At 53.0% G+C, this 57,671-nt stretch carries 53 protein-coding genes, 1 tRNA gene and 1 pseudogene (1 of these 55 running past the window's edge); 11 read left to right on the top strand and 44 right to left on the bottom strand.

Annotated features, from left to right (window positions below; genetic code table 11):
- Positions 1-289: 289 nt before the first annotated feature.
- Both EL26_RS24000 and EL26_RS16620 read right to left on the bottom strand, forming a co-directional pair.
- Entirely contained in the window at positions 290-1,744 is a 1,455-nt protein-coding gene (locus tag EL26_RS24000; protein ID WP_052036502.1) for an aldo/keto reductase, read from the bottom strand.
- Positions 1,745-1,791: 47 nt separating this feature from the next.
- On the bottom strand, positions 1,792-2,193 hold the full coding sequence (locus EL26_RS16620) for a DUF192 domain-containing protein (RefSeq protein ID WP_052036503.1): 402 nt from the start codon (positions 2,191-2,193) through the stop codon (positions 1,792-1,794).
- A 467-nt stretch (positions 2,194-2,660) separates the two neighbouring features.
- On the opposite strand from EL26_RS16620, the gene EL26_RS16625 reads away from it, so the two are divergent.
- The 6 genes from EL26_RS16625 to EL26_RS24005 all read left to right on the top strand — a co-directional run bounded on the left by EL26_RS16625 (position 2,661) and on the right by EL26_RS24005 (position 9,110).
- Positions 2,661-4,406 (top strand): Rqc2 family fibronectin-binding protein, encoded by a 1,746-nt coding sequence (locus EL26_RS16625; protein WP_038091443.1) that lies wholly within the window; start codon positions 2,661-2,663, stop codon positions 4,404-4,406.
- A gap of 51 nt (positions 4,407-4,457) precedes the next feature.
- Entirely contained in the window at positions 4,458-5,174 is a 717-nt protein-coding gene (locus EL26_RS16630) for a CvpA family protein (RefSeq protein ID WP_038091446.1), read from the top strand.
- 82 nt (positions 5,175-5,256) lie between these two features.
- The gene (locus tag EL26_RS16635; RefSeq protein WP_038091448.1) at positions 5,257-6,285 is read left to right on the top strand and encodes an ABC transporter ATP-binding protein; all 1,029 of its coding nucleotides are present in this window, start codon (positions 5,257-5,259) and stop codon (positions 6,283-6,285) included.
- The gene (locus EL26_RS16640; protein ID WP_038091456.1) at positions 6,260-7,060 is read left to right on the top strand and encodes an ABC transporter permease; all 801 of its coding nucleotides are present in this window, start codon (positions 6,260-6,262) and stop codon (positions 7,058-7,060) included. Before EL26_RS16635 ends, EL26_RS16640 begins: the two co-directional genes overlap by 26 nt.
- Before the next feature lie 4 nt (positions 7,061-7,064).
- A complete protein-coding gene (locus EL26_RS16645; RefSeq protein WP_038091459.1) occupies positions 7,065-7,868 on the top strand; it encodes an ABC transporter permease in 804 nt (267 codons plus the stop codon).
- Positions 7,869-7,982: 114 nt separating this feature from the next.
- Positions 7,983-9,110 carry a glycosyltransferase family 4 protein gene (locus EL26_RS24005; RefSeq protein ID WP_052036504.1) on the top strand — a complete coding sequence of 376 codons (1,128 nt, stop codon included), beginning with the start codon at positions 7,983-7,985 and terminating at the stop codon, positions 9,108-9,110.
- A gap of 53 nt (positions 9,111-9,163) precedes the next feature.
- On the opposite strand, the gene EL26_RS16655 is transcribed toward EL26_RS24005, so the two are convergent.
- Together EL26_RS16655 and EL26_RS16660 are read right to left on the bottom strand one after the other, a co-directional pair.
- Positions 9,164-9,982, bottom strand: a complete 819-nt coding sequence (locus tag EL26_RS16655) for a YheC/YheD family protein (RefSeq protein WP_038091461.1) — start codon at positions 9,980-9,982, stop codon at positions 9,164-9,166.
- Positions 9,983-10,126: 144 nt separating this feature from the next.
- On the bottom strand, positions 10,127-11,686 hold the full coding sequence (locus EL26_RS16660; protein WP_152559299.1) for a hypothetical protein: 1,560 nt from the start codon (positions 11,684-11,686) through the stop codon (positions 10,127-10,129).
- A 183-nt stretch (positions 11,687-11,869) separates the two neighbouring features.
- On the opposite strand from EL26_RS16660, the gene EL26_RS16665 reads away from it, so the two are divergent.
- Positions 11,870-12,613 (top strand): alpha/beta hydrolase, encoded by a 744-nt coding sequence (locus EL26_RS16665; protein WP_038091472.1) that lies wholly within the window; start codon positions 11,870-11,872, stop codon positions 12,611-12,613.
- A 56-nt stretch (positions 12,614-12,669) separates the two neighbouring features.
- Here the strand turns inward: EL26_RS16665 and EL26_RS24655 are convergent, their stop codons facing one another.
- The gene (locus EL26_RS24655; protein ID WP_161780745.1) at positions 12,670-12,948 is read right to left on the bottom strand and encodes a tetratricopeptide repeat protein; all 279 of its coding nucleotides are present in this window, start codon (positions 12,946-12,948) and stop codon (positions 12,670-12,672) included.
- Positions 12,949-13,214: 266 nt separating this feature from the next.
- On the opposite strand from EL26_RS24655, the gene EL26_RS16670 reads away from it, so the two are divergent.
- Positions 13,215-13,808, top strand: a complete 594-nt coding sequence (locus EL26_RS16670) for a Uma2 family endonuclease (protein WP_038091473.1) — start codon at positions 13,215-13,217, stop codon at positions 13,806-13,808.
- 41 nt (positions 13,809-13,849) lie between these two features.
- On the opposite strand, the gene EL26_RS16675 is transcribed toward EL26_RS16670, so the two are convergent.
- Positions 13,850-14,476: a hypothetical protein gene (locus EL26_RS16675; protein WP_038091475.1), complete on the bottom strand. Its 627-nt coding sequence runs from the start codon at positions 14,474-14,476 to the stop codon at positions 13,850-13,852.
- A 74-nt stretch (positions 14,477-14,550) separates the two neighbouring features.
- Here EL26_RS16675 and EL26_RS26495 point away from each other — a divergent pair, with 74 nt between their 5' ends.
- Entirely contained in the window at positions 14,551-14,673 is a 123-nt protein-coding gene (locus tag EL26_RS26495; protein ID WP_274518892.1) for a hypothetical protein, read from the top strand.
- A 51-nt stretch (positions 14,674-14,724) separates the two neighbouring features.
- Here the strand turns inward: EL26_RS26495 and EL26_RS16680 are convergent, their stop codons facing one another.
- The 15 genes from EL26_RS16680 to trhO form a co-directional block, all read right to left on the bottom strand.
- Positions 14,725-15,051 (bottom strand): DUF2500 domain-containing protein, encoded by a 327-nt coding sequence (locus EL26_RS16680; RefSeq protein WP_038091477.1) that lies wholly within the window; start codon positions 15,049-15,051, stop codon positions 14,725-14,727.
- A gap of 129 nt (positions 15,052-15,180) precedes the next feature.
- Complete coding sequence (locus tag EL26_RS16685) at positions 15,181-15,378, bottom strand: hypothetical protein (protein WP_038091478.1); 198 nt, start codon at positions 15,376-15,378, stop codon at positions 15,181-15,183.
- 141 nt (positions 15,379-15,519) lie between these two features.
- A complete protein-coding gene (locus tag EL26_RS16690) occupies positions 15,520-15,906 on the bottom strand; it encodes a DoxX family protein (protein WP_038091480.1) in 387 nt (128 codons plus the stop codon).
- Positions 15,907-16,054: 148 nt separating this feature from the next.
- Positions 16,055-16,519 carry an NUDIX hydrolase gene (locus EL26_RS16695; protein ID WP_038091483.1) on the bottom strand — a complete coding sequence of 155 codons (465 nt, stop codon included), beginning with the start codon at positions 16,517-16,519 and terminating at the stop codon, positions 16,055-16,057.
- 86 nt (positions 16,520-16,605) lie between these two features.
- Positions 16,606-19,362, bottom strand: a complete 2,757-nt coding sequence (locus EL26_RS16700; RefSeq protein WP_038091485.1) for a vWA domain-containing protein — start codon at positions 19,360-19,362, stop codon at positions 16,606-16,608.
- A complete protein-coding gene (locus EL26_RS16705; protein WP_052036506.1) occupies positions 19,352-21,205 on the bottom strand; it encodes a vWA domain-containing protein in 1,854 nt (617 codons plus the stop codon). Before EL26_RS16705 ends, EL26_RS16700 begins: the two co-directional genes overlap by 11 nt.
- A complete protein-coding gene (locus EL26_RS16715) occupies positions 21,202-22,083 on the bottom strand; it encodes a DUF58 domain-containing protein (RefSeq protein ID WP_038091491.1) in 882 nt (293 codons plus the stop codon). The genes EL26_RS16705 and EL26_RS16715 overlap by 4 nt, the downstream gene beginning before the upstream one ends.
- The gene (locus tag EL26_RS16720) at positions 22,080-23,057 is read right to left on the bottom strand and encodes an AAA family ATPase (protein ID WP_038091500.1); all 978 of its coding nucleotides are present in this window, start codon (positions 23,055-23,057) and stop codon (positions 22,080-22,082) included. The genes EL26_RS16715 and EL26_RS16720 overlap by 4 nt, the downstream gene beginning before the upstream one ends.
- Positions 23,058-23,110: 53 nt before the next feature.
- Positions 23,111-24,850, bottom strand: coding sequence for a cell envelope integrity TolA family protein (locus tag EL26_RS16725; protein ID WP_038091503.1), 1,740 nt, complete (start codon positions 24,848-24,850; stop codon positions 23,111-23,113).
- The gene (locus EL26_RS16730; RefSeq protein WP_038091505.1) at positions 24,847-25,737 is read right to left on the bottom strand and encodes an ABC transporter permease; all 891 of its coding nucleotides are present in this window, start codon (positions 25,735-25,737) and stop codon (positions 24,847-24,849) included. Before EL26_RS16730 ends, EL26_RS16725 begins: the two co-directional genes overlap by 4 nt.
- Positions 25,737-26,663 carry an ABC transporter ATP-binding protein gene (locus EL26_RS16735; protein WP_038091507.1) on the bottom strand — a complete coding sequence of 309 codons (927 nt, stop codon included), beginning with the start codon at positions 26,661-26,663 and terminating at the stop codon, positions 25,737-25,739. The genes EL26_RS16730 and EL26_RS16735 overlap by 1 nt, the downstream gene beginning before the upstream one ends.
- Positions 26,660-29,023 carry a DUF4350 domain-containing protein gene (locus tag EL26_RS16740; RefSeq protein WP_038091509.1) on the bottom strand — a complete coding sequence of 788 codons (2,364 nt, stop codon included), beginning with the start codon at positions 29,021-29,023 and terminating at the stop codon, positions 26,660-26,662. Before EL26_RS16740 ends, EL26_RS16735 begins: the two co-directional genes overlap by 4 nt.
- Before the next feature lie 132 nt (positions 29,024-29,155).
- Positions 29,156-29,365: a hypothetical protein gene (locus EL26_RS16745; RefSeq protein WP_038091511.1), complete on the bottom strand. Its 210-nt coding sequence runs from the start codon at positions 29,363-29,365 to the stop codon at positions 29,156-29,158.
- Between the two features lie 130 nt (positions 29,366-29,495).
- On the bottom strand, positions 29,496-30,413 hold the full coding sequence (locus EL26_RS16750) for a DHH family phosphoesterase (RefSeq protein WP_038091513.1): 918 nt from the start codon (positions 30,411-30,413) through the stop codon (positions 29,496-29,498).
- 162 nt (positions 30,414-30,575) lie between these two features.
- Positions 30,576-31,526 carry an oxygen-dependent tRNA uridine(34) hydroxylase TrhO gene (trhO, locus tag EL26_RS16755; protein WP_038091515.1) on the bottom strand — a complete coding sequence of 317 codons (951 nt, stop codon included), beginning with the start codon at positions 31,524-31,526 and terminating at the stop codon, positions 30,576-30,578.
- Positions 31,527-31,822: 296 nt separating this feature from the next.
- On the opposite strand from trhO, the gene EL26_RS16760 reads away from it, so the two are divergent.
- On the top strand, positions 31,823-32,776 hold the full coding sequence (locus tag EL26_RS16760) for a cation diffusion facilitator family transporter (protein ID WP_052036507.1): 954 nt from the start codon (positions 31,823-31,825) through the stop codon (positions 32,774-32,776).
- Positions 32,777-32,792: 16 nt separating this feature from the next.
- On the opposite strand, the gene EL26_RS16765 is transcribed toward EL26_RS16760, so the two are convergent.
- The 4 genes from EL26_RS16765 to EL26_RS16780 form a co-directional block, all read right to left on the bottom strand.
- Positions 32,793-33,584, bottom strand: a complete 792-nt coding sequence (locus tag EL26_RS16765; protein ID WP_052036508.1) for an HpcH/HpaI aldolase family protein — start codon at positions 33,582-33,584, stop codon at positions 32,793-32,795.
- A gap of 123 nt (positions 33,585-33,707) precedes the next feature.
- Positions 33,708-35,297 (bottom strand): S-layer homology domain-containing protein, encoded by a 1,590-nt coding sequence (locus EL26_RS16770; protein ID WP_038091517.1) that lies wholly within the window; start codon positions 35,295-35,297, stop codon positions 33,708-33,710.
- 92 nt (positions 35,298-35,389) lie between these two features.
- The gene (locus tag EL26_RS16775) at positions 35,390-36,268 is read right to left on the bottom strand and encodes a phosphotransferase family protein (protein WP_038091518.1); all 879 of its coding nucleotides are present in this window, start codon (positions 36,266-36,268) and stop codon (positions 35,390-35,392) included.
- Between the two features lie 38 nt (positions 36,269-36,306).
- Complete coding sequence (locus tag EL26_RS16780) at positions 36,307-37,935, bottom strand: DUF2254 family protein (protein ID WP_038091520.1); 1,629 nt, start codon at positions 37,933-37,935, stop codon at positions 36,307-36,309.
- Positions 37,936-38,029: 94 nt separating this feature from the next.
- Here EL26_RS16780 and EL26_RS24010 point away from each other — a divergent pair, with 94 nt between their 5' ends.
- A complete protein-coding gene (locus EL26_RS24010; RefSeq protein ID WP_052036509.1) occupies positions 38,030-40,024 on the top strand; it encodes a S8 family peptidase in 1,995 nt (664 codons plus the stop codon).
- Between the two features lie 395 nt (positions 40,025-40,419).
- Here EL26_RS24010 and EL26_RS24015 read toward each other — a convergent pair whose 3' ends face one another.
- From EL26_RS24015 to EL26_RS16870, 19 genes and pseudogenes are all read right to left on the bottom strand, one after another.
- On the bottom strand, positions 40,420-41,397 hold the full coding sequence (locus EL26_RS24015; protein WP_161780746.1) for an AlbA family DNA-binding domain-containing protein: 978 nt from the start codon (positions 41,395-41,397) through the stop codon (positions 40,420-40,422).
- A 134-nt stretch (positions 41,398-41,531) separates the two neighbouring features.
- The gene (locus EL26_RS16800) at positions 41,532-42,674 is read right to left on the bottom strand and encodes a hypothetical protein (protein WP_038091522.1); all 1,143 of its coding nucleotides are present in this window, start codon (positions 42,672-42,674) and stop codon (positions 41,532-41,534) included.
- A gap of 1 nt (position 42,675) precedes the next feature.
- Positions 42,676-43,611, bottom strand: coding sequence for a GapS4a family protein (gene gapS4a / locus EL26_RS16805; RefSeq protein ID WP_038091524.1), 936 nt, complete (start codon positions 43,609-43,611; stop codon positions 42,676-42,678).
- Positions 43,612-43,626: 15 nt separating this feature from the next.
- Positions 43,627-44,682 (bottom strand): nucleoid-associated protein, encoded by a 1,056-nt coding sequence (locus tag EL26_RS16810; protein WP_038091528.1) that lies wholly within the window; start codon positions 44,680-44,682, stop codon positions 43,627-43,629.
- Positions 44,683-45,033: 351 nt separating this feature from the next.
- Entirely contained in the window at positions 45,034-45,855 is an 822-nt protein-coding gene (locus EL26_RS16815) for a tyrosine-type recombinase/integrase (RefSeq protein WP_038091530.1), read from the bottom strand.
- 397 nt (positions 45,856-46,252) lie between these two features.
- A complete protein-coding gene (locus EL26_RS16820; RefSeq protein WP_038091532.1) occupies positions 46,253-46,831 on the bottom strand; it encodes a hypothetical protein in 579 nt (192 codons plus the stop codon).
- Complete coding sequence (locus tag EL26_RS16825) at positions 46,828-48,111, bottom strand: helix-turn-helix domain-containing protein (protein ID WP_038091535.1); 1,284 nt, start codon at positions 48,109-48,111, stop codon at positions 46,828-46,830. Before EL26_RS16825 ends, EL26_RS16820 begins: the two co-directional genes overlap by 4 nt.
- A 165-nt stretch (positions 48,112-48,276) precedes the next feature.
- Positions 48,277-48,453: a hypothetical protein gene (locus EL26_RS25570; protein ID WP_161780747.1), complete on the bottom strand. Its 177-nt coding sequence runs from the start codon at positions 48,451-48,453 to the stop codon at positions 48,277-48,279.
- Entirely contained in the window at positions 48,453-49,625 is a 1,173-nt protein-coding gene (locus tag EL26_RS16830) for a helix-turn-helix transcriptional regulator (RefSeq protein WP_038091542.1), read from the bottom strand. Before EL26_RS16830 ends, EL26_RS25570 begins: the two co-directional genes overlap by 1 nt.
- 337 nt (positions 49,626-49,962) lie before the next feature.
- Positions 49,963-50,901 (bottom strand): hypothetical protein, encoded by a 939-nt coding sequence (locus EL26_RS24020; RefSeq protein WP_052036511.1) that lies wholly within the window; start codon positions 50,899-50,901, stop codon positions 49,963-49,965.
- Between the two features lie 2 nt (positions 50,902-50,903).
- Positions 50,904-51,578 carry a Fe(II)-2OG oxygenase family protein gene (locus EL26_RS16840; RefSeq protein WP_038091547.1) on the bottom strand — a complete coding sequence of 225 codons (675 nt, stop codon included), beginning with the start codon at positions 51,576-51,578 and terminating at the stop codon, positions 50,904-50,906.
- A 227-nt stretch (positions 51,579-51,805) separates the two neighbouring features.
- Complete coding sequence (locus EL26_RS16845) at positions 51,806-53,071, bottom strand: hypothetical protein (RefSeq protein WP_038091550.1); 1,266 nt, start codon at positions 53,069-53,071, stop codon at positions 51,806-51,808.
- A gap of 160 nt (positions 53,072-53,231) precedes the next feature.
- Complete coding sequence (locus EL26_RS16850; RefSeq protein ID WP_038091552.1) at positions 53,232-54,209, bottom strand: tyrosine-type recombinase/integrase; 978 nt, start codon at positions 54,207-54,209, stop codon at positions 53,232-53,234.
- Between the two features lie 203 nt (positions 54,210-54,412).
- Positions 54,413-54,504 (bottom strand) — tRNA-Sec (locus EL26_RS25030).
- A gap of 23 nt (positions 54,505-54,527) precedes the next feature.
- Complete coding sequence (locus EL26_RS16855) at positions 54,528-55,001, bottom strand: hypothetical protein (protein WP_202962863.1); 474 nt, start codon at positions 54,999-55,001, stop codon at positions 54,528-54,530.
- Between the two features lie 39 nt (positions 55,002-55,040).
- Entirely contained in the window at positions 55,041-55,814 is a 774-nt protein-coding gene (locus EL26_RS16860) for a hypothetical protein (protein WP_038091556.1), read from the bottom strand.
- An 18-nt stretch (positions 55,815-55,832) separates the two neighbouring features.
- Positions 55,833-56,399, bottom strand: a complete 567-nt coding sequence (locus EL26_RS24660) for a papain-like cysteine protease family protein (RefSeq protein ID WP_081857284.1) — start codon at positions 56,397-56,399, stop codon at positions 55,833-55,835.
- Positions 56,400-56,745: 346 nt separating this feature from the next.
- Positions 56,746-57,102: pseudogene (locus tag EL26_RS26810) on the bottom strand (ATP-binding protein); the annotation flags it as partial.
- Positions 57,103-57,275: 173 nt separating this feature from the next.
- Positions 57,276-57,671, bottom strand: the 3' portion of a protein-coding gene (locus EL26_RS16870; protein WP_081857286.1) for a DUF1648 domain-containing protein. Its footprint extends 9 nt past the window's final position; the window shows 396 of its 405 coding nt (coding positions 10-405); its start codon lies off the right edge, out of view — the gene reads right to left on this strand; its stop codon occupies positions 57,276-57,278.

Raw genomic sequence — 57,671 nt, forward strand, 5'->3', positions numbered from 1 at the left:
ACGAGCGTTTGAGTCACGTGGAGGCTCGCTTGGATCACATGGACGAGCGTTTGAGTCACGTGGAGGCTCGTTTGGATCTGATGGAAGAGTCGCTGCGGATTTTGGCGGTGCAGCAGCGGGATGATATCTTGGCTTTGGTCAGGATGTCTGTTGTCGATCCGAAAGCCATTTAATTCCCCGTTTCACTTCTATTCTTGTCTCTGATTCCCTAAAAAGCAGTGCACGCTGCAACGGCCCCGCTGCGCTCTGACAAGGGGTCGCTGCAGCCTCACTCTCTACCTCGCAAGCATCACTTTCCTCCTAACCTCTCCCAACTTTCCACCCTTTCCTTCACTTCCACCGACACGTTCAACTCCCTCAGCACCTCCTGTACATATTCCTCCCGCCGCATCCCCACCAACACCGAAGACACGCCCGCCGTGGAGCGCAACGCCCGCAAGGCCATGCCGCTGAGGGTTTCCGCCTCTCCCCACTGAGCGTCCGCTATCTTCACACGAAGCTTCAACTCTTCCGCCACGTCCGAAGCCCGCTGCCGATACAGCTCCGTCACCGCCAAAAACGTCTCGTTCACGCGGCTCACATATCCTTCCAACCAAGCCCCGACCTCCGGCTTCAGGTTCGGCGCCTCCAGCAACGACTGCACCCCGCCCTGCACCGTCGGCACCAAAAAACGCTGCAACACGTCCTGCCAATGATCAAGCGACGCAAACTTCCGCCCGTGCTCTTGCAAAAGCGCCCCCGCCGTCAACCGATCCGCCAAACTCTCCCGCAGATCCGCCCCGCCTTCGACCCTCGACAAAAACTCCCGGCGAAACGTCTCTTCCCATGTCGTCAATTCGTCTATCAACTTCGGCACAGAGTCCACAACCGCTTCATCCGGCTTCGCAACGTCCGCCAACCGCACCAACGAGTTCCCGGCGAACGCGTTCAACGGTCGGTTGATCAACACACCGAGCCCTTTTTCCAGCGCAAACTCCAGTGCGCTCTGCTTGCCGGATTGGTTTTTCTCCAAAACGCCGCCGCGCTCCAGCAAGTTCATCGGCATCTGGATCACCCGGAAGTGATGGTCAGGCGCGATCGACTCCGCCAACTCCCACACCCGCTCCAGCGACGTAAACTGATACTCCCCGGCAGGCGCAGGAAAAGTATTCGAGGAGATCCCGTACCAGCGAATCCGCCCGCGCTCCACTTCCTTCTCCAAATGCTTGAATGCAAGCAAGATCCGCCGCTCATATTCCTGCCGCGCCTCGTCCAGCGGCAGGGACGCTTTTTGCGCCCAACCCAGATAATATTCCGGATTGTGCAGCAGATACACATCCAACGACGACATCTGCAACCGCTCCAAACTCGCCGTCAGCTGATCTTCCAAAAACTCCGGGTGGATGCAATGCTCCAGTCCCTCCCCGTACAACACCAAATCGAGAAACGGCATCCCTTCCCGCTTGCGTTGCTGACTCAAGCGGTAGTTGTGCCCTTGCAGATACCCCGCTTTGGAAATCACCACCACTTGCCCACGGCTCATTTCCCCTGCCGCGGTCATCTCCGCCAGCACTTGACCCACCAATTCTTCCGATCTCCCGTCCGAATAGTTGGCGCTGGTGTCGATCAAGTTCACGCCGCCAAGAAGCGCTTGACGCAACGCTTCACGGTGCTCTGGCACCGACACATCCACTCGATAACAACCAAACCCGGCGGGACTGACGTTCAAATCCGTCTTGCCGAGTGCATTATATGGTAGAAACATTTCCTTCACCTCCCCCCCAGTATACCAAAAAAAAGGAGCGCCCCCTGTCAGGCACCCCTCTCTTGGTTGTACAGCCACTCCATGTACGACTCGCCGGATCGCTCCGTCTCCAACACCAACCGGTCCCGCACCTGCGTCCCGCTCGCCGACAGCGTGCCGGCGGGAAACTCGATCACATGCGTCGCACCGCGCACAAACGGCGCGAGATAGTTCGGTTTGACACGGTGCAACAAATGCACGATGCGCTGCTCGGCATCGAGAAACGCCACGTCGATCTCTTCCTTCATAAAAAACGTATGAATCCCGTTGCAGGACTGGATCACCAACGCCGCCCCGATCGGCATGTTTCGCCGTCCTATCCACCCGCGCAACCGCCTCCAAAACGACGCCGCCATCTCCACTTCCCATGCCAACCGCACGCCCAAACTTTGGTTCCACACTTCCAGCATCCCAAACTCCTCCTCTCGGTCTCGTACCTCCATCACTTCTCTAGACTCCTGCTTCTTCCTAAACATCCAAACGCGATCATCACGTCGAAGCCGCTGTGCTTCTCCAAGTCTTTTCCCGTATCGGCGGCCCTTGGTGAACCTTGATTTCCGTTTGACGCCAGAGTATAATGACAATGTTCGCCATAATTTCTAGCTGTCGCAGGTTGGTTGATTGACATCGCTGTTAGAGTTTTAACCTTTTTGATTGTTCAATCCTATTTCAACCGAAACTTGAATGATTGTCTTGTCTTCACTATACAACGTTGTCGAATTCCCTCGGAATAGGTCGGAGTGCCTTTTCTGGGTTAGACTTTCGAATTAGTTTTCTGATAACTCCCAGGCACAAACCGTGCTGTATGGATAGGAAAATTGGCACTCTCCCCCTTGGGAGTCAGTGCCTTTTTTTCCATTTAGAGAGGTGACTAACGATGGCTTATGACGGTCTTGTGCTTCGCGCTGTGACGCACGAACTGCACACCAAGCTCGCCGGCGGGCGGGTGGATAAAATCTACCAGCCGGTGGAGCGCGATTTGCTCCTGCACGTCCGGGGCTTTGGCCAGAACCACAAACTGCTGTTGACGGCGCACGCGTCTTACCCGCGCGTACAACTGACAGATGACTACAAGGGCGTCAACCCGGCCGAACCGCCGATGTTTTGCATGCTGCTGCGCAAACATTGCGAGGGCGGGCGGATCACCCGTATCGAGCAAGTCGGCAACGAACGCATCTTGCACATCGCCGTGGAGAACCGCGACGAACTGGGCGATTTGACGGAGCGCGTGCTGGTGGTCGAGATCATGGGGCGGCATTCCAACGTCATCTTGCTCGATCCTAAGGAAAACCGCATCCTCGACTCGCTCGTGCACGTCAATTTCGGCACGTCCCGCCATCGCGAAGTGTTGCCGGGACGTTCGTACATCGCGCCGCCGGAACAGGAGAAGTCCAACCCGTTTGACATCTCGTTTGGCGAGTTTGAAGCGCTGCGCACGGCGGCGGAAAGTCTTGCGTACGACAAATTCCTGCTGAATTCCTTCACCGGCCTCTCGCCTCTGCTTTCCCGCGAGATTTCCGCACGCGTGCAAACGACGGGCAACCTCGACGCGGAATGGCAGGCGTTTGCGAATTTGATCGAGGATGCGCGCAACCATCGCTACCAGCCGACGATCGTCTACCAAGACGAACGCCCTGTCGCGTTCTCAAGCTTTGACTTGACGCATCTGGACGGCGAGAAGAAATCGTATGATTCGATGTCGGAAGCGATCCACCAGTTTTACGCTGAGAAATCGTGGCGCGACACCCTGCGTCAAAAGTCCCACGACCTCGAACGGCTCCTCACCAACGAATTGGAACGCAACATCGGGAAACTGGCGAAGTTTAAGCAACAGATCGAGGAAGCGGACCAAGCGGAAATCTACCGCATCTACGGCGAATTGATCACCGCGTACCAATACCAGATCGAGCGCGGGATGAGCGAAGTCACCGTTCAGAACTTCTACGACGAGAATATGGGCGAGATCACCGTTCCGCTCGACCCGGCGTTCAGCGCCAATGAGAACGCGCAAAGCAACTTCAAGAAGTACAACAAAGTCAAGAAGTCGATCCCGATCTTGCAGGAGCAGATTGGAGAGACGGAAGCGGAGATCCACTATCTGGAGAACTTGCTCCAGCAGTTGACGACGGCGTCTTGGAGCGACATCGAAGAGATCCGCGACGAACTGGCGGGCGAAGGATACATCAAGATCAAGCGCAAACCGCTGCCCAAAGGCAAGAAACCGCCGAAGGAAAAAACGGCCCCGATCAAACCGGAGCGCTACGTCTCTTCCGACGGGATCGAAATTCTCTTGGGCAAGAACAACAAGCAAAACGAATTCCTCACCATGAAGCACGCCGCCAACAGCGACACGTGGCTGCACACCAAGGACATTCCGGGCTCGCACGTCGTCATCCGGGCGCGGGAAATTCCGGAGAGCACGCTGCTGGAAGCGGCGCAACTCGCCGCCTACTTCTCCAAAGGCCGCGAGTCCAGCCAAGTCCCCGTCGACTACACGCTGGTCAAACACATCTGGAAACCGAACGGCTCCAAGCCCGGCTTCGTGCTCTACGACAACCAGAAGACCCTCTACGTCACGCCCGATCCGCGCATCACGGAGCGTTTGAGCGCGGAACGTGATTAAACGGCACGGTTTCGGGAGTATCCTGTAACATTTGAAGAGGAGAGTGACGGGATGTCGCTGCTCGATATTTTGTTTTTGCTGCTGGTGCTGACGGGGTTGGTGACCGGCTTTCTGTCCGGCTTTATCAACGGCATCGCCCGGCTGTTTTCCTATCTGGTCGCCGCCGCCGTCGCCGCCCGGTTCGCCGAGCCGGTGGGCTTGCGGATATCACAGTGGTTGGGGCTGGACAAAGTCGTCCGCGCCGAGCTTGCCAAGCAAATTCCGGAACCCTTGCAGACGGCGCACATCTCCGCCGAGCAAGCCAAACCCTTGCTGGATCAAGCCAACATCCCGCTGTTTTACCAAGCGGAAATCTTAGAGAACCTCAAGCACAACACGTTGCTCAACGCCCTCTCGATGACCTACATGCACTGGATTTCGGCGATGATCGGACTTTTGATTTTGACGACGCTGTTTTATTGGGTGATTCGCCTCGTCCTCTCGCCGCTGGTGCGCGTGCTCCATGCCGTCTTTCCTTGGGTGCTCGACCGGATCGGCGGGTTGGCGCTCGGCGTCGTGTTGACGCTCTTGGAGTTGTCGTTTCTCGGGCTGTTTCTCACGACGCTCAACGACCTGCCGAATTTGCCTCCCGCGGTGAAGACGGCGATTCACGATTCGCAGCTCCTGCCCTCCCTCAACAACCTCGCGCACACGTTGCTTCAAGGGTTGGGCGCCAAGGGTCTGCTTCCCCCCGCTTTGCAATCGCCGGGAATTGCCCCGCCCTTGTGAGGCGGTTGCTGTTCGAGACTCCCATCACAGTTCGGGAGTCTCTTTTTGTGGTATGATCCTACTTTGGGAGGCGATAACAGGAATGGCACTCATCGAAGTCAATCATTTGCGCAAAGAATTTAAACGGATCATTCCCAAGACCGGCTTCCTCTCTGGAATCCGCAATCTCTGGAATACCGACACCCACACGCACGTCGCGGTGGACGACATTTCCTTCAAAGTGGAAGAGGGCGAATTGCTCGGCTACATCGGCCCGAACGGGGCCGGCAAGTCCACGTCGATCAAGATGCTGACCGGCATCCTCGTCCCGACCTCGGGGGATGTGAAAATTGCGGGTCTCACCCCGTGGAAAGACCGCCGCGCACACACCCAGAACATCGGGGTCGTGTTCGGGCAGAAAACGCAGCTCTGGTGGGACATCCCCGTCATCGAGAGCTTCCGCGTCTTGAAGACGATCTACAAGATTCCCGACGAACTCTACACCAAAAACCTCAACCAGTTCCGCGAACTGCTCGAACTCGACCAGTTTGAAAACACGCCGGTGCGCCAACTGTCGCTCGGGCAGCGGATGCGCGCCGACCTTGCCGCCGCGTTGCTTCACGATCCGAAGATCCTCTTCCTCGACGAGCCGACGATCGGCGTCGACGTGCTGGCGAAGGAACGCCTGCGCACGTTCATCAAGGAAATCAACCGCACCCGCGGCGTCACCGTGCTGCTGACGACGCACGACATGCAGGACATCGAGAAACTCTGCCACCGCATGGCGATCATCGACGACGGCAACATCCTCTACGACGGCTCGATTGACGCGCTGAAATCGAAGTTCGGCAACGAGCGCACGCTCGTCATCGAGCTCGACGACGCGCCGTACCGCTTGAACTTGCCGGGCACCCGCATCTTGCGCGAAGAAGGCACGCGCGTGTGGCTGGCGTTCAACCGCGACCAGTTCTCGGCGTCCGACATCATGATGCGCGTGGCGGAGCATCACACGATTCGCGACTTGACGGTGGAAGAGCCGGAAATCGAATCGATCGTCCGCGAAATTTACGAAGGCAGCCACTCCGGTCGCAAGAGGGAGGATGAACATGTCCCTGTTCTGGATCTTCAGTAGGCAGAGCTTCTACCAACAGTCGGCGTACCGGCTGAACTTCTGGTTGGAGATCGCCGGGGTCATGTTGCAGATTTACGTGGTCTACAAGCTCTGGAACGTGTTGTTCGAGCAGACCCCGCAATCGTTTGGCGGCGTGTCGCTGCCGCAGATGATCACGTACGCCGTGCTCGGCATGCTGATCGGCTCGATTCTCAACACCGGCGAGGGCGTGCACACCTACATCCAGCAGCAAGTGCGGATGGGGCAGATCACGACCGACCTGATGAAACCGGTCGATTTCATTGTGCACATGATGGCGCGCGACTTCGGGTCGATGATCACCCGCTTGGTGTTCTTGCTCGTGCCGCCGCTGGCGATTTCCTACCTGCTGTTTGACATGGTGATTCCGACTTCGCCGCTGCGCATCTTCGGGTTTGTGGTCGCGCTGGCGCAGGCGTGGGTGATTCTGTTCTTCTGCAACTTCATGTTCGGCCTGATTTCGTTCAAGACGCTCGATCTCATGGGATTTTCCTTCACGTACTTTGCGCTGGTTCGCTTCGCTTCCGGGCAGATCGTGCCGCTTTGGATGTACCCGGACGTGTTGCAGCCGGTGTTGAACTTCCTGCCGTTTAAGTCGGTGTTCTACACGCCGCTGGCGATCTACAACGGCGTGCTCACCTCTTCCTCGATGTGGACGGCGCTGTTGACCCAAACCGCCTGGATGATCGGGTTGTTCGTGGTCGCCCGCTTGATTTGGGGCCGCATCCACAACAGCTTGATCGTGCAAGGAGGTTGATTCTATGCGAGAAAACATGACGATCTATTTGACGATGATCCGCGCCGCCGTGCTGACGCGGCTGGAATACCGCGCCGACTTCGTGATGGGCATCATCGGCGTGTTCATCCTCAACGCCGGGACTTTGGCGACGTCGTGGGTGTTGCTCAGCCGCTTTCAGAATTTGCACGGCTGGACGTTTTGGGAAATTGTCTTTCTCTACAACATGTGGCTGCTCGGCCACGGCATCCGCGCCGTGTTCTTCCGCCACATCAACATGCTGGAGCAGTTTATCGTCGAGGGCACGTTCGACCAGATCTTGACCCGCCCCGCCAACCCGCTGGTGCAGTTTCTGGGCCGTGAAGTGCATTACCTCGGCGTCGGCGACGTGCTGCTCTCCGTCTTCATGCTGGTCTTGGCGTACCACAACCTCGGGCTGAACTGGCCGTGGTGGATGTTCGGCTGGCTCATCGTCATCGCGCTCTCCAGCGCCGTCGTAGAGATGGCGATCACGCTCTTGCTCGTCTCCACGTCGTTCTTGACGACCCGCTCCCGGGCGCTGGTCAACTCGGCGTCGCTGTTCTCTTGGGGCGTCGTGCAGCAATACCCGGTGGACATGTTCGGCAAACTGTTGCGCAACATCGTCACGATCCTCTTGCCGTTTGCCTTCATGAACTACTACCCGTCGCTTGTGTTCCTCGGCAAGCAAGACGTCGTGCCGTGGGGCTTCTTGACGTGGTATGCGCCGGTCGTGGCGTTGATTTTGCTGTTCCTCGCCATCTCGATGTGGAACTACGGCATCAAACGCTACCAGAGTTCCGGTTCGTAATCTCCGCCTGACCTTTTTCCAACAGCTTGTCAAAAAACAGACACGGAGCGGATAGCAAATGTGCGGCTCCCCCCATAGAGTGGTACTAGATCCATTCTGCGAGGAGCCGATTCTATGCACATCTGCTATCTGTCTCCCGGTTCTGTCCCTCTGCCCCCCGCCCCCTGCACCTCTGTGGAAATCTACTCCAAGGAGATCGCAACACACCTCTCCCACCGTCACTTCGTCACCCTCTACGCCAAATCCAACCAGAACATCTCCCGACAGACCGGCAAACTGACCGTCCGCCGCTTGATCACCCAAGGAGGTCTGCCCTACGCACGCCAGACGATCCGCGATCTGAAAGCCCGCAACGCCGCCCCCGACATCTTGCACGTGGAAAACCGCCTCAACTTCGTCCCCGTCCTTCGCGCAGCTTTCCCCAACACGCCCATCGTCCTCAACCTGCACTCCAATGTTCTCATCTCGTCCACCCCGCTTCCGGCCGTGCAAAAAAGCTTGCGCAATCTCGACGCATTGGTGGTGAACAGCCAGTATTTGAAACGCTTTCTCGTCAAGCGCTACCCGATGCTTCCGGCGCAGAAAATTCACGTCATCCCCCCAGGTCTTGACGTGCGCCGCTTCCCTTCGAGGCATTCCGCGGCAGGCCAAGCCCTGCGCAAAGCCACCCGCAAGCGCCTCGGCGTCCCGTCCGACCGCCGCGTCTTGCTGTTTGTCGGACGCTTCATCGAGCGCAAGGGCATCACCGTTCTGCTCGACGCCTTCCGCCAAGTTCGAAAAAAACACCGCAACACGGAACTCTGGATCATCGGCGGACGCCCGCACAGCTCCTCCCCGTTTCACAGCGCGGTGCGGGAGAAATCCAAAGCGCTGCCCGTGCGCTTTCTCGGCTTCATCCCCCAAAACCGCCTGCCCGCGTACTACTGCGCCGCCGACCTGTTTGTCTGCCCGTCGCAGGCGCCCGAATCGTTCGGCCTCGTCAACACCGAAGCGGCCGCCAGCGGTTTGCCGGTCGTGGCCAGCGGTGCGTGGGGAATTCGCGAAGCGGTCGCGGACGGCATCAGCGGCAAACTCGTCACAAACTACAAGTCCCCGGTCGCGTTTGCCGCCGCGATCAACTCCCTGCTCGACAACCCCGCCCGTCTCGAGGCTCTCGGCAAAAGCGCACGCCTCTGGGCCGCGCGCCGATTCTCGTGGGCCAGGGCGGCCCGCAAGTTCGAAGTGTTGTACCGCAGACTCTAAGAAAAAAGGCTTGATTCGCGCCGATTGCGAACCAAGCCTCTTTTTCCTTTTCCCTAAGTCGGGGAGGTGCGCTGCTCCCGCCGCAACCGTTTCCGCTTCCATTGCTCCGCCCGCAGGTTCGTGCCCCGATGGTGCTCCCACAGCTTCTTCGCCCGCTGAAAGCTCTTCGGCATCCGCAACCGTTGGAAGATCGAGAGGTGCGGCGTCGTGTTCACTTCGATCAACCAGAGTTTGCCGTTGCGGTCCAACCCGATGTCCAGTCCGTACAGGGCGTTGGCGTACCGCCGCCCGCACTGCCGGGCGACTCCCAACGAGAGCGTGCGCAAGCGGCGCACCAGCGTCGTCACCGTTTCGTGCTTGTACCCGAGAGCAGACAGGTATTCTTCGACCGAGTGCGCGGTGCCGCCCGCGCTGACGTTGGTGACGGCGAGGTCCTTGCCCGCAATCTTCGAGAACATTCCGGTGACTTCCCACTCGCCGCGCTCGTTTTTCTGGACGATCGTGCGCAAGTCGACCGGCCGGCCGCGCCAAAACGCGAGGTCGATCCCGCGCTGGATCAAAAAGACGCGGCCCCGCAAGCGCGCAAAGCGGGAAATCCACTCATGCACGCGTTGCAGCGAGGACGTTTGCAACCGACGGCGTTGCATCATGACCAGATACCCGCCTTCCGCCAACTTCCGGATGCAAAAAATATTCACCCCGCCGCCGCCGATCGTCGGCTTGACGAAGACCGTCTGGTAGCGATGGAGATACTGTCTCAGCCGATCATACGAATACAGCGCCGTATCGGGCAGAGAGCTTTCCAGGTCGCGCGATTGGGCGACGATACGGTGTTTGACCCACTTGCTGCCTGGCAACAACGGTTTGCTCATGGGGGCGGTCGCCTCTCTCTCCGTATGCAGGATGTTTTTTTCACCCTCAGTGTATGGAGGCGGTCATCCCTGTGCAACGTACAACGGTCTAACATAAAAAAGCAACCCGGCCGCCGGTGCCGAGTTGCTTGTAAGATAAGATTCTTAGTACGTCATCCAATACGCGACGCCAAGCAGCGTCAGCCAGAGGTTGAGCATCGTGAAGTAGCTGAATTCCACGATGGCGTTGCGCTCGTAGAACGTCTTGCGGATGATCCACGTGATCAGGCTGCAGAGCAGCGCGAAGGCGATGAACAACAGCGCGATGGCGAAGTTCGTATGCAACCACTCCGGCGCGTAGATGCGCCAGTTGTTCAAGTTGCCGTACGCGAGGAACAGGGAGATCTGCGAAATCAGGTAGAGGACGACCGCCACCCAGAAATGGCGGGACGCGCTGTCGTACAAGGCGTCCTCGCGGCGGAGCACGAAATACATCAAGTAGATGTACGACGCGCACGGCCAAGCCAGCGCGATGAAGAACTGGATGATCGCCGAGCCGAGGTAGACCGGAACTTGCATCGCCGACATCTTGAAATCGTCGGCGGTCAGTTTGTTCGACGCTTCGGCGTACGTCGGGTTGTTGGTGGTCGAATAGATGTCAAACGTCGAGAACGTCGTCTCTTCGGTGAAGAACACGGAGATCGCCGAGCCTTTTTTCTGCAGGACGGGGTTGAGGGCGATTTTGTGAATGTTGGTGAGGCGGGCGGCGTCGCCCTTCCACTGGCCGTTTTGCAGCGTGCCGATGTACAGTTCGTTGCCTTCAAAACGCGGCGAGTCTGCGGTGCTCGCGACGAAGCCGAACTTCAAACCGTCCTGCTCTCTGCCTGGCATGATCACGCCGTCATAGACGAACTTCGCTTCGTCCCCCATGAACGTGTGCGGGACGATGGTGGTGTGTTGCACGTTTTCCGGGCTGCCGAGCGGGAACGAATAGAGGTTGAGCGTCTTGATGCCGAGCTTGCCGATTTTATACGTGACCAAGAAGTAGCCGTTCTGCCCGTCCACGCCGAACGATCCGGCATCCACGCTGGAGTCGGTGTTCAGCGACAGTTCGCTGACGGGCACGGGAGCGCTGCCTTGCCACGTCTTGGTGTCGAGCGTCGAGTACGTCAATTTGTACAGGCCGCCGTTGATGTTGTCGACGACGCCGATGTGATCCACCCCTTGGTCGTCCAGGGCGGCGGTCAGAGTTTCCACGTTCGTGTGCGGGAAGTTTTTGATCAAGGTCAATTGGTCTGAGCCGATCTCGTAGGCGTTCAGGTTTCCTGCCACGCCGACCCAGAGCAGTTTCTTGCCGCCGGCTTCCTGCAGTTGCAACGCGGTGACTTTCTGTGCGACCTCTTGAGGTTGGCTCCACGCGGAGCCTTGCCACTTCGCCCATTTCAGCGTCTGCCCTTTGCCGACCCAGAACAGGTCGTCGCCGAGAAGCTTGTAGTTGGTGTAGGCGAACATGTCTTGGTTCGGAATCGGGCGCTGCTCTTCCTTGACCGTTTCGGTGGCGGGGTCAAGCGTGGCGAGCACGAGATTTTGGTCTTTCAGATAGGCGTACTTGTTCTCGCCGATCAGTTCGACCGGGCGGTTCGGCGTCATCGTGCCGACTTTGGCGGAGCGGCCGAACGGGTCAAGAAACGGTTTGACTTGGGCGGTGGTTTGCCAATACGTCATCAAGGCATAGACCACCACAAAAACTAAGAAAAAAGGAAGTATTCGCAAAAATTTCTTCATCCGTAGATCCCCCTCACATTTTTCCAGATTACTACATAGTTGTACTTTTGAAAAGTGGCAAAGCCATACTTCAACGGCGGCGGGTTTGGTATAATGGAGGAACTAGAACGAGGAGGAATGTGCATGTCATCTACGGAACAACTGACCGGTACGGTGGAGCGCGTCACGATTTCGAGTCAGTTTTTGGGTGAGGAGCGCGAAGTCAACGTCTACCTGCCGCATAACTACTCGCCGCTGTATAAGTACCCGGTACTCTATATCAACGACGGCTCGGACTACATGATGATGGGACGGATGATCAGCTTGTTGAACGAGCGGTTCCAAGACCGTCTGGCCGGTCGTTTCCTCGTCGTGTTCGTGCCGGTGGACAAGTCGCTGCGCACCGACGAGTACCATCCGGAGGGGGCTCGGCATGAAGCGTATGTGCGTTTCTTCGCCGATGAACTGGTGCCGGCGATCGAAGAGCGGTTTGCGGCGTTCCCGATGGGCCCGGCGCGTGGGATCATGGGCTCATCGCTCGGCGCGACGGCGGCGTTGCACACGGTGTTGCAATATCCCAAGAAGTTCCACTACTTGGCGTTGCAATCCGGTGCGTTCAAAGACCAAACGTTCCGCGAAGTCGAAGGCCGCCGCGACTTGGCGACGGTGCCGGTGTATCAAGTGGTCGGGCTTCAGGAAGAACACTTCCAGAGCAGCAACGGCCGCGTGATCAACATTCTCGACCTCAACCGCCGCATGCGCGACCTCTTGCAAGCGCAAGGCGTCGACGTCGACTACGCCGAATACGACCGCGACCATACCTGGGGCTTCTGGCAAGAAGACCTGCCGCGGGCGTTGGATCATTTCGTTAGACACACCGCTTTTTAAAGCGTTACAAAAATTCAGAAAAAGCGGCCCCTGCCGAGCGACGGCGGGTCGCTTTTTTACTCTTTTTCATTTTCCCTTTCAATAGGGTAGTGAAGTGTTTTTTGAAGAATCATCCATTCCAAGTTTGAAATATTTTCCCTAATTAACATAGTGCTTGAATGTGACTCACCGAGGGTTTTTATTGACACATTCAATGCCCTATCTAGATACCTTTTAGCATCTGTGAAGTTTCCTAAGTTAGCATGTACAACACCTAAGTTTGATAAAGCAGAGGGAAACTCAGGTATGCTATCTCCATTTATTTTTTCGTATATTTCTATTAATTCCTCTAACACACGCTTTCCCGACACTGAATTTCCTAATGCACAATAAACGTCCCCAAGTGCTTTTTCATTTTGCTTTTAAGTACTATCTCATATTCCATCATTGATCTCTGTATACAAACCATCCACCTTTTCTTTAAATTATGAATTACCATAAGATTTGATTATCATATTATTACTTCAAGTAGTACGTTCCAGGTATCCCAGTTTAACGAAATGTTTTGCGGTGCCATTTTCGGTATAATCGTGTTACTTTATCTCTCACAAGGGGGCTCTATATGGTCAAACGTGAGCACGATCTTTCAAGTCATCGACAGGTAAGTTATGCGGAGTACCTGGAACGCCCGGAAGCAACCGAACCTGCGGAACTGATCAACGGGGTCCTGTACAACATGACACCGACCCCGTCGCCCCAGCATCAGCGTGTTGTTCGGGAATTGATGACGCTGTTTCACTCGTATTTAAAGGGCAAGTCCTGCGAGGTCTTCTCTGCTCCGTTTGATGTGAGGTTGTTTGCAGAAGGGAAAAACGACGACGAGGTGTTTGATGTCGTCCAGCCGGATGTGTTTGTCGTCTGTGATAAAAACAAAATCGACCACCGGGGATGCAACGGAAGCCCCGACCTCGTGATCGAAGCCCTCTCCCCTGCAACACTCAAGCGGGATAAAGTCGAGAAGATGCACCTCTACCGCCTGGCAAAAGTCAAAGAATACTGGATCGTTGACCCCGACCGCGGCTTCATCGACACCTATGTATTTCTCGAAGATCGATTCCCCGAGATCCGAACGTATACGGCAGCCGATCAAGACGTCATTCGCGTCAGGCTGTTTGAGGATTTAGAGATTGTGCTGAGTGATGTGTTTCACTTCTAAGATAAAAGCGACCCCTGCCAAACGGCGACGGGTCGCTTTTATTAGTTGGGTTGAGTGGCTTTTTGAAGCGCCTTCGCCGCTTTTTTGACAACGGGTTTGGGGTCTTCGAGGTGGGCGAGAGCAAGCGTATGCAAGTCGGCTCCAAGGCTCGGGGCTTGCGTGAAGACACACAGCAGACCGGCGAGGGCGCGGCTTTTTTGCTTGGTGGAAAGGGCTTGGGTGAGCAAGGGATACGCTTGCAGCGCGGCCCGCTCCCCCGTTTTCGCGTACTGTCCCAACAGTTCGACGCCGTAGTCGCGGACGATGGTGCTTTTTTCCTGCTCCAACAGCGCGGGCAACATCGGCAACAGATCGCGCTCCACCACGTCCGGCACCAGATGCGCCGTCAGCGCCAACGCGTGCATCGCTTCCCAGCGCGCGCGGGTCGCTTGATGCCGAAGCAACGGCAGCAGAGCTTCCGCGTAAGACGCGACGTGCTCCGGATGGCTCTTTGCCACCATCGTGAACACTTCGGCGGCGTCGCCGACGAGCGACTTGTCCTTGCTTTGCAACCCTTCCGCCAAAAAACGCAACAGGCCCGGGTCTTCCAGACACTTCGCCGCCGCGATGCGGTTGGACTCTTCAGTGGAATCTCCCCGTTGGGAGGAAAGTTGTTCGAGGATCTTCATGTGCATCACTGCTCCTTGCTCCATTTCGCCAACATGTCTTTGCTACGGTACACGGAGAGGCGGACGCCGCGACTTTGTTGACCCAAAAATCTCCCGTCACCGATTGCGAAGCTTCCATTCGAAACAACACCAGCATCGCCGCCGCCAACAATCCCGTGATCGTCAAAATCAACATCCAATCCCATCGCGGCTTGTGAACGGCATTCAAGCGCCGTCCCACCTCCCGGTTTCCGGCCGAGAGGGGTTTTTTAGATTTCGCGGGTAAAATGTTTGAACCGGGTGCCTTGGTAGGTCAATTCTCCGGTGTCGCCTTGCGTCAACAGCCCGAACACACGCCCGGCGACGGAAAATTCCCGGCGGCTTTGGTCTGAGAACTCGAACGTCAAAAAATAATCGGTATGCGCCGACGTGTTCATCGCCCCGCCGCCGACAGCCGTTCGCTTGCCGATCACCGTCGCCCGCTGTGTCAACACGGGGGACGCGTTGTTCGAAGCCCATGTCGTCACCCCGCGCAGCATCACGAACGCAAAAATCCCGATCACCACGAAGAAGACCAATCCAAACAGGATCGTCATGCCCATCCCTCCTGCGTATCCAACTTTTCCAAACACTTACAATCATCGTACCACAAAACGAGCAAGAAAAAAGCCCTTCCGTGGGAGACGTGTGTTTAGGTTTTCAAGAGACCGCTCCGGGCTCCAGGCTCAGGGCTTGGAGATCACGCGCAGAAGTTGAGCGTGATCGTAGACTTCCTTCGGCGCGTACTGGACGAGGTACTGGTCAAGTTCGACGGTCGCTTCCCCTTTGCTTCCGGCCGGCCCAAACGCTTGAGCGGCTTGCTCAAAGTTTCCTACTTGATTCCCCGTTTTGATCTCCGAGATGAAGAACCCGCCGCGATCCAAACGGCTTGTCTCATAATGGGTTCCCCATCCTTTGCGTGCTTCTTGATACTCTATAGACGTGGATAATATTATTGGAAAAGTTTCAATTTCCATAAAAAAACGAGTCAGACGCGATGGTCTGACTCGTCTTTTCAGTATTGCTTAGAGCAGCGTCCACGCGCCCGGACCGATCAGGGCGACACCGACCGCGATGGCAATCAAGGCGAGGTTGTATTCAAACCCGTTGGAAGTCGACCAGTAGCCGTTTTTGCCGTGCACGGTGAAGATGGCGACGAGCATCGTCAGCACGATCAACGCCGCGCCAACCGGTGTCCAAACCCCGGCTGCAAACAACAACCCGCCGAGCAGTTCGCCAAGACCTGCCAGGAACGCCATGAACACGCCCGGTTTCACCCCGATCGATTCCAGCCAGCCGCCCGTGCCTTTCAAACCGTACCCGCCGAACCAACCGAACAGTTTTTGCGTGCCGTGTCCTGCAAACGTGAGACCGATAACCAGACGGACGATCAAAAGTCCAAGATTCATCATAGTGTGTATTCTCTCCTCTGTGTTGATGTTTTGTTAGTCACTAACTTTATGTAAGTATATTATTCTAAGTCAGCATGTCTTGTCAACCCTTTCTCGGCTGGGAATATGCCCCTTTTTTACATAGAAAAAACCGATGAATCTCAGAGATTCATCGGTTCTGGTGCTTGAGGAAGGCTTGTACGATCACACGAATCGGCGGGGCAATTTCGCTTTCGGGCGGGAGATCATCGAGGGCAAAGAAGCGGACTTCGCTTGTTTCGGTGTTGTCCGCCTGCAAGTCGCCTTGGTAGCCTTGGGCGATGTAGGCGGCAGTGACGTTTTGGACTGGGTCGCCGTTCGGGTAGGTGTAGCACAATTCCGGGCCGGAGAACACGTCGAGCAGTTGCAAGGTCTCGACGGTGATCCCGCACTCTTCGCGCAATTCGCGGCGGGCGGTCTCTTCCAGCGATTCGTGCAGTTCCATCATCCCGCCCGGCACGCCCCAGAAGCCGTTGTCTGTGCGGCGGTTTAGCAGCAGCCGCCCCTCGGAATCGAGGAGAAACACGCAGGAGCCGGTCAAGATCAACGGACGGTTGCCGACGAGTTGGCGGAGTTCTTTCACGTAGTCTTTCATAGTGGGTTCACCTCGGTGTTAGGGTAGCACTTTTTTCCAAAAAGTAAAAGCAGTCGCCCCTGTAGGCAGGCGACTGCTTTTTGACGTTACTTCTTGCGCTTTTTTTCGAGGAGTTTGGAGATCGTGTCCGGGTTGGATGCGGGCTGCGCGGGCTCGGCTGCGGGTTTTTCCACCGCAGAGGTTGGAGTTGGCGCAGGCGCAGAATGGGACACCGTCTTCGGAGGCGGGGCGGTTGTTTCGGCGCGCACGGGCTTTCGCGGCAAGCTGCTTGTTTTTTTCTCAGATGCAGTTGCCGGTTGCACGTTGCGTCGGCGCAAACGCAGGTTCAAACTCACACGGCGTAACGCAATGTCAAACGGCCAAAGCAGCGCGGCAAGCCACATAAGCGTCAACGAGAGGTCGCGGCGCTGCCAGTTCGGCGGGAGGTTGTCCCGGAACACGTCCTCGGGCGCGTCCAAGACTTCTCCTCCCCCCGCTACGGCGATTCGTTGGAGGGTGTCGGTTCCGTTCTTCGGCAGGCTGTACTCGGGTGAATACGGGACGGAAACGCCCGTGGTTTGGCTGTGCAACACCTGCGAGCCCCCTTGCTCGTTGACCGTCACCATGTACGTCCCCGGCGATGCGGCGGAGAAGGAACTTCCATACTTCCCCGGCGCTTGCAGCGTCAACGGCACGTCTTGCTCCGTCAAGTCCGGGCCGATCACTTTAGCGGCCAACGAAGCACCGCTGGCGAGCGGCTGTTTCATCTGCACTTCGATCTGCCCCGAAGCGCCTGAAATTCCTGTGTGCACATCGAGGTCTCCCGCTTGATATTGCGGCAACAACCACGTCAGCAGTTGGTTCCAAAACGCGCTGGAACCGTCCCAATCCGCCCACTGGTTCGCCCAAACGCCTCGGGCGTCCGACGTCCACGCCACCGCCCGACCGAGGCCGTATTGCCAGCGGACGAGCAACGGCTCACCTGCAGGATTTGCCAACACGGTGTTGGCGGTTTCCTTCGCCGTCGTCGCGACGTGCGCGTTGATCGACGGCAACCCCTGCGCAAACAGCGGCGCGAGTTCTCCCGCATCGCCCACGGCAGGCGTGAACGGCTGGTCTTGGATGTACGTCTTGCCCGCCATCGCGGTTTCTTTCGAGAAGATCATCGGGACATTCTGCGAATCGGTCGTCGAGTAAAAACGCCCCTTTGCCTTCTCCGCCAACGACTTCAACAAATTCTGGTCGGCGTCTTGGCCCACGGCGACGGTCGACATCGTGATGTGGTTGTCGTTCATCAGCCCCGTCAACGCGTCATAACCTCCGTTCGGCGATTGTCCGTCGGTCAGCAAGATGATGTGCTTGCGCTTGGCTTGCACGTTGCGCAATGCATCGAGGGCGGAGGCCAGCGCCGGGTAGATCTCGGTGCCGCCCGACGCTTGGATCATCGAAACTTTGTCTTGGATGCCCTTCACGTCGTCCACATGCGTCGGCTGCACCACCCAAAAAGGCGCGCTGTCAAACGCCAGCACGCCCAGCGTATCTTGCGGCGTGAGCATCTGTGCGGCACGGCGGGCCGCTTCCTTGGCGAGTTCCATCTTCTGCCCCGACATCGAGCCGGAATGGTCGATGACGAGCACGAGGCCGAGCGAGGGAATTTCCTTTTGACTGCGGATGTCCATGTAGACGGGCAGGGCTTTTTCCACCGGCGAGCCGAAGTAGCCGCCCAAACCGAATGAATCGTCGCCTCCCGTCATCATCAGCCCGACGCCGAAATCGCGGACGGCGATCTCCAACTGCTGTTGGACGCGCTCCGGGAGATCGGTGCCGGAGACGTTGGCCAGCACGACGGCGGCGTAGCGGCGAATGTCTTCGAGCGTGTCCGGAGCGCTCGTGCCCGGCCGGACTACATACGGCAGACCGGACGCTTGCAAAGCGGACGAAAGCCACTTGGCGTCGCCCGGCTTGCCTTCCAAGATCAACACCGACGGTCGCCCCGCCACTTCGCCGAATCCGTACGCGGTGTTGTTCGCCGAGATCGTGTCGTCCGGAGATTGCACTTCCACTTTGTAGCGGTGGAAGCCAGGTTGCTCGCTTTGGAGCGGGAGCGAGAATTGATTTTCTCCTTTTTGCAACGAGACGGTCTGCGTGGAAATCGGGCGGTTGTCTTCGTAGACGCGCAGTTCGGCGGTCGTCTCGACGGTGCTCTCCAGCGTGGTTTTGAGCGAGAACGTTTCGCCTTGGTAGAGCATCGACGGCGTCGAAGCGGAGCGGACGAGGACTTCGCGGCCGACTTCCCGTTTCAGCGGGGCGACGTCGACGCGCACTCCTCGCCGGTTCAAAAACGCCGCTTCAGCCGCCGCGTCGCCGGCGTTTTGCTCGCCGTCCGACAGCAAGACGACGCGCGGTCGGTATCCCGGCTGAATCAATCCTTCCGCGAGGCGCAACCCCGACGCGAGGTTCGTGTAGTTCGGGTTCGGGACACCGCTCAACTCCAAGTTCGAGCGCACTTGCTCCGTGAACGGGTACTCTACGGCGGGGCGCTCGCCCACGCCGAGCACCGCATAGCCGTCATCCGGCTTCTTGCTCTCCACCGCGTTTCGCAAAAACGAAACGGCTTCCTTGGGCGAGTCGATCGACTTGGACTCGTCGATCACAAAAACGACGCCTTGCCGCGTCACCGGTGCCGAGAACGCCGTTCCCGCGACGGCGAGGGTGAGCAAGAGAAACAGCAGGGAGCGCAGCACGGCGACCGCTCGTTTGCGGGCTCCGTGCAAGCGGCGTTCGTCGCGGGTCCAGCGATAGACCGCATACGCCGCCGGGAGCAACACGAGGAGCACCCACGGGTGCAGGACGCTAAATCCCACGTTTGTACACCCCCCATTCAACAAACAGCAACAGCAAGATCAGCGCGGCGAGCCAACGCCAGATTTCCAACCCGGGAATAGATGCGGAAGCGGTCGCGTGCGGGTCGTTTTTTTCCGAAGCGGTGCCGCCGGGCAGGGTGACGGCGGTCGGCTGGATGCGCGATTCGCCGGGCGGCAGGCTGGCAGACAGAAGTTGCGAAGTCTTGCCGTCGTTGCTTTGGAAGCGGTAGAGTCCCGGCTCCGTCGGGTTGAACCCTTGTGAGATCAGGGCTTGCGTCACGTCGTACTCGGTTCCCGACGGGTCGGTGTAGCTCCAGCCCGTCTCCCGAATCGGCGGCAGAAGTCCGACGCGCGTGCCGACTTCCACAGTGCCGAGTCCCGCTCCCGTCGTCGGCAACAGGTAGTCTTGCAGATGCTTGACGAGGATCGGGAACGCGGGCAACAGCGGGAGATCCGATTGGTGCAAGTCAAACGGGAGCACCGCCGCGCTTCTGCCGTTTTGCTCGCCGGTGAGCAGCATCGGCGTGCCGCCGCTGGTAACGAGCGGTTGCAACCAGGACGCTCCCGTGAGCGGATGGAGCGCTTGCAAGTGCAAGTTGCTGAGGTCGACGTTTTGCAAAAGCGCCGCGTCAGGCGTCAGCACTTGCAAGTTCCCGGCTTGGACGGCGGCTCCGACGTTCAACAGCGGAGAGCCTTCGGGCGGGTTGAGCAACAGGACCGGGCCGGAGGGCCACTGTTTCGGCAACACTCCGTCGTATACGTAAAGCGCCGCGTCCGCCGGCGGTGCGTCAGGGTCGGTCCCGCGCTCCACGGTGAGGCGGCCGCCAAGACCGAGCGCTTTTTCCAGAAAGACGTTGGGTTGGTTTTCGGCGGTGACCAGCCATGCTTTGGCAGAGGAAGTTCCCTCCGGCAACACGACGCGTTGGTTGTCGGCGGCGAGCGCGTCGTCTCCGAGCAGTTTCACCGTGTAGAAATCGCTTGGCGCAAGGTCGTCCCACGACAGCGAGGCCTGTTCGTTCGGCTTCAGCGCGGCGCTTGCGACTTGCAAAACTTTGCCGTCCGCGCCTTGCACTTGCACGTCCACCGTGCTCGCTTCCCCGCTGACATTTTCGACCGTCGCCACCAGCGCCGTGCGCTCGCCGATTCGGATGGCGGCGGCTTGGCGGACGGCGAGGTTTTTTCCGTGCGGTTGCGGTTGGATCAGGTGCGGCGCGCTGCCGAAGTGCGGATAGAGTTTCGAATCGAGATCCCAATTGCCGTCGGAGTAGATGCGCACTTCGCTGTCGGGCTCTTGAACGGAAAGCGCCGCCGCGAGCGAGAGGGCGCTTTCGTAGTCGGCTTTGCTGTATTCTTGCTTGGCGTCGTCGAGCGCCCGCCGCAAATCCGCCGGGTCGTTGCCCGACGCCAGCACCCGCGCTTCCCGTCCCATCGAGATCAGCGTGAGCCGCTGGCTGGGCGCGAGATGGCTCAGAAGGTCGGAGATTTGGGTTTTGGCGTTCTCAAGCGCGGTTTCTTTGCCGTTTGCGCCGACGAGCGCCGCCATCGACGGCGAGAGGTCGAGGACGGCGATGGTGTGTGCCGCGCTCGGGCCGCCCGTTCCGGTGAGCGCGGGTCTTGCCAGCGTGAACGCAAGCATCGCCGCGAGCAGCAATTGCAAGAGCAGCAGCAAATTGCGACGGAGTTTTTGCCACGGGCGGTTCGCTTCCATCTCGCGGAGCAGTTTTTGCCAGAGCAAGACGCTGGGGACGGTTTGGTTGACGTACGTTCGCTTCAGCAGATACAGAGCGAGGATCGCCGGGAGCGACAACAGCCAGAACAGCATGTACGGCGAGAGCAGTTTCATCCCGACACCACCCCCGTAGGCAACAACCGCCGAAACACCGCGTCTTCCACGCTGTCGTTTGCCGAGAGCAAGACGTAATGCAGTCCCCGGCGGCGGCAGTGGTCTTGCAGGGTTGCCGTGTACTCGGCAACAGCACGCTTGTAAGATTGCACGACGTGCGGCGAGATCGAGACATCGCGTCCGATCCCCGTCTCCGAGTCGATCAGGTGCAGATCGCCCGCGAACGTCGGGTTGAGTTCCTCGGCGGAGAGGATTTGCACGACGACCACGGCGTGACGTGCGGCCTGCAATCGGCGCAGCGCGTCTTCGTACCCGTCGGCGAACAGGAAGTCGGAGAGCAGCACGACGATCCCCGGTTCTCGCGGAACCCCGCCCTGGACCAGCCACGAGAGCGAGCCTTTCTCTCCCGTCTCCCGTGCGTGGACGTTTTGCAACGAGTCAAAAAGTCGATACGCCGAAGCCTTGCCGCTCAAGCGCGGGGTGCGCCCCGTTACTTTTTTGGAAAAAAGAAGCGCTTCCACCCGGTCCTCTCCAGCCAGCGCGAGGTAGCCGAGCGCCGCCGCAAGTTGGCGGGCGAGTTGAAGTTTGCCGCCGAACGCCATCGATTGCGAAATGTCCACGCAAAGGTACAACAGCGCATCCCGCTCGTCCATGAACCGTTTCAGAAAAAGCCGCTGCAACCGCGCATACGCCCGCCAATCCAGATGGCGCAAGTCGTCGCCCGGCATGTACGGGCGGTACTCGGCGAATTCGATGGACGACCCGAGTTGGCGCGTGCGACGGGAGCCGCCGCGCAGGGACGGCGTCTCCCGCGCTTGAAGGCGCAGGCGTTCCAAGCGGGCGAGCAGGGTCGGGCTCAACAACGCGTTGGAGCTCATAGTCCCACGCTTCCCAAGAGATGCTCGATCAGGTGCTCGACGCGGTAGTTGTCGGCGGCGGCTTCGAAATTCAACCCGATGCGGTGGCGCAACGCCGGGAGTGCCACGGCGCGCAGGTCTTCCGGCGCGACGTTGAGGCGGCCGTGGAGGAAAGCGCGGGCTTTGGCGACTTTGACCATCGCTTGAGCGGCACGCGGGCCGGCTCCGTAGCGGACATAGCGCCGCACTTCCTCGCTCGCCTGCGCGCTTTCCGGCTGGGAATGCAAGATCAGGTCGACCGCATTGCCGATCAACTCCGGCGTGATCAGCATCTCGCGCACCGTTGCTTGGATGGCGAGGATGTCGTCTGCGGAGAGCACCGCTTGGAGGTCGGATAGTGCGCGGCCCGTGGTGGATGAGACGATCTCCAGCAACTCGGAGCGCGACGGGAACGGCACGTGCAGTTTCAGCAGAAACCGGTCGAGTTGTGCTTCCGGGAGCGGGTACGTGCCTTCAAGCTCCAACGGATTCTGCGTCGCGAGAACAAAAAACGGACTCGGCAACCGTCGGGTCTCGCCGCCGACGGTGACGGACGCTTCCTGCATCGCTTCGAGCAGCGCCGATTGCGTTTTCGGCGTGGCGCGGTTGATTTCGTCGGCGAGCACGAGGTTGCCGTGGATCGGGCCCGGCTGGAAGACGAATTGCAGCCCGCGACCCGGTTCTTCGCGCAGGATTTCCGTGCCGACGATGTCGGCGGGCATGAGGTCGGGCGTAAATTGGATGCGCGAATACTGGAGGTCGAGGACGCTGGAAAGCGTGCGGACGAGGAGCGTTTTGCCCAAGCCCGGCACGCCTTCGAGGAGGGCGTGCCCTCCGGCGAGGATGCAGAGCAGAACGCCTTCGACGACGTCGTCCTGCCCGATGACGTGGTGAGCGATCTCCTCGCGCACTTTGGAAATCCGCGTGCGGTACGCGGCAAGTTGTTCGTTGCTCATGCGGGGGCCTCCTTGAGTGAAATGGAGCTGTAAATGAAATGGATGGGGCTCGGTCAGGGAGCGATGCCGGTGAAATATTCGCGGATCAGTTCTTGTTCGCTGAGCGGGAGGTTGTTGCGTTCGACGCTTTGGCGGGCGGTTTCTTCATATTGGCGGTAGACTTCTTGGTACGGGCGGGCGACGCCGGGGGTGACTTGGCCTTGGCCGTCGGTCAATTGGCTGTTTCCGCCGCCGGGAGAACCGCCCGTGTCGTAGCCGGTTTCGCCTGTGCCAAACGATCCGGCGGGAACCATGACGAGCGAGCGGTTGCCTTGGCCGGAACCGTATCCCGAGCCGCCGGAACCGGAGCCCGTTCCGCCAGTGCCGGAACCGGAGCCTTGGCCTTGTCCGGAGCCTTGGCCTTGTCCGGAGCCTTGGCCGTTTCCAGAGCCTTGGCCGTTTCCAGAGCCCTGTCCGTTTCCGGAGCCCTGTCCGTTTCCAGAGCCCTGTCCGTTTCCGGAGCCTTGTCCTTGTCCAGAGCCTTGTCCGTTTCCGGAGCCTTGTCCTTGTCCAGAGCCCTTCCCGTTTCCAGAGCCTTGGCCGTTTCCAGAACTTTGCCCTTGTCCAGATGATCCGTCTCCGCCAGAAGAACTTTGCCCGCTCCCGTCGCCGTCTGAACTGGATGACGACCCGTCTGCCGTTGCATTCGGATCTGCCATCCCGCCCGCTTGGGCGAGAGCGCTTCCGACATGCCCGACAGTCCCGGCGGCGTTGTTGCCGTTTTGCATCATGTCGACGAGGTTGCCGAGTTCACTCTGCATCTTCGCGAGGTCGCCGCTCCGCATCGCCGTCGCCGCTTGGCTCAACGCTTGCTTCAAGGCGCTTTTCGCCTCCGCGCCCGCTTGAGCCAGCGCGTCTGCCAGTTGTTTTTTTTCCGCCTCGCTGAGACTGTTGAGTTGGTCTTTCAACTTTTGCATCGCTTCGGCGGTTTTTTTCGCATCGCCGCTCTTCAAGGCGTCTGCCAGCGCTTTCCCCGCCTCCGTTTTCGCCAATGCATCCGCCAACGCTTTGCGGTCCGCTTCTTGCTTCGCGAGATCCGCTTGCACCGCTTTGAGCTTCGTCTCCGCTTTGGCGAGGGCGCGTTCGAGGTCTTCTTGTTTTTTGGCTTCGTGCAACTCCGCTTGCAGTTTTTGCAAAGCGTCGTCGAGCTTGGCTTTGTCTCGTTCGGAAAGCCCGGCTTTCTTCGCTTCTTCTGCCGCTTTCTTGGCGGCGTCGGCGATCTGTTCCGCTTTTTGGTGCACGGCGTAACGCTCGGCGGCGACGAGGTCGAGCGGGTTGTACACCCACAGCAACACAGCCGTCGTCAGCACCAGCGCCCCGATCCCCGACCACGTTCGGCGGGACACCTGCTGAAATCCGATCGGCACGATCTCGGCGATCTCGTCTTGCACCTGCAAGAGCTTCTCGATCGCCTCTTCCCGCTGCCACTTGGCAATCTGAGTATCCTCTCCCGCAAAGTGCAACGCGGTCGCGACCCGTCCTTCCAAGCCGCAGCGGTCAACTGCCGCCGCCGCTTGCTGCCAGGTCGGAGGCTTCACGAGCCCCCGGACGACGCCGCAAAGCAACCCCGCCCCGATCAACCCGAACGAAATTTCCACGTTGTACAGGATCGGAAAAAAACGCGCGGCGGCGAGCAAGCCCGCCGCCGCGCCGATTCCGCCGAGAAGCCCCCGGCAGCCCGTGCCGAGCACGCGCTGCCCGAGCAGTCTTCGCCGCACGGGGGCAAGCCCCGTCAACAGTTCGCGCGGAATCATCGCGCTGCCTTGCGAAACAGCTTTTTCTTCACCGGAGAGACCATCCGCACGCTGAAGAACAACAGCAACGCCGACACCGGAACGTACACCAACGCGTAATACAGCGTCGGCTGAATCGGAATCGCCTGCGCCGCCGAAGTCCCGTTGCTCTGCCCGAGCATCACGACGCTCGGCTCAAATACCGACACCAAGTTCATCACCGGATTGAGCGCCGCAAAATAGAAGATCTCCGGGAACCCGACATGCGACCCGTACGTGCGGTACTGGTACATACTGATGTACTCCGACAAAAACAACGTCAGGATCGCCGTGCCGCCGAGCAGGAACAGCGACAACCCGTAGGCAAGCACCGTCGAAACGCCGGTGCGCTTAAACCACGCGGAACAAAACATTCCGAGCGAGCCGAACAGCAACATGGAGACGAGATACGTCACGAACACGCCGACCAACTGCCCCGGCGAGATGCCGCCGTAGAGGAAGACGATTGCGTACACCGGCAGCGTCGCAAACACCAACAGCCCGATAAACGCCAGCGACGAGACCAATTTCGAGAGCACGATCTTGGTCGGCGAGAGGTGCGTCGTCAAGAGGATGTTCAGCGTCTGCCGCTCCCGTTCGCCGGAGATCGTCCCGGCGGTGAGACCCGGCGCGACAAACCCGATCAGAATCAGTTGGAGCACCGAGAGAATCAAAAACAGCTCTTTGCTCTCCCCAGGCCGGAAAAACACCTGATTGGAATAGCGCAAATACATATAGCCAAACGTGATGCCGCCGACGACCAGCAAGTAGATCGCCAAGAGCAGCGGCGTTTTGATCGTGCGCATCCGTCCCCGAAATTCCTTGACCAGCACGGGGTTCATCACTTGAAATCCCAAGTACTTCTGCATCAGGACCCCACTCCTTTCGTCACGGTGAGGAACACTTCTTCCAAATTCCCCGCCTCTTCCGCAAAACTCAGCACCGGCAACCCGTTTTGCACCAATTTCGAAAGCAGCGCGACTTGCCCTGCCTCATCTCCCGTGTAGTGAATCAGCAGCGTGTTCTCTTGCACGTCGGCGTTCGTCACATGCTCCAAATAATGCACTTGGTCGTACGCTTCTTGGGCGCGCTCCAACAGCTTCACGCGCAGCACGCGATGCCCCGCCACGCGGGAGGCGATTTGATCGACCGGCGCCAGCGCGATCAGTTGACCCTGTTCGATGATCCCGATCGTGTCGCACATCTCGGCGAGCTCCGGCAAGATGTGCGAGGAAATGATGATCGTCTTGCCCATCGCTTTGAGCTCTTTCAAAATGTCTTTCATCTCGATGCGCGCGCGCGGGTCGAGTCCGGACGCCGGTTCGTCGAGGATCAGCACTTGCGGGTCGTGCACGAGACAGCGCGCCAAGCCTAAGCGTTGCTTCATCCCCCGGGAAAGCGTGTCGACATAGGCGTCCGCTTTCATCGACAGGTTGACCAGTTCCAGCAAGTCTTGGATCAACGCCGGGCGTTTTTCCTTGGGGATGTCGTACGCCCCGGCGTAGAAGTCCAGATATTCCACCGCCGTCAAGTTGTCATACACCCCGAAAAAGTCCGGCATGTAGCCGATCAACTGCCGGACTTTGTCCGGGTCTTTCGTCACATCGAAACCGCCGACGTACGCATGCCCCGACGTCGGCTCCATCAGCGTGGCGAGAATCGACATCGTCGTCGACTTGCCCGCGCCGTTCGGGCCCACGAAGCCAAAAACGGACCCTTGCTCGATGTGCAGGTTTAATTGGTTCACCGCGAGGAACTTCCCGTAGCGCTTGGTGAGATTGACTGTGCGAATCATTGCGACACCTTCCCTTCGACGGCGACCGCCGGGTATTGCAAAAACTGATCTTGCGGCGTCGTGGTGCTAAACTTCACGCGCAAGTTCCCGTCCGGCGAGACGAATTGTGAAAGCAGGTCGCCGGTGATCACCGGTGTGTTTTCCTTCGCCACCGGAACCCATTGCCCGGTCTTAAAGTTGTAGATCTGCTTGTCATACATCGCAAACGCCGCCGAGTCGAAGTTGGTCGTGACTTTGTCGATCCGGTAATCCGGGCTCGTCTTCAACTTGTATTCAAGCGTTGCGGAACCGGTCGCCATTCGCAGCCCTTCCGGAGACATGAACACGTTGCCGTCCATTGCAAAAATCACAGGACGGATCAACCCGGCGGGCAACGACGTCGAGCCGTCCGTCTGCAGCGGCAAGACTTGGCGCACGAGGCTCAATGTCGTGTCCTTTTGGACGGTTTTTTCGTTGATCGTATAGAGGTTCAGCGGTGCTTTCGTGAACCCGACCAGTTGCACCGGAGCCGTGCCGAGGTCCCACGGAGACGTCGCGTACGAGATGAGACTGCGGTATTGCTCCAACTCTTGATCCATCACGCCCATGCCGTACGGGAACATCTGCTCCATATAGGAGATGCCCGGTGCCGTCCCGGAAGCGGAGGTTTGAATCGATTGCTTGACCTGCAAGCTCTTGCCCGTCGGCAAATCGTCAATTTTATAGGCATGATTGCCGATCAGCAGGTACACTTTTTCGAGATCGAATTTGGTTTTGTTGGTTACCTGTCCCGTGAGACTGCCGGACGAGTCGATGTGCAGATCGCTTTGGATGCGCCCTTGGTCGTTCAACGTGGTTTGGGCAAACGAGCTGCGCAGCGACCAATACTCCACATTTTGGTACTGGATGCTCGGCTTCGCGTCGCCAAGCACCGTGCGCGCCTCGGCGTTGCTGTCGCCGCTCATGTTCAGGTACGACGGGTAGACGAAGGAATTTTCCTTGAACTCGACATCGTACGTGCCGCCCTTGGTGACGAGAAACGACGACCCGGCGCTGACTTCGGCGATTTTGTCCGATTTCAAGTTGATGATCGCAGCCGTTTGCGCCCGCGTTCCACTGCTGCGCGGCCCGTCGTCAAACAGGAGCGTGCCTGCCGTAAACAGGATCGCCGTCGCCGGAATCAAGGCCCAGCCCCACTCGCGGCGGTTCAGTCTGCGCAACACGAAATACAGCAGCGGCCCGACCAGCACGATGTAACCGAGAAAGACCACCGCCGACGTTTTGTACCCCGGCAGCAGATCGCGAAACATCTGGGACGAAGAGATCAGCTGCATCTGCTGGTCCACTCCGCGCATCGCGCCGTTCATCTGGCTTGGCATATGCGACGGCTTCAAGTCCGCCTCGCGCAACACGTTGCCCCAGAGCTCCTTGTTCCCTTGCCACGACGCGAACGGTTCTTCACCCAAGTCGTACGCGGCGTAAAGCACATGGCCCGCGCCGAAATCGCGCTCGGCGATCAGCGGCGAACTTCCGCCCTTGACCAGCACTTTCGCATCGGCGACCAAGGAGCCGGTCGACACATTCAACTCACCGACAGATGGCTTGATGCCGGTGTAGCGCTGCAAGTCGGTCAAGTCGGTCGCTTTGCCCGTTCCCGTCACTTTCACCGGCGAGAGGTCTTGAAACAGACTGCCGCCGCCTTGGTAACTCGCCCCGCCTGACAACAACAGCGTCCCGCCGCGCTCCACCCACTCGCGAATCGTCTGCACTTGCTCGTCGGTGAGCTTCTCGGCCGGTGCATGGTTGATCGTCAACACGTCAAGCCCTTGCAGCAGCTCGGCGCGGTCCGGCAAGTCGGCGTTTTTCAACCATTTCAGCGTCACTTTGCCGCCGACAGAGGGAGATGTGACCAGCGAGAATACGTTGAGGTCGTCCTTCTTCTCCGAGACGCCGCCGAGCAGCACGCCGTCTTGCACGGGAACCAAGCTCGGGTTGGAGTCGCTCAGCTGTTTGCCTTGGCTGTCGAGAAGCACCACTTTGACCGGCTGGTAAAACAGCCCGCCCGGCACTTCCACTTGAAACGTCTTGGTGCTGCCCTTGGGGAGCACGACTTCCTTCTCATACACCCCGGAGACGACGTTGCCGCCGTTTTGCGGGTTCGCGGGTTCGACGACCAATCGGCCGTTCAGATCCTCGCCTTGGTTTTCAATCGTCACGCCCACAAACGTGGGAGCTTCCAATTTAAAAGTGCCGTCCCAGCCGACGCTGGACGACATCTTCAGATCGCTTGCGGCCCACGCAGCCGGAGCCCACAGCGCGCTCGTCAACACAGCCGCCGCGAGAAACGCCCCGGTCTTGCGCCCTCTCGTTTTTTTCTTCATGCCTTACCTCCTAAGGGGAAAAAGTAACAGGAATCATAAAAAAACGCCTCACACTAAGTGAGACGCATCGTTTCCACAAAAGTTACCGCAACTTTTGATAATTTTTACCTTTTCGACCGATCCTTTGCAGGCTTATACTTCGTCGTACACTTCCGGCTTCCAGTACACGACGCAAAGGTTGGAAGGGATGTTGATTTCGCGGGCCCCGCCCGGGTTGCCATTGATGAAGATGATCTCGGTCACCACGACACGGTCCCCCTTCAGCTCGACTTCCCCTTCCAATTCGCGGCGGCTTCCGTCCGGGAGAAAGTATTCGACCTTGCCAGTGCCGATGTTGCGCATGAAAGACACGCTCCTTTTCCTGTTAAAACCATATTCAACGTATTCGCCAACCACTGACAAGTTCCTGCCTGCAAAAACGAACCGAGTTGCAGGGGCCGCTCGGTTCGTCGCGATTGCCGTCAGCTCTCGATCAGCCGTTGGCTTTCATGGTGTCGATCAATTGTTGAAGCACAGTGTCCGCTTCTGCGTACGGAACTTGGCAGGTGCCCGCCGGTTTGTGACCGCCGCCGCCGTTTGCGAGCATCAGCGCGCCGACGTCCGTTTGCGACGTGCGGTTGATGATGCTGTGGCCGCATGCGAACACGGCGTTTTGCTTCGCTTTGCCGTCGATCGCCCAGATCGAGATGTTTTGCTCCGGGAACAGCGCATAGACCATGAAGCGGTTGCCCGGATAGATCGTCTCGACGCCGCGCAAGTCGGTGATGATGACATTGCCGTCGGTGCGGGTGTACTGCAAGAGCATCGCGCGGAATTCGCGGTCGAGTTCAAAGTAACGGTCGACGCGCTCCTTGACGTCCGGCAGCTCCAAGATCTCTTCGATGCTCATGTGCGCGCAGTAGTCGACGAGATCCTCCATCAACTGGTAGTTCGAGATGCGGTAATCGCGGTACCGGCCCAAACCGGTGCGCGCGTCCATAATGAACGAGAGCAGATCCCAACCCTTGGGATTCAAGATGTCGTCTGCGCTGAATTGTGCGGAGTCGGCTTTGTCAACGCCTTCCATGATCGAGTCGAGCTCCGGACCAAACTTCTCGCGGCCGCCGTAGTATTCGTAGACGACGCGCGCCGCGCTCGGCGCCAGGCGGGTTTCCCCTTGGAAGTCGACTTTCTCGCCCATGCGCAACAATTCGCTGGCATGATGGTCAAACCACAGGCCGCAGCCCGGTACATAAGGGACATTTGCCAAAATATCGTCGGCGGTGACCTCGATCAGTCCGTCTTGCATGTCTTTCGGGTGGACGAACTTCATCTCGTCGATCATCCCCATTTTTTTAAAGAGCATGGCACAGACCAATCCGTCAAAGTCGGAACGTGTGATCAGACGCATAGTTCTCCTCCTGTTAAAACTACCATTACGAGTCAAAAAAGCTAATTTCATTTTACTAGTCCAAAACTACCAATGCAATAAAATTCTGTTGAATCTTTCGGCACGCTTGATAAAAAAAGAAACAGTCCCGAAGGACTGTCTCTAAATTGTCTCGATTGGAGCTTATGCCTCTTGTGTTTCTTGCTGTTCGCGCGCCGCTTCTTCACGCGCCATCTGGAGCTCCAGCTCGTAGCGGTTCGCCGGATGCTCTTCGCACTCCTTGGAGCAGGAGCGCTTGTGGAGCGGCTCGCACTCTTCGCAGCAGACGTGCTGCTTGTGGCAGAACGGGTTTGCACAGTTGACATAGCGGTCGTGCGGTTTGCCGCAGTGGTAGCACTTCGCGATCACTTTGTCTTCGATCTTGTTGACCGGAACCGCGATGCGCTCGTCGAACACGTACAGTTTGCCTTCCCAGCCCTCGCCCTGCGTTTCCGGGTCGTGGCCGTAGGTGACGATCCCGCCGTGCAGTTGAGAGACGTCTTGGAAGCCCTCTTTGACCAAGAAGCCGGACAGTTTTTCGCAGCGGATGCCGCCCGTGCAGTAGGTGAGGACTTTCTTGTCCTTGAACTGGCTCAAGTTCTCTCGAATCCATTGCGGGAATTCGCGGGTGGTCTCGACTTCCGGACGGATCGCGCCCTTGAAGTGGCCGATGTCGTATTCGTAGTCGTTCCGCCCGTCGATGATGATGACGTCCTCCGACTCCATCGCTTCTTTCCATTCCTTCGGAGTCAGGTATTTGCCGGTGACCTGGTTCGGGTCGACATCGTCTTCCTCGCTCATCGACCAGTTGACGATCTCCTTGCGCGCTTTGACTTTCATCTTGCGAAACGCGTGCTTCGGCGCATCGTCAATTTTGAACCACAAATCGGCAAACCGCGGATCTTCGTGCATATGTTTCATGTACGCGTCCGTTTGCTCGACCGTGCCGGAAACGGTGCCGTTGATGCCCTCTTCGGCGATCATGATGCGGCCTTTGAGCCCCAGGTTCTTGCAGTATTCTAGATGCTCGGCGGCAAACGCCTCCGGGTTCTCAATCTTCGTGTATTTGTAGTACAGCAAAATGCGGTACTTCATCAGAATGTCCACCTCTCTCGTCCATGCTGTTTGCTTAGTGTGCATGATGCGGTGTAAAAAATACCGCTCACTATTATAGCACATTTTGTCGAGCACATGAAGGTTGTCTGCCATCTTTTTCATATGATACAATGAAATCTCGATGATCAAAAAAGTAGGTGTTGCGAATGAGCAAGAGACGAGAACGACAAACTACCCATACCGACATTGGAAATAGAACGGGCCTTCAATCACATCGGGATTGAAGGCCCGAATTGTTTCCCCGAGGAAAGAATGATGGAGAGGGGCAAGATTCTATGATTGCAGAAAAAGGAGCCGGCATGGTTGCCGCCTGGGTGAGTTTGATCAGCAACATCTTGCTGACCGTCATCAAGATCGTGGTCGGCGTGCTCTTTCAAAGTCAAGTGTTGGTCGCCGACGGCGCGCACAACGGCGCGGATGTGATCGCGTCGGCCGCCACGGTGGGCTCGATGCGCATCTCCAACCGTCCCGCCGACGAAGACCATCCGTACGGCCACGGCAAAGCGGAAGTGCTCGCGTCGACGCTGGTGGCGGTCATTCTGTTTGCGGCCGGAATTTTTATCGCGTATGAATCGATTACGGCGCTGTTTGAGCCGCCCTCTGTCGCGCACGTGATCTCGTTGATCGCGGCGTTTCTCTCGCTGGTTTGGAAACAAATTCTGTACCTGTACACGATGCGCCTTGGCAAGCAGACCAAGTCCAAGGGCCTGATCGCCACCGCCTACGACCATCTGGTCGACGTGTACGCATCTGTCGCCGCACTGATCGGCGTCGGACTCGGATTGATCGGCGAGTATACGAACCTCCCGTATCTCGCCTACGGAGACCCGGTCGCGGGCATCATCGTGTCGGTGCTCGTCTTGAAGATCGCGGTGAAGATGGGACGTGAAGCGCTCGACGTCCTCATGGAGAAGAACATCGACAGTGAAAAACTGAACCAATACATCGAGCTCGTGCTCGCCGTTCCCGGAGTCAAGCGCCTCGACCGCCTGCGCGCCCGCGAGCACGGCCATTACATCCTCGTCGACGTGCGCGTCGGCGTGCCGGGGTATTTGACGATCCAAGAAGGGCATGACGTCTCCCGCGACATCAAGCGGTCGATCATGGAGAATCACGAGGACGTCTACGAAGTGCTCGTGCACTTGAACCCTTGGTACCCGGAGGATGAGCAAGCTCATTTGGAAGCCCGCGCCAAGTCGAAGAAGAAAAAAACCAGCCCTGCTCCGTAGGACTGGTTTCTTCCACTTAATATTGAATCGTATCGCGAGATTGCGGTTGTTGTTTCAGTTTTTGCAGCATCAGTTTCGCTCCTTCGGAGACGATGCCAAGGTCAAACGAAGACGTGAAATAGTGAATCCCAAGCTCGGCAAACCGAGGCGCGAGGGCCGGGTTCGGAAGATGGATGCCGACTTTCTTGCCGCGCTTTTGGATGCGCTTGGTCACCCATTGGATCGTCTCGATGAGCAGCGGATTGTCAAATTGACCCGGCACGCCGAGCGACTGCGAGAGGTCCGCCGGCCCGATGAAGTACACATCGGTCGCGTCCGCCGAAACTTCGAGGATTTCGTCGATGCGTTCCACCGCTTCCTTGGTCTCGATTTGCAGCGCGAGCACCGTCTGGCGGTTGGCTTCTTCGGCAAACTGCTGAAAACTCGACTTGCCAAAGTCGTTCGCCCGGCACGCTCCGCCGAGACCCCGTTGCCCCAGCGGTGCAAAAAACGCCGCATTCACGGCCTCAAGCGCGTCGTGCGCGTTGTTGACTCGCGGCACGACCACGCCCGTTGCCCCGAGGTCGAGCGCCTTGCCGATGATCGACTCTTCCACCTGCGGCACGCGCACCATCGCCGGAATGCCGGTCGCTTTGGCCGCCAACAGCATCGAATCGAGTTCGTGCATGCCGATCGGCCCGTGCTCCATGTCGATGTGGAGGAAGTCAAACCCGCTGCGGCCCAAGATTTCCACCAGGTTCGGATGAGGGATGCGCAGCCAAGTGCCGTATACGTTTGCTTCTGCTTGAATTTGCTCTTTCAATGTCATGGAATGTCACCCACCTGTATGTATTTCGTTACACGACTAGTAAACTTCTACAGAATAGGCGCGAAGACCTGTCGTCTTCACGCCTTTTTGTCGTATGTTGTCGAGAAAGTTTGAATTCAGGTGTTACTGGGCGGACAGGGTTGTTTTTTTATAAAGGGTTGCGTTTTGCAGAGACGTCCAGATATCCGGAGTTTCCCCGCCGATGCGCCAGTATGCGAATCCGGCGACGCGGCGGTCGAGGCCGGCGTTGAATTTGAGCGCGAGCGAGCGGGCATCTTCCAGCCAGATCGTGTGCTGAACGCCGCTTGCCGTGTACGTGGCGACGTATTGCCCGACCGTACTGTCCCACACTTTTGAAGCGCCGATCAAGTTCTGTTGCGGCAAGAGGACTTCCTTGGACGTCATCTTGCTGCCGGAGAGCGACCAGTCGCGCGTGTAGAACGGCAAACCGACGATCACTTTCTTGGGAGGCACGGCGGAGAGAAACGAGTCGATGCCTCGCTCCAACCACGGAAGCGAAGAGACGGAGCCCATGCGCGGGTCGCCGTTCCAGTGCTCGTCATAGCCCATCAGCACGAGATAGTCGGCGCTCTTCCCGATTGCGGCATAGTCGTACGCGCCGGTGAAGTCCGTGCGGAAGTTCGGCGGCAGGTCGACGGAAATTTGCAAGTTTTTCGCATGCGCGGCGGTGGAGAGTTCTTGGATGAACGCCGAATAGGAAGTGCGGTCGGCAGGCGCAACTCCTTCAAAGTCGATGTTCAAGCCGTCCAAATGGTACGTGTCGGCAAACCCGATCAAGTCTTGAACGAGTTTGGCGCGTTTGTCCGGCTGCGAGAGGTAGAGGTGCGTCAACTCGCTGTTGAAGTGGTTGCCGACCAGCGGCCAGACTTTCTTGCCGCGTTGGTGTGCCCACTCGACCATGGACGGGTTGACGTACTGGTTGACTTTGTAATTCTCTTGGAGAAAAAACCAACGCGGCGAGAGCGTGTTGACCGTGCCGGAACTCGCCACTTTTTGTTCAAACGCGGTGTCCGTCTCGGCGAACTGCCAGCCGAGTTGGATCAGATCGTCGCTCGCGGCGGAAGCGCCGGCGGGAACGGCTTTGCCCAAGATGCGGGAAAACACGACCGCCGTTTCTTCACGGGTGATCGGCGCGGACGGGCGGAAGTTGCCGCCGTCCCCGTGCATCAGGTCATAACGGTCGGCGTCGTATACATACGGCTTGGCCCAATCGGAAATTTTCGAAGCGTCTGCAAACGGAACTCGCAAATTGGCCGCGGCTGTCGTGCCGGCAGTCAAGTTGCTTTCCGTCGCTTTGACCAGCAAGATCGCCGCTTGCTCCCGCGTGATCGGTTCATCGGGCGCAAAGTCGGTGTTGCTGGTTCCGTTGATGATCCCCAGCGCGTTGCCCGCTTGCACCCACGGATATGACCAGCGGCTGCTCGGCACGTCACGAAACGCGGCGACGGCACTTGGCAGCGGTTGCAGTCCGAGCGTGCGGCCCAGCATCGTCGCGAATTCTTCGCGGGTGATCGGAGCAGTCGGGTCGTAAAGCCCTTGACCTTTACCTGATACGATGCCCTTTTGAGCGAGCATTTCGATCTGTTGTTTGGCATAGCTGTTCGCGATATCGGTGAATGTCGCGGCGGCGTGTGCCGCAGAAGCAGACAGGACGACGGACGCAGCTCCCACTCCCAGAACCCACTTGCGCATCTACGGCTCCTACCCCTCTTCTGTATTCTGTTTCTTGTATAGTTATGTATACAAGGTTACTAGAGAAAAGGGGGAAAAACAATCGGGATTCCCTACCAGCCGCCGTCCTGTGCCGCCACCCAACGCATGAGGCGCCGGGCGTGTTCGATTTCTTCCTCCACGCCTTCGCGCCAGCCGTAGCCGAATTGCGAGACGGCGTGGTGCGCGAGATACGTGACGAGGCGGTCGCGCTCGGCGGGCGTCATCTCGCGTCCTAAGTAGGCAGACGTATACACCTGAAGCAATTCCTCTTCGAAAAAAAGCCTCTCCGCCGTCATCCGCACCAGATCCGACCAAGGATCCCCCGCCAAGCCGTGCTCAAAATCGATCACGCCGGACAGCGATCCGTCGCCGGTCACGAGTAAGTTGCGAAGTCCGAAGTCACGGTGGAGGAAAGCGGTTAGGCGCAGTTCGTTGAGCTCACTCTGTCTCGAAACGACACGCGAAGTCATTCGTTGAAGCAAGCCTGCGTCTGACACACCCTCTTTCTCCAACATCCCCCGCCACCGCTGTACATCCGCTGACAGATAATCCCCCCAACCGGAGAAATACCCGCCCCTCGACTTCCCGTGCTCGTCGATCAAGCCGATAAACGACATCGGCAGGGTGTCATGCATCTTCCGCAACCACTGCCCGGCGGTGCGGACCAGTTTCTTTTTTTCCTCATGGGAGAAAAAACGCCACAGCCCGTCCGCCGTCTCGCCCGGCAATTTGGTCATGAGCAGAAACGGACGCTCCTCCCACATGCCTTCGTCCACGATTTCCGGCACAGGCAAAACACCCGCCAGCGCGCGCATGGCGAACTTCTCGTGCGCCTGCTTCCAGCGGGTGTGGTACGTCTTCAAGATATACCGCTCCACGGCAAACACCCCGTTATGCGTCTGCTTGCCAAGCGGAGTCGGTTCCCAAACTCGTCCTTCAAACACAAACATCGTCGACATCCTCCGTTTCCAGAAGGATTCTTCTCCATCTAATGGAGCGCATCCTGCCCGAGAAACTCATCCGGGTCCATCCCGTCAAACAAATCCCGCCACAATTCCTTGTCCTCAACCGTATCGCCCAACTCCACATTGCGCTCCGGCCCGGACGGATAGCGTTTCGTATAAGCGTGATACGACCGCCACAGCACGAACATGTTGATCAAGTACCGCTCCGGCTCATGGTAATCGTAGAAATGCCGAATCTCAATCCGGCTCTTGCACAGCGTGTACAGCAACTGCTCATCCGGGGCAAAATACTTCCCGACCGCCCGCACCAAGAGCATCACCACATCCGTGCGCCGCAGATACAGCGACGACGAAGTAAGCAGCATGTACAAATACAGATACGGATACACCCGATCCGGATCGTGACGGTAGGGAATCATCTCGTTGCGAAGCCACGTCGTAATCTGCACGATGTCGTGGATTTCCGACTTCAACACCAACCGCTTCGCCAGCTTCATGTACTCAAACAACAGCGCCTTGACCAAGCCCATCCGCTCGATGCCGTTGTTCGAAATCAGCGTGGACAGCAGCTGCCCGAACGCATGCGAGACGATGCACTTGGCGACGAAACTGTGGCCGTACGTTTCGCTTTTTAACACGAGCTTGCCGATCTCGCCGAGGTTGCGAAACGACTGGAGAACAAATTGCCGGGTCTGTGCACAGAGCGGACGGCTTTTCACCACATGGCCCGTAATGGAAAAAACGGACTCCACCGCCGTCTGGATCATGTTCATCATCTGCTGCCCGACCAAATTGTTGCGCACGATCAGCGCGTAGGCGTCGAGCACGGTCGAAGCGGCTTTCAGGGAACCGCTTTCCGCATAGCGCATGCCCATCTCCTGCAATTCATCGAGCACGCGCTTGGAGACCGCCAATTCCCGCTCCTTGAACGCGATGCTTGCGATGCCGACCAACTGCCCGACGATGCGCTCGTGGTACCACAGCACGTCGTCCGCCTGTTCGGAGGGAAGTTTGGCGGCGTGCATCATCTCGGCGATGTTTTCCACGCAAAGGTCGGCGGTGACGGCGTCCATTTCGGAGACGGCTTTCTTGGCGATGTCGCAAATTTGTTCGATTTTATCAAGCGCGGTTTGGGTATCGCCGCTGCGGTAGGACGCCAGATACTCGCGCTGAATCCCCAACACGATCGTTTCCGGCTTCAACAGCTGAATCACGTGGTACAAGTAAATCAACAGCGAAAAAAAACACGCGATCAACAACAACAAATCGGCGCTCATCCCTTGGTCGATATACGCCGGAGGACGGTCGCCCGGCGTGTCGGAGATGCGCGACATCAAGTAGATGGCGTGCACGATCGTGCCCAAGTAAAACGACAACAGCGACGCGTTGTAAGGAAAGCGCACAAAAAAATCCAGCACGCGGTGCGTGTACTTGCTCGCCGTCAATTGAATGGCGACCATGATCACCGACACCGACAGCGCGAGGATGGTCGCCAGCGTCGAGGCGAGCGTCGCGAGGTAGTTGCGCGCCGTATCCAAGTCTCCGCCGAAAAACGGCGGCGTGAAACGGAAGATGATCCCCATCAGCAACCACGAGAGCAACAGTTGCCCGATCACCTTGGCCGCAGGAGCTTGCAACGCGGATGGACGCACGCGGTCTTCCCTCCCTTTTTTTACTTAGTATCTGAAGAAGGCAGGCGAAAATACTACCAAGGAACACGAAATCCGCCCGCAGGAGGGATCCTTTATGAAACGGAGTTCCAAATGGGGTCTGATCACCCTGTTGACCGTCGGGCTCGTGGCCCCCCTGTACTGGCAGGGTTCTCAGCCCGCTCCTCTACGCAAAAGCGCGGAACCGGGGCCCGCGATGCCGAAGACGATGCACGTGCAAGAGCCGAACCACCAAGCGATGATCCAAGCCCTGCAAGCGAAAAAAAACAAAGGCAACGAAACGGTCGTCGCCAAGGACATCGCCCGCACCGCCGCGCTCTGCGTGCGCGATTGCCGCACGATGTTGACGGAGATCGCCAACGAACTGACGCACGCGGCAACCGATGCAGACCGTCAGCGCATCCTCCGCGACCATCTGAAACAGCACTCGCAATTCGTCTCGATTCGCTACCATCAAGACGGACACGATCCCGTGCAGTTGGGATCTCCGCTCAACCCGAGCCTCTACGCCACGGCGCATAACTATGCCAAGCAAGATGAGTTCTACGTGTCGGACCTCTACCACAAACCGGGCCAGAGCGATCCGAACGAGCAGATCGGCATGACGCTCGCCGTTCCCGTGCTCGGGTATCCGCCGGGCGGCAACTCCCGCGTGACCGGTTCGCTCACGGCGGATGTGGAGATGGGCCATCTCATGAGCGTTATGAAAAGCCAAGACGAAGAGATGGGCACCCGCACGAACATTCACGGGGCGAACGGCGCCAACGAACAGCTGTACAAGGAACCGTCCGGCGCGATCGGCGGCATCCACACGAAGCAAGCGACGACCCGTTCCGCGAAGGCGAAAGTCGACGGCACCGCGTGGTCGGTGCAGGTCACGTCGCTGCAAGACCGCGGGCGCAAACACGCGTTGACGGTGCCGGACGAAGTGCTTGTCCGTTTCCAACGGGCGCTGACCCAAGCGGAAATCAACCGCTATACGACCGACATCAACGGGTCTTTGGTCAAAACGACTCTGCGCAACGGCTATATCTTCCGCTCCAGCACGAGCACACCGGCCGACATGATCGCCTACTTTAAGAAACAAGGCGCCGTGATCGCCGAGCCGCACACGCATGCACGGAAGAACGACAGCGACCTCTCCGACGGGTCCACCGATACGCCGACCACGACGACGGGCACGTCGCAACGGGTGGTCGAGCAGCCGAACGACACGTTTTACTCGTCGAACCAATGGAACCTCCCGCTGATCAAAGCGGACAAAGCGTGGCAGACGTCGACGGGCGATCCGAACGTGATCATCGCCGTCGTCGACACGGGCGTGGATTTGAACCACCCGGACCTGCAAGGCAAGCTCGTGCCGGGCCGCAACATCTTGGCGGGCACGGACACGCCGCAGGACGACAACGGCCACGGCACGCACTGCGCGGGAATCATCGCGGCTCGGACGAACAACTTGGAAGGGATCGCGGGCGTGAACTGGAATTCGAAGATCATGCCGGTCAAAGCGATGAACGCCGACGGCAGCGGGTCGGTTGCGGATATCGCCGACGGGATTTATTGGGCGGCGGACCACGGCGCGGACGTGATCAACCTCTCGCTGGGGGATTATGAGGATTCCGATTACCTCCACGAAGCGATCAAGTACGCGCATGACAAGGGCGTCGTCGTCACGGCGGCGATGGGCAACGACGGAATCGGGCAGCCGAGCTATCCGGCGGCGTACCCGGAAGTGATCGGGGTGGCGGCGAACGACGAAAGCAACGAAACGGCGACGTTCTCCAACTACGGCTCGCACTGTTCGGTGACGGCACCGGGCGTTTCGATCCCGAGCACGTACCCGAACAAACGCTACGTGGCGCTCTCCGGCACCTCGATGGCGAGCCCGCACGTCGCAGGGGTCGCCGGTCTCCTGAAGTCGATCAACAAAAACCTCAAACCTGAGGACATCCGCGACATCTTGCAGAAGACAGCCGACGACCTCGGCCCGGCGGGCCGCGACGACTACTACGGCTGGGGCGAGATTAATGTCTCGAAAGCGGTAGCGGCGGCGAGGGATACGGTGAAATGAACTAAAGGCAGCAGACGAGGGTCTGCTGCCTTTTTGGCATTCGCATTTTTCAATTGTGGGTTATGAATTTGCGATCAAAGATTCTCTTTGTCCGGCAAGTGATTTGCCGTCCTAGTCGGTCATTAACTGTGCGTTTCCGCTTTTATCCCGCTCGGTTTTGAAGACCGGGAAGGACACCAGTACCCCATCCACCTTGAAAAAGCGTTGGTAGATCAATGATTTTAGAGGTAGTCACTCAGATCCGATAAGAAAAGACACTCGGTCTTGTTGATAACTCACTTGTATTCATTATATCGTTACTACGGACTACGTTCAATCAAATTGACTCTACTTTCTTATAGTTATAGAACAAACTGGAGCCAATTTTGATCTAACGGATAAGTTAGTCTATCTAATCATTTTCTTTTAGACATATTCCTAAGCCAGCGTGAACCGAACGACACATTTTCTTGCCCTTTTTCCTGTTCACTTTTTAATTGGACTTTCCACAAAAAGCTCCCCTTCGCGTAAACAAAACCTTGTTCAATTGGTGCTGAATAATCCTTTTTGTTTGTGTCCCAAAATGTAAGTTCAAACCGATAATTATGAAGACTGGTTCCGTATTCATCCAGTCCTAATGGAAAACAATCGGACGACGAAAATCCCACATATATTTCCCCTACTAGTTCTGATTTTGGAGAGAGACTTAACTTGAAATCTGACCCGACGAATTCATTAAAACCATATACGGAATGTCTGGTTAGAATCTCATTAGTCTCAGATCTTACAATAAATTCCCCTCCAATAAAAGTCACAGGGTGATCAGACAGATTTCGTATGAATATTTCCATATCGGCACAACCTTCCTCTTCATGGATGGCTGACAAATATGGCCTCAATATTCCTATTTCCACTTTGCCGTTTGAAGAGAAAAATTGCTCATAATCTGACCGCATTGCGATGTTTTGATGACAGCCCTTTCTAATTAAGCAATAACCTGCATGTAGGCTCTCATATTTCTTCTTAAGCATATAAGGCCTTCTGTTGTTCTCTTTACTTATCTCAATTGCAGCAACCCGCTTACCGCTATACTCAAAATGAAAAAATCTAAAATCTATGTCTGGCTCAATGTTACTAAGTACTAATTCGTAATAGGTTGCAGGATCTCTTATCTCCGTTTCCTCAAGTCCAGTGACCTCCTTAGTACCATCCGGACTCTCTTTGACTCCTAATATAATATATTTATCACCCTCATACTTAGAATTAGCCATTGCCATTATATCCTTTATCAAAGAATCTTTCTTAAAGACATACTGGTTAGAACTTTTAAAATCTAGGTACTCGGATTCATTCTCGTTTTCTATGAAATAGATCGCACGTTCTATACTCCCCACTATTAAAACCTCCATTTTCCTAAGTCACTGAACTCAGTTTACCTCCAAAACACAATTAACACCATATATTATAAAAAACCGCACCCAGAACGGACACGGTTCCTAAGAATTTTAACTTAAAGGTATTGCCACTATTATTGATCCAATATACTTGCCATATTAGAGTAAACTCTAGTTTTTATTTCATCAAATTTTTTCCAAATATACTGTTCAACAGATTTCGAGCTCCCTGAAAAATTCTTGTTGAAACGCGGAGTTCCTACACGTACCTCAAATTGAATAATATCGTCCATTTTAGCAGATAAACATTTTGGAAACCCGTATTCAATTACACATTTTCCAATGTTGCCACCATAATTAAATTCATAAACAGCCTCAATACTTTCAATTATTGTACATTCATGGTAACTTGAGTCAATAAGATACTTCGCTCCATGTAATCTCTTTCCATTTAAGATGCTTTTTTTCACGGTATCCTTCATCCAGACGATATCTTCTGGTACTTTTTTTTGGTTATCGAAACCAATCTCCAAATTTATAATTTCATTAAATTCGAACCCCCCTGTTCCATCTCCAGTGGTAAGATCTAGCATAAATTTTATTCGTTGCTCGTTAGAAAATGATCTGAATAATATCCTGTTCTCGATTGAATCCAGCGATACATATTTGAATTCTCTAAACTGTGAATGAATAAATTTTTTTAGTATTTCAACTGCCTCCCCACTCTCAGCCGAAGTACGTTCTGCAATATACTCAAGTGTCTTTTTGTCCTTATCAAGTTTGATTATCAATTTTCCGGGATGTATTGTTTTTCGTTGCGCCCAAACTTGAGAAAGATCCATTCGACGTGTTGGTAAATCAAACGAGACGACATTTCCCTCCTTATCTTCAACGGAATAGGACTGTATGCCACCTTCTATTGTAAAGGGAGAGTCATCAGGAATTAAATCTAATGGGACTTGAATTTGATCTAATGCATCGGACAACGTGATTTCTGCATTTATCCACGAATGATTTTCCGTTCTATACTTTCTATCATTTTCTTTTGTACGTTGTTTATCTTGAAGAAACGCAAACTCCTTCGGACTAAATATACAGCTTAATAAAATCGGTGTAATCAGGTCAGCTCTTCCAACATAAATGCCCCGTTTACTCAACATTTTTTTCAAATCAGCCTCAGACAAATAAGAAGGGCCAATTAACGGCCTGAAGATTTCACCAAATGGCAAAATGGTATCAATAGATGGCTCAGGGTACAGATCAGTATTTGAACTCATATTATTCCTCCTCGAGAGTACGAAAATTCCCAAACGAATATGATCTTACAGAAAGATTCCGTATTAGTTCGCTACCTATAAATCTGGATTTAGATCTATTTACTTGTATCTCATGTTCATATTGTCGATAATCAGGAAATGCAATTATAGTCTCATTCGCCCAATCGTTTGTTAGATTTTGGGCAAGGCCAATTATTCTTAATAGTTCATCCTCCACGAAATTATCTATTACTGTTATTACAAGTATTTTTCTATTCCCATCGGTAATCCTAAATGGAAGTATACTGCTGTTAATGAATTGCAATGGCAAAATGGAACCACTAGTATGTCTACCATTTAATCCTGGCACGTTTAATGATGTGTTCGGATAAAGAAACTCCACACTCCCTCCTACTATTAGCGATTTAGCGAACGCGATAGAACCAAGCAAAAAATTTGTTCGTTTATTATCGACCAGATATATTGAATCATACTTAAAATTATTCCGATCACGCAGATCCCTTACTTCTTCAATCACGCCACGGTTAACATCGTCATCATTTCGAGATAACCAAAAAATCACTCCTGCGTAGTTTGTCCTTTTTACCTTATTTCCAAAATTGACTTTATGGTCTTTGTTCTTCTTTAGACATTCTATTGCAGGTGCAATATCTCGAATAAAATCTTTTAGTTGAGTGTTTATACTGACCCCATACTTACCACGATATTTCGATGATATAACTACGGTATCCTGAACATCAGTAATTAATGGGTTATGAAGATGTGTCAAGAAATCAATGCCATGGCTTTTTCTATCGTTTTTTTTAAGCCTATGTTTTTCTTGATTGTGACAAGGAATATCAAAGTTCCGTGAAGGACTCGACCATCCAATTTTCTGTAAAATGCTATAAACAATTTTCTCTCCTAAATCACCTGATCGTTTTTGCTCTTCTCCCATAAGTTGTAGAACCTCCTAGTTTTCTTGATTGAAGTACACTTTATAGAAAAACATACCTTTATCTTCATCAAATCCTCGTTCTATAAAATCATAATTATCGGGATATAATTTTTTCACTCTTATTTCCACATCAGTATCCAATCTTATCAAATTCCGTAATCTCCTTTTCATTTTTTGAACTGTTTTTGGCGCGATCTTAAAACCCTCTTCTAAGTCAACACCATTTGAATTTTCGTAGTTACTCTTAAACATTTCGAAAGCTTCAATATATTCAGGTGTTTTAATAACCGAATCATAGAAATCCGAAGTATTAAAAAATTCCCTATCTGTAAAATAATCAAGTGTTTTTGAACGTAGACGCATCTGCTCTTCCTTACCGTTGTTACTCTGCACCTTCGTTATAAACTGATTGAAAATCGTTAGATATTGTTCTGTTTGAAATTGTTCTGTTTGTAATGGTACAACGGACAGAAAGTCATCTCGCCAATACTTTGCTTCGTTATTTGATCGGCCAATTGAATCCACAACACTTACGATAAATCCAGATCCAGAATTATCATTCAATACTATACAACCTTTATCTAAGTTGTTTACATTAATACCATCATCGTACATCACATCAAAAACACCATTATCATCTTTCACTTTTATGTAAATATCCTTATTTTCCGTCTTAAATATACCAATTGCATCTGTCGACTTATCGTTCACTATACAGTTTTTCAATAAAACTATATATAGTTCTCCACTTTTGACTTTTGGATGAACCGAACATTCATATAAATGGCGAGCAATATTGACTGAGTATTCCTTCAATAGATTGTTGTCCTTCATAATTTCCAACGCGTAAGTATACACTTCGTTCAACTCTAAATTTGTTGGATGATGAAACCTGTAAATATTTTCATTGTTATTAAACGGAGAGAGCAGGAAACGTAAAAATACCTCTCTTATACTTTCGTCAATAACAGTAGTAGTATTCCTGGATATGTTTATCCCTTCTTGTCTGAGTTTGTTACCTACTTTGTGGATAATGTACTTATCCAATTCTGCTTGCAAAAAGTTTATCATACAAAGTCCTCCTAACAAACCACAAAAAGAGTAATAGATTTTCAAATAGCAATAAGTCTGTTTGGTGACTTATTTTTGACCTTAGATGACACGATCACAAAGTTATCTTTTGTTTTCATTTTTCTAGTTCGACATAAAGAGACATATTCCCTTCAATAACTTGGCTGTCAGTATAATATATAGTGAAATTCATTTTACTTGACGCACAATTAACGGTCTCTCTCAGTCTCAATCGAATCGAGAAAATCTCAGGTTGAGAGCCTCAATGACCTGTTGGCCTGTAGTAGAAAGTAATTTGCCCAATTGATGTAAACCCACCCCCCATGCAAAAAAACCACCACAAATGGCGGCTCAACTCTTGAATAACGATTCTACTGCTAGCATCTTATCCTCCTCTGTGGGTTGGGAATATCTTAGGATCATATCTGCAGAACTATGCCCACTCATGGACTGAATGACTGCTATGTCCTGATTCTCCTTCACAAGCCCACGAATGAATGTATGACGCAACTGGTGAGGGTGAACATCGTACTGGCCTAGAAGGTGCTGTATGCTCCTAACGCTAATCCTCTCACGACGATTACTGAGAAACAGAGCTTCGATCTCGTCTGAACGCTCCCCCAGATACTTCTGAATGGCTCTACGTGCCTCTACATTCAACGGAATAGACCGTTCCTTGTTCCCCTTCCCCGATCTAACAGTCAAGTTACCACTTCGCTCGTTAGTCTCCACATCGTCTCGATCCAATGCTACCAGTTCACTTACTCGAATTCCTGTCATCATAAGCGTCATGAGGATTGCATAATCCCTTGCGTTCCCTGCTCGATCCAGTTCCCGAATCAATCTGTTGCGTTCCTTCGTGTCGAGGGACTTAGGAGCTTGCTTCTTGATGTCTGCTTGCTTTACAACGGAAATATCCTCAATCGCGGCATTCTTTCCTGCCCACTTGGAAAACAACTTGATTGCGCTCCAAATCTTATTAATCGTGGCAGCAGTCTTTTTCTTGCTGGCCAGATAGTCAATGTACTGTTGAACATCTGAGCGGGAATACTCCTCCAAGTTCGTACCGGCTCCTTGCAACCACTCGTCAAACTGCTTGATCGCATGTTCATATGTACGGATCGTGGTAGCAGACTTTCCTCTCAGACCTTCCTCCAAGAATCTATGTAACATGGTCATTTCCTCCTCTAAAAGTGGGATAAATAATTCTACGCAATATTTTCTGCCCGTTATTTTGACAATCAGGTCTCATGAACCCGCATTCGACCGTTCCAATCTATCTGTATTATAGCATAGAATTGTAATTCTACGTAATATTTCTACGCAAAATAACCAAAGAAAAAGGACAACCTCTAATCGGCTGTCCCTTATCCAATCTTACGTTCATTATTTTGATTCGCTACCTGCTGGCTCATCAACAGCTCAGTGGCCTTCAATGGCGTTGGAGCTTCAAACTCGATCCCTTTCCACAGCCAACATGTCGGATCGTGTTTGTTCTGATTCAACTTCCCTCTTTCGTCGCCGGAAGTAACTTAGCCACGTCCCCAACACTTCCATTCAGAAATGGACTTCATGATCCCTCCGCTTCCATTTCTCTGAGTACCGCTGCCACGTTCTCCTGCATGAGCTTGCACTCGGTTTCTGTTCGGGTCGAGAGCATTTCTAGAAGTTCGTCGATAGGTTCCACAAGCCCGTTTTGCCGGAAGATATCCGTTGCCCGCTTTATCAACTCACAGGCGGCATTCGTTTTATTCCTCGCCAACAGTAGATACGCAAAGTTCTTGTACGCTCTCCCTCTCTCTGGATGACCTTGTGGTGCAATTCTCAACGCATCCGCTACATATCGCCTTGCATCTGCTAGAAAAACTGACCCATCATCCGATGCCCAGTAGTTAATCAGGCTTTCCTCTGCCCGGCTGTTTAGATTAGAGACCACACGAATCAGAGAGAGGTGATTGATCAACTCCTCCAAGTCCAATTCAACCGTCAAATCATGACCGTACTCGCGTTCCATGTTTGCTCGATCCACTGGATTAATTCTGTTGAGTGAATGACCAAGGGCATTCTCCAACATCATCATGAGCAGTTGCGCCCCGGATTCCATACGAATAAAATCACTGACGTTCTTCGGCAACACTGTCTGACTCATAGCACGATTCCCCACTCCCCACGTACGGACAAGCTATGTGACCACATCTCCCGCATCACCCGTAACGCACTTTTGGAGTCGTCTTGAGACTCATACAAACGGGAGAGCTCTTGCATTGTCTCCTCGTACTCAACTTGGCAGTCAGTAAGTTTGAAACAATCGGCTGCTTGTTTCATGTACTTGACCGCAACAGCCTGTTGATTTCTTCGTTCTGCAATACCGGCTTGTACCCTGGCTCCCCATGCTTGATACGAATGTACGGTCGGCAGGAGAGCACGGCCTGTTTGACTCGCTTCGCCAGCTTGATCAAGTTTCCCGATGGCTAGGTAAAGCTTTGCAAGTTCTACACTCGTGATACCCGCTTCCAATTCCTTACCTCGTCTCTGATATTGCTTCACAATCCGTTCCAATATCACAATCGCGTCTTCACGATTCCCCATCTCACCTTGGAGTACCGCATGGCGCATTTCGAGAGCCAACCGTTCCAACTGACTTTGAAACTCTTCGAAGAACCATTGTGCGCGTTGAGCATAGTCATTCGCTTGTTCATAATGACCGGCTCCGTGTGCAGACTGTGCAAGAGTCATGTACAAGTTCCCAAGTCCCTCAATGTCTTCTCGTTGCTCGAAGATGGGCAGCGCCAACTGTAGAGTTACGAACGACTTCTGTAACTGGCCTGATTGTTTTTGCAGGTCTCCAAGCATCAAGAGTAGTGAGGCTAGAAGGTGCACATCTTTCGAACGTGATACTTGCAAACGCTCAAGAGCCTGAGACAGATAATGCTCCCCGATCTGATACCGCTTCCGTTTAAACTCGATGCTTCCAAGATGTTGAAGGACTCGCACGACCTGAAGCTCTGTGAGACTCGCGGACTCCAAAAGCTGTTTGAATGCTGGCTCTGCTTCCCGGAGTTGATTCAATTGAAGATAGCAGCATGCCAAATCAAACCGAATCTCAAACGGATCGAGTCTCCCGTCGTTTCCCTTCACCACATTTTCCAACAACGATAGAGCCCCTGCAAATTCACCGGCAGACAACATGCTTTTGGCAATACGATACTCACTAACGATTTTCATATTCAAGTGAACATTTCCAACCAGTTCATCCATTGGGATATCCAACTTCTCTGCAAGCCGTTCCAAGACGTGATAAGACGGCCTTGCCTTGTCAGATTCAATCTGAGAAATCATCGAGGCAGTGACTATCCCTACTGCAAGCTGTGTTTGGGACAGTCCTTTTTTCATACGGAACTGACGAAGACGCTGACCAAAGGTTTCCATTACGTAACCCCCTATCCATGAAAGTATCTAATTAAACGATAGCACCTGTAATTAATTTTAGATACACATTCAAAAACAAACGGAATACAAATGATTTTCTGTCTCATGAAATTATCAGAAACAAAAAAGGCCTACCGAGTTAGGTAGGCTTAGACACGAGAAGACTTATACATTACCTGTTTGACTGAGTAAAGGCTGCGGGGGTTCAAATTGAGCTATTTGCTGATGCTTAATCAGAAGCGGCTGGGGTGGTTCAAATTCCGATTCCTTCTTCAATCCACCTAAAGAAAATGCTAGGCACAAAATAGAAGATAAAAATATGATGCGCGTAATCCCCTTCATCAGATTCCCTCCCAATCAATTGTTACAGATTTTTTTAGTTCCTCTGCAATTCTATAATACTTCATCAGCATGATTGAATCCCCAATCTTCGCGAAATGTTTCATTATAAAATCGCAAGCAAGATGCCTGAGTTCCACATCAAGATCCTCCATTGAAAGAACTTCTTCCGCATGACAAATGTTCCCCTCGATGACTGATTGAAGAAGCAAGAATTTTGCTTTTAGGTACGGCAAATTTAGTTGCTCCAACTCCTCTAACGACTCCATAATAACCCGAAGCGCCTGTTCTGAGAGCTTTAATTTTATCAAGCACTTCACATAATCCTTCAATGACAATAGCCTGGATTCGATTAAGCCAGCTACTTTCTTTTGATCGATTGCTAGTTCAAAAAATGTCTTTGCGGCTTGGTAATTTCCCAATAAATATTCGATATACCCGACATTTTGATACCCAATCCCTTGCTGCAAAGGGAGTCCAACTTGTTGATAGTATTTGAGATGGTTATACATTTTTTCTCTACATAACTCCAAGTTCCCCATACTATGCGCAATCATGGCCTCTGAGAAGGTGAGATTGCCTGCCCATAGTGGCTCGAATTGTTCAAGATCATCTTGTATCTGTCTAAGCAAATTAACGGCATTCGGATAGTCTTTCATTTGGATATATGTGTTGGTCAAGTTCGTGATCGCTTTGTACAAAGGAGAAGAATCCCCATGCAGCTCCTTGAGTTTGCGGGCTTCTTTAAGAGAAGTCACATAGGCATCCAACGCCTTCTCATAATTCTTGAGTAAGAAATGTACGGCTCCCAAATAATTATGTACTGTAAACTTTTCCGTACAACCTACAGCAATTGGAGCTAGTTCTTCAGCAAGTTGAAGAGCCCGTTTTAGATTTATCCTTTTTGAAAGCAGTAGTGTGATTTCTTCTGTTTTCTTTTGTACATCGATTCCTTTAAAACGATCGACAGTCAAATCGATGGCCTTAGCAACTAATTCGATCTCAGAGGGCTTAAAGTATCTCTCCCCCTTCATGATCCGAAGAAGTATATCCTTTGAAATGCCGGTCTTCATCTCCATAGCACGAAGAGAAAAAGCTTTGCCCTTATCAGAAAGGATTTCCTTCAATCTACGGCCTAGAGTGATACTCTCAAGATCAGCAACCTCAACCTTCATCTATATCACCTTTACCTGTCAGTTTCGAAATTAATCTTCCGTGCATTAATTATAATCGAAACTCAGTGAATTCGTATGCTTTTTATAAGAAAATTCTTCAATCGACAGAATGCTTGTTTTTGTTGTTCTATAGCATCAATTTGTCGGTCAAAACCATTGAATTAATCGGAATCGAGGAAGTAACAGGGAAGCAACGGTAGAAGTGTTCCAAAAACAAAAAGAGAAGGCATGCTTGCCTCCTCCCGATTACTCCCGATAAAATTATTAGTTTCATTCGAATTAGTCCTCTATATATTGCCAAACATCAAACTATGCCACAAAACCATAATTCGATATATTAATCGTCCCCGTAATAATCCTCATAATAATCTTCTCTATCATCAGGACCATAATATTCTGTTGGATCATATATTTCTTCTATAGCATATTGACCACCCAACTCTGCATAATAAAGTTCATCATTCCCAGTCATTGAAAGTTGACATGAAAAACATGCATATGTTGTCGGCAAAATAGTGTAGGTCTCTACAATATTCCCTTCAACAAACCTTGGCTCATTCGACCCAACAATTTCACCCTTCACCATTGCATGTTGCGACCCACATGCAGGGCAAGTAACCATCTTTTTAGTCGGCTCATTGTAAACTGATCTATATTTTACTGCAGCTTGTCTTTTGGCTTCTTCCTTATCACTTTCTGTTAACTTATCAAACAACGAATTTGCTTCTGCGATTCTCTTTTTCACAATTGTCTCGACATTTTTCCCAAGAGCCTCAATCATTTTATCTGCAATTATTGCTGTTTCTGCCCCAAACAGTTCATCCAAACTCTTCTCTTGAAATGAAAGTAACATCTTACATACCCTATAAAATTTTGCAACCCATTTACTTGTTGTAAATTCCTCGTATGCTAAAGATCCTGAGTGAATCTCCTCATTCCTTCTATCCATTAGATAGTTACAAAATTTCTCCTCAGTTTCCGTAAACTCAGGCACAATACTCTTCAATCTACTAAAAACTTGATTAACAGCAATACTTTTCGGACCTTTTTTCTTTTCTACATATTCCTTTGTGACAAAACCAAAAGGATATAATATACTGCTATCGTCCTTATCAGCGTTAAGAACGGGGTGTATAAAGGACAAAGTTGCTCTTGCTAAGAGCTCTAATCCAAGTGAACTCCAAAAAGGAAAAAGCGAATCATCTGGATTGACACTTTGAGCTCGTGCCATAAAAAGTTTTGTCTTCCCCCATAGACTTTCATAGTTCCATATCATAATTATCTTCCTCCTTTTGACTCTACCAACACTCTGTTTAAAATTCTAAAGTTCATATCATTGATATGAGATGTTCCTCTCCCATGTAACATTCGCCAGTTATCTATCACAACTATCTTATCAGAAGTCCACTTTATAAAGACTGGATCAGCACTTCTCAGTTTCACATCCATCAGCGTAAGAGAGTTTTGAAAAGATTGATGTGCGGGCTTCATAATATCTTTATTGTACCTGAAAATTGTTTTACCAGAAATAACCGACCGATCAAGGATGGAGGATAGAAAACTTCTACCACCACCCTTAATTATAAATACATCTCTTAAAAGAGTTTTCTTCTCATCTTCACTAAAATCGAGATCGTTAGTGTCGATCAACAAAGTTGGTCTATCATTTAAATTCGAGTCATCTGCAAGTGAAAGCAATACATATCTAGGAGGACAATTAAAATATGCACCATCAGTATGAAAAGGGAAGCTTTCTAGCCCATACTTTACAGAGAGTGATTTCGAATGTGCATTTTCGGGCAATGTAGGCTTTAATCTGTCAATAATTGATCCGTTTTGACGAGAGGGAACTGGTCTCCCTAATTTTTGGGCTAATTCTAAAATAGAGCCGTATTCTTTTTTTGAAACTTCAATCCACCCCTCCTCATTAAGAACTGAATTAAGTTCGATCATAGTCTGTTCCTCCTGAAATCTTTACTTGAACCTCGAAGGCTTTATTCTACTTCCACAATATCTATTGATTATATCAATAATAACGAATTTCCTCAAAAAAGGTTCTCGTAATATGGAAATCAAACTGCTCGGAAATTCGTCCGTAACGTGTTAAATGTGAGAGGGGTATACAATTGTACCACTAGACTTCTAAAACGTCGTATACGAGCAAATAGAGGTAGTCAAAGTTACTCACTATACTCACGATAGATTACCTCAAAATACCCATCTTCCAAGATCCCAAACTTCCCCTTTAGTTTCTTATTCAGTTTCTCCTTCGACAAAGCATATTTATCTAGCATCTCAGGAATGATGCGCTTTAGCTCCAACTCCTTGAACTGATTTCGGATTCCATCTATCCGGGCTTGTTCCAAAACCTCCTTCTCTCTTGTCCAACCTTTTTCGTCAATAATAGTTAAAATGATTTGTTCAAGACGAAATGCAACATGTTCATTTATCTCCCGTATTGGCTTGCCTTTTTGTTGTGGAAACACTCGATCAGCCTCGTCAACGCCAAGTGCCCGTAGAAGCATCTCTCTGCTAAAACCTTTGATCGTCATCTTTTTCTCTTTAAATGTCTTCGCTCGCTGTTCGGCCAGATTGAGCAGTTCGGAATCGTAACGTGGCACTGAATAGAATGTTATGCGGTAATATTGATTCTTTTTTGCTTTTTCGGCGTATGACTGCTGCAACATTTTCTCTGGGATTTCTTCGTCTCTCAGCTTGTTGATCAGGCCAAGATAGGTAAGAAAATTAATTCGATTCGTGATTAGCTTCACGTCTTTCTTGTTCTTCCCTGCAAAATGTCTTGCGCTTGCGAAAAACACAATCTCAGTGCCCTCTGTAGTAGTGAAATACTCTGTATACACATGCTCAATCGCCTTGTCTAAAACAGATTGGAGCAATTTAAGATACCTGACAATCATGTTGTAGAGAAGCGGATATTGAATTTCAAGCTCCTTCCCCCATATCAGCGTAATGTTTTCTTCGATCATTTCCCTTTGGGTACGCTGCCAATCTGTTTCTTTATAGCTGATTCGGTATATTTTCCGTAAAAAACGCAATGCATCTGCGTTCTCAGAGTCTAAGATTCGAGCAACAACTTCAATAATTGTCCCATCTCGAAATGGACAGTTATGATCATCACAATGGTAAAGATAATGGCCAGTTTCTTGATTCAGGAAGATCGTCGCGCTGGTCGCTGAATCCTCGTGGAAGAAACAATTGAATCGTCTTTTGTAGACCCCAAGTAGTTGCCGTAAGTCCTGTTGTTTTAGGTATTCGTATACTTTGGAATGGGATAGAACCTCAATATCTTTCAAGTCGATAAATTGTTGTAGATTGCCAACATTTTTGTTCTCTATTAAATGGATATTAGTGCCAACAATAGAGAATAGACAACTTATATTGTTGGCACCTGTTTCCTTATCCCTTTCGTATTCTCCTTCAAACAATGTTCTCTTCCCCCTAGCTACCATCTTCGATGATTACCCATTACTATACACGATATTTAAATATGGTCAACTATAAGTTTAATAATACAAAAATATCATGCGAACGATATTTTTTTGGGCACACAAAAAAGAGCGGGTCGAAATTGACCCACTCCCAATCCTATACCTTGATATTTTTCAGAGGAGAAAACGAATTGTGTTGACGCTTCACATCCGAATTGGTCATTTGGATGTACTTCCTGACCATCGACATATCGCTATGCCCTAAAATCCGCTGCAAACTAAACGGATCACCGCCATTCAGGATGTAGAGCAATGCTCCTGTGTGTCTGAATGTGTGGGGCGAAACCCGCTTATTTTGAATTCCTGCTATTTCTCCATACTCTGTCAAACGTCTTCTCCATGAGTTTGCTAAAACTGTCCGCCCATCATAAGTAAGGAACAAAAGCTCCTCTCCGAACTCCTCTGATTCATTGATGTAATCAGCAAGCAACTTACTTGTCTTCGAAGAAATAGGGACAGTTCTTGCTCTGCGAGTCTTCGTCTCATGAGCTTCTAACTTTATGGTTCCTTCTTTCAAATTCACATTGCTCCTTCTGATCGTCAATAACTCGGAAATGCGAACCATCGAGTCAAATAATACACAAACCATCACGTAATCCCGAAATCCTGCAAACGTGGATGTATCAATGGCGTTGAGCAATACTTTGACTTCCGCAGGAGTTAGAGACTCGATTGTATCCTCTTCAGTTTTTAGAGTCTTGACCTTCTCATGAACAGGAGTGGAGAGATACCCTTCCCCGTATGCAAATCTAACAAGGGCTCTCATAGTTCGAATCCGAACATTGACTGTGACAGGAGAAAGACCGCGATCATGAAGCATCCATTCGATATATCCGCGAAACATGTCTGATGTAATTTCCTCACAGGATATGTCTTGTGTCAAATACTCTAATAGATACCCAAAATGTTGGTGATACTCCTCGACAGTTCGAATCGCCAACCCTTCTGTATGCTTTTGAACCATGAATCTCTCAAAGATCTCAACCAGTGTCAGTGCTTCGATTTGCTTCCTTTGGTTGCTAAGAGAGGTGTTCAAGCGCGTTCCTTTTCGTTTGGATGCCGTTGCTCTGTACATAAACAAAAAAACCCCCTACAAGTATTGTAGAGAGTTACCATCGACCCGAAACTGTCCATTTGACGCACTCGGTCACACCAAATCGGACTCACTCGGACATGTCATTTTCCATCACGAAACCGTGTGGCTTTTGACTACTCAGATCAACATTGATCTACCTGTGGAAAAGTCCAACGACCCCGTACCACACCTAACATCTACTTTGGCCTAGTGCGTGGGAATCGAACCCACCCAGGCTACACCATAGCCCGCACTCGGTTTTGAAGACCGGGAAGGACACCAGTACCCCATCCACACGTAACCGTTTCATTCAACGGACTATGGTCGACTCCATTTCTCCAACCACTCTTTTCTCCAAATCGGATACTCTTTGCCCTGAACCTCTTCCAGCGTTTTTCCCTCCAAAGACCACATCCCGCCATCCAAGTTCTCGTCGACAACCGGTATTGACGTTCCGCCGATCACTTGATGGTCTACCTCATATATGTAGAGCTCCGTTTGTTTTTTGGATTTGACTCCCTTAGTGGTCCATTGGTCAAGAGGATGATTTTTGACGATAAATTTAGTGATCTGCACATTCTTTCCAAGAAATGGAGTGGGATCAACGCTTTGCAACCCCCAATTTACCATATAGGGCATCTGTGTCAGTTTTTCTTTTGTTATTTGGTACTCATCTACTTTTCCTTCGGCTGAGATGATTTGGTACCCCTTGTCCTGAAGATATTTTTCAATTGCGTTTTCAGGTTCTGTGTTGTTTGGATTTGCAGAGCATCCACTTACAATCAGAATCATACAGACAACAACAACCCATATCGTATGTATGCGCATCACTTACCTCATCTCTATACGCTTACGATATACCAGTATCACCGAATAGAGGAAGCCTCCAATCATCAAAAGCAAAGTGGGCAGTTGCCATTGGATGGGTGCAGACTTTTCTGTCATCACACCGGCGTCATCAACCTGGCTTGAATTCGCTTGTTGATCTTTCAGTAACTTCACGGTAAGACTGGACGGCCATGCTTTCGTGTTATCCATTCGCGCTGTTTGCTTCATCTTGTTGCTAGCTGAAGTATCCGGAACATTGAATTCTTGTCCAGACATGTTCGTCACCAGATAGTGAACGTTCTTATCTTTGACTACGATCGGCTTTATGTCACTGTTCTGCACAGAATCTTGAAAAGTATGGAGGGCATCTCCAAATTCTTTTGCTTTCCCACCGTAGCTAATGAGATGGTATTCACCTTTCTCGATACCTACTGTCAAAAAAGATTTGGGTTGATCATTGACATAGGTAAGAAATAGCCATTCATTATTTGGGTGCGACAATTCGAGTAATTTATCGGAAATGCCTTTCTTCAATTTCTCAGGATCGACGACTTGAATCTGAAAAGCTTCTCCCAAGGACATCTGAGCCACTTCCGTTGCATCGGAAAATCCCCATTTGAGAGGTGCTTGCGCAGCTCTTTCCTTAAAAACCTTTAGCCCATCGTTTGCAACCTGAATGACCTGCGAGGGTACGGATGCAGTTGCTGCGTAAGATGGTACTGCAAGAAAACAAACGCATGCCAGAATTCCCAGTAAAAAGGTTATTGTATTTTTCATGCAAGCAGCCTCCTCTATCTATTTATATTTCAGCATATCCTTGAGACCCCATCGCCAAGAATGAGTGGAGTCATAGCAGAAAGCGTTAAAAGTCATGGAGTGCATCGTGCCATCCACAGGGTCCATGTAATCAACGTACTGACCTCCTGAATCGTTCCAGCCTTCAATAACTACCGCATGTCCACTTGAGTTCCCTGTCCATGCCCAAGATACATAAATCGGTTTGCTTCCGTTAATTTGAGTTTGAATCGTAGAAAATGCGAGAGTTCCTGAATAGTAGTTACTAGATACACCATAATCGTACATGCCGCCTTGAGCTTCTTGCACAGTGGCTGACAGGTCATTACAAGAGCTTAGACCTTTCACGTGGTTTACAAAATCACATTGACTCACACTTTTCCCAAAATAGCTTAGGATAGACGTACTAGAAGCGGCCCAGCACCAAAGACTGCGTTGTTGTTGAGCACCAGGTATCCACAAAACCGTGCTGCTTGCATACGCCTGACTCACAAAAGTCACGAAAACGACAAGTGCTAAAATTGGAATAAGAATGTACTTCTTGATAAATGACCCTTCCATACTCATGACTCACGCCTTTCGATTACCAATAATTTTTTGATACAGATATTGTGTATAATAGGTTGTCAGTCAGTATACTGAGTTAAGTAATCACCACCTTTAAATATTCAATCAATAAACATAACAAATTCTCAAAAACGACAATATCATACAAAATAAATTAAATCAACATATTGTTGACATGGAGAATATTTCTGTATATTTCAATATGTGCAATAAATTTCAATTAAACTAAAAAGCACCTGAGCCGCTTTAGTCGAATTTAGTTGGGTGAGCAACAACATCGAGTAGTGTCAACGTCGGGATATATTTGACCCACAAGCGCCGGTTTGAAAATGACCCACCTGACGGTTTATTCTGTCACTTGCCGTGGCATCCCATAGGAGCCGGATTTCATCTTCTCACGTAAGCGGTAGCTGTTGCCGCGAATATTTATGTTGTGTGAATGGTGAAGTAAACGATCAAAAATCGCCGTCGCTAGGACCAAGTCCCCCCTCATTTCTCCCCACTCCCCGAAGTTCTTGTTGCTGGACATGACGATACTTCCGCGCTCATATCGAGCACTAATTACTTGAAAGAAGAGATTTGCGGCCACCCTGTCAATCGGAAGATAACCCACCTCATCAATCAAAAGCAGTTTTGGGCGAGTGTATACTCGCAGCCGCTTGTCTAGTCGATTTTCCTCATACGCTTTGCGTAGATCCACAATAGACATCCGCGACATCTTGCAAAATACCGCCGACGATCTCGGCCCCGCGGTCGCGACGATTACTACGGCTGGGGCGAGATTAATTTCTCGAAAGCGGTGGCGGCGGCGAGGGATACGGTGAAATAATCGGAACACGAAAAAAGGCAGCAGACCCGCGAGTCTGCTGCCTTCTCTTATGAAAACGCCAACTGAATCATGAACCATTCAATCCCCGTAAACAACACAACGGTGAAAAGCTTCACCCAAGAGAGCACCAAACGCCCCATTCGATATTGGCGAAACGCATTCTCTTCGGTGATCGCTTGCCGATAGTTGAACGTATGTGGAAATTTGCTCAAGACCGTAAACCCGATAAAAAGTACGATCGAGAGGAGCGGCATGAGGAGCAAGACCCATTTGTTGCCCCACCCGTTTACATCCCCCGATCCGTTTACATGGGTCGGAATGATCTCCGGCAGTTGGGGCCCCACGAAAGCAAGATACCCCATAGCCGCCAGCAACAGCAGAACCGAAATCCAGTCATGCCATTTTTCCAGCGCGGTTTTTGGAATGTGCAACACCGGACGATT

It is taken from the genome of Tumebacillus flagellatus (assembly GCF_000714935.1).
GTDB classification, from domain to species: domain Bacteria; phylum Bacillota; class Bacilli; order Tumebacillales; family Tumebacillaceae; genus Tumebacillus; species Tumebacillus flagellatus.

Bases quoted from the DNA above. Each gene is read 5' to 3' on its own strand.
- EL26_RS16745 (WP_038091511.1), bottom strand. From the start codon at position 29,365: ATGCGCAACATCGGCACTGGCAAGGTCGAATACTTTCTCCCGGACGGA.
- EL26_RS16620 (WP_052036503.1), bottom strand. From the start codon at position 2,193: ATGCTGGAAGTGTGGAACCAAAGTTTGGGCGTGCGGTTGGCATGGGAA.
- EL26_RS16800 (WP_038091522.1), bottom strand. From the start codon at position 42,674: ATGAGTTCAAATACTGATCTGTACCCTGAGCCATCTATTGATACCATT.
- EL26_RS16635 (WP_038091448.1), top strand. From the start codon at position 5,257: ATGGCACTCATCGAAGTCAATCATTTGCGCAAAGAATTTAAACGGATC.
- EL26_RS16855 (WP_202962863.1), bottom strand. From the start codon at position 55,001: ATGATTCTGATTGTAAGTGGATGCTCTGCAAATCCAAACAACACAGAA.
- EL26_RS16675 (WP_038091475.1), bottom strand. From the start codon at position 14,476: ATGAAGATCCTCGAACAACTTTCCTCCCAACGGGGAGATTCCACTGAA.
- EL26_RS24020 (WP_052036511.1), bottom strand. From the start codon at position 50,901: ATGATATGGAACTATGAAAGTCTATGGGGGAAGACAAAACTTTTTATG.
- EL26_RS16750 (WP_038091513.1), bottom strand. From the start codon at position 30,413: ATGCGTCTGATCACACGTTCCGACTTTGACGGATTGGTCTGTGCCATG.
- EL26_RS16775 (WP_038091518.1), bottom strand. From the start codon at position 36,268: ATGTTTGTGTTTGAAGGACGAGTTTGGGAACCGACTCCGCTTGGCAAG.
- EL26_RS16820 (WP_038091532.1), bottom strand. From the start codon at position 46,831: ATGAGTCAGACAGTGTTGCCGAAGAACGTCAGTGATTTTATTCGTATG.
- EL26_RS16695 (WP_038091483.1), bottom strand. From the start codon at position 16,519: ATGAAAGACTACGTGAAAGAACTCCGCCAACTCGTCGGCAACCGTCCG.
- EL26_RS16850 (WP_038091552.1), bottom strand. From the start codon at position 54,209: ATGTACAGAGCAACGGCATCCAAACGAAAAGGAACGCGCTTGAACACC.
- EL26_RS16830 (WP_038091542.1), bottom strand. From the start codon at position 49,625: ATGAAGGTTGAGGTTGCTGATCTTGAGAGTATCACTCTAGGCCGTAGA.
- EL26_RS16665 (WP_038091472.1), top strand. From the start codon at position 11,870: ATGTCATCTACGGAACAACTGACCGGTACGGTGGAGCGCGTCACGATT.
- EL26_RS16765 (WP_052036508.1), bottom strand. From the start codon at position 33,584: ATGACATTGAAAGAGCAAATTCAAGCAGAAGCAAACGTATACGGCACT.
- EL26_RS16655 (WP_038091461.1), bottom strand. From the start codon at position 9,982: ATGAGCAAACCGTTGTTGCCAGGCAGCAAGTGGGTCAAACACCGTATC.
- EL26_RS16730 (WP_038091505.1), bottom strand. From the start codon at position 25,737: ATGCAGAAGTACTTGGGATTTCAAGTGATGAACCCCGTGCTGGTCAAG.
- EL26_RS16660 (WP_152559299.1), bottom strand. From the start codon at position 11,686: ATGACGTATTGGCAAACCACCGCCCAAGTCAAACCGTTTCTTGACCCG.
- EL26_RS16735 (WP_038091507.1), bottom strand. From the start codon at position 26,663: ATGATTCGCACAGTCAATCTCACCAAGCGCTACGGGAAGTTCCTCGCG.
- EL26_RS16815 (WP_038091530.1), bottom strand. From the start codon at position 45,855: ATGTTACATAGATTCTTGGAGGAAGGTCTGAGAGGAAAGTCTGCTACC.
- EL26_RS24010 (WP_052036509.1), top strand. From the start codon at position 38,030: ATGAAACGGAGTTCCAAATGGGGTCTGATCACCCTGTTGACCGTCGGG.
- EL26_RS16640 (WP_038091456.1), top strand. From the start codon at position 6,260: ATGTCCCTGTTCTGGATCTTCAGTAGGCAGAGCTTCTACCAACAGTCG.
- EL26_RS16630 (WP_038091446.1), top strand. From the start codon at position 4,458: ATGTCGCTGCTCGATATTTTGTTTTTGCTGCTGGTGCTGACGGGGTTG.
- EL26_RS24005 (WP_052036504.1), top strand. From the start codon at position 7,983: ATGCACATCTGCTATCTGTCTCCCGGTTCTGTCCCTCTGCCCCCCGCC.
- EL26_RS16680 (WP_038091477.1), bottom strand. From the start codon at position 15,051: ATGACGATCCTGTTTGGATTGGTCTTCTTCGTGGTGATCGGGATTTTT.
- EL26_RS16770 (WP_038091517.1), bottom strand. From the start codon at position 35,297: ATGCGCAAGTGGGTTCTGGGAGTGGGAGCTGCGTCCGTCGTCCTGTCT.
- EL26_RS16645 (WP_038091459.1), top strand. From the start codon at position 7,065: ATGCGAGAAAACATGACGATCTATTTGACGATGATCCGCGCCGCCGTG.
- trhO (WP_038091515.1), bottom strand. From the start codon at position 31,526: ATGAAGTACCGCATTTTGCTGTACTACAAATACACGAAGATTGAGAAC.
- gapS4a (WP_038091524.1), bottom strand. From the start codon at position 43,611: ATGGGAGAAGAGCAAAAACGATCAGGTGATTTAGGAGAGAAAATTGTT.
- EL26_RS24660 (WP_081857284.1), bottom strand. From the start codon at position 56,399: ATGAGTATGGAAGGGTCATTTATCAAGAAGTACATTCTTATTCCAATT.
- EL26_RS16860 (WP_038091556.1), bottom strand. From the start codon at position 55,814: ATGAAAAATACAATAACCTTTTTACTGGGAATTCTGGCATGCGTTTGT.
- EL26_RS16760 (WP_052036507.1), top strand. From the start codon at position 31,823: ATGATTGCAGAAAAAGGAGCCGGCATGGTTGCCGCCTGGGTGAGTTTG.
- EL26_RS16725 (WP_038091503.1), bottom strand. From the start codon at position 24,850: ATGATTCCGCGCGAACTGTTGACGGGGCTTGCCCCCGTGCGGCGAAGA.
- EL26_RS16715 (WP_038091491.1), bottom strand. From the start codon at position 22,083: ATGAGCTCCAACGCGTTGTTGAGCCCGACCCTGCTCGCCCGCTTGGAA.
- EL26_RS16625 (WP_038091443.1), top strand. From the start codon at position 2,661: ATGGCTTATGACGGTCTTGTGCTTCGCGCTGTGACGCACGAACTGCAC.
- EL26_RS16825 (WP_038091535.1), bottom strand. From the start codon at position 48,111: ATGGAAACCTTTGGTCAGCGTCTTCGTCAGTTCCGTATGAAAAAAGGA.
- EL26_RS16810 (WP_038091528.1), bottom strand. From the start codon at position 44,682: ATGATAAACTTTTTGCAAGCAGAATTGGATAAGTACATTATCCACAAA.
- EL26_RS25570 (WP_161780747.1), bottom strand. From the start codon at position 48,453: ATGAAGGGGATTACGCGCATCATATTTTTATCTTCTATTTTGTGCCTA.
- EL26_RS16840 (WP_038091547.1), bottom strand. From the start codon at position 51,578: ATGATCGAACTTAATTCAGTTCTTAATGAGGAGGGGTGGATTGAAGTT.
- EL26_RS16690 (WP_038091480.1), bottom strand. From the start codon at position 15,906: ATGATGAATCTTGGACTTTTGATCGTCCGTCTGGTTATCGGTCTCACG.
- EL26_RS16705 (WP_052036506.1), bottom strand. From the start codon at position 21,205: ATGAAACTGCTCTCGCCGTACATGCTGTTCTGGCTGTTGTCGCTCCCG.
- EL26_RS24000 (WP_052036502.1), bottom strand. From the start codon at position 1,744: ATGTTTCTACCATATAATGCACTCGGCAAGACGGATTTGAACGTCAGT.
- EL26_RS16740 (WP_038091509.1), bottom strand. From the start codon at position 29,023: ATGAAGAAAAAAACGAGAGGGCGCAAGACCGGGGCGTTTCTCGCGGCG.
- EL26_RS16720 (WP_038091500.1), bottom strand. From the start codon at position 23,057: ATGAGCAACGAACAACTTGCCGCGTACCGCACGCGGATTTCCAAAGTG.
- EL26_RS16670 (WP_038091473.1), top strand. From the start codon at position 13,215: ATGGTCAAACGTGAGCACGATCTTTCAAGTCATCGACAGGTAAGTTAT.